This window comes from Salinicola endophyticus (assembly GCF_040536835.1).
GTDB lineage: Bacteria > Pseudomonadota > Gammaproteobacteria > Pseudomonadales > Halomonadaceae > Salinicola > Salinicola endophyticus_A.
Genome location: NZ_CP159578.1, coordinates 1,135,127 through 1,192,340, shown reverse-complemented (window position 1 = coordinate 1,192,340; position 57,214 = coordinate 1,135,127). Strand labels below are relative to the sequence as shown.

55 protein-coding genes (1 of these 55 only partly in view) are annotated in these 57,214 nt (G+C 62.8%); 16 read left to right on the top strand and 39 right to left on the bottom strand.

Features of this window, described 5'->3' with window-relative positions; translation table 11 throughout:
• Window positions 1–148 precede the first annotated feature (148 nt).
• Window positions 149–1,621 (top strand): diguanylate cyclase domain-containing protein, encoded by a 1,473-nt coding sequence (locus ABV408_RS05480; RefSeq protein ID WP_353981452.1) that lies wholly within the window; start codon window positions 149–151, stop codon window positions 1,619–1,621.
• Window positions 1,622–1,647: 26 nt separating this feature from the next.
• Here ABV408_RS05480 and ABV408_RS05475 read toward each other — a convergent pair whose 3' ends face one another.
• From ABV408_RS05475 to ABV408_RS05455, 5 genes are all read right to left on the bottom strand, one after another.
• Window positions 1,648–2,868 (bottom strand): glycosyl transferase, encoded by a 1,221-nt coding sequence (locus ABV408_RS05475; protein WP_353981451.1) that lies wholly within the window; start codon window positions 2,866–2,868, stop codon window positions 1,648–1,650.
• Between the two features lie 136 nt (window positions 2,869–3,004).
• Entirely contained in the window at window positions 3,005–3,859 is an 855-nt protein-coding gene (locus ABV408_RS05470) for an HAD-IIB family hydrolase (RefSeq protein WP_353981450.1), read from the bottom strand.
• A gap of 175 nt (window positions 3,860–4,034) precedes the next feature.
• Window positions 4,035–4,949: a 2-dehydro-3-deoxygalactonokinase gene (locus ABV408_RS05465; protein WP_353981449.1), complete on the bottom strand. Its 915-nt coding sequence runs from the start codon at window positions 4,947–4,949 to the stop codon at window positions 4,035–4,037.
• Window positions 4,946–5,632 carry a 2-dehydro-3-deoxy-6-phosphogalactonate aldolase gene (locus ABV408_RS05460; RefSeq protein WP_353981448.1) on the bottom strand — a complete coding sequence of 229 codons (687 nt, stop codon included), beginning with the start codon at window positions 5,630–5,632 and terminating at the stop codon, window positions 4,946–4,948. Before ABV408_RS05460 ends, ABV408_RS05465 begins: the two co-directional genes overlap by 4 nt.
• 232 nt (window positions 5,633–5,864) lie before the next feature.
• On the bottom strand, window positions 5,865–6,785 hold the full coding sequence (locus ABV408_RS05455) for an AraC family transcriptional regulator (protein WP_353981447.1): 921 nt from the start codon (window positions 6,783–6,785) through the stop codon (window positions 5,865–5,867).
• Window positions 6,786–7,178: 393 nt separating this feature from the next.
• Here ABV408_RS05455 and ABV408_RS05450 point away from each other — a divergent pair, with 393 nt between their 5' ends.
• The 6 genes from ABV408_RS05450 to ABV408_RS05425 all read left to right on the top strand — a co-directional run bounded on the left by ABV408_RS05450 (window position 7,179) and on the right by ABV408_RS05425 (window position 13,440).
• Complete coding sequence (locus ABV408_RS05450; RefSeq protein ID WP_353981446.1) at window positions 7,179–8,225, top strand: NAD(P)-dependent alcohol dehydrogenase; 1,047 nt, start codon at window positions 7,179–7,181, stop codon at window positions 8,223–8,225.
• Between the two features lie 43 nt (window positions 8,226–8,268).
• On the top strand, window positions 8,269–9,702 hold the full coding sequence (locus ABV408_RS05445; RefSeq protein WP_353981445.1) for a sugar ABC transporter substrate-binding protein: 1,434 nt from the start codon (window positions 8,269–8,271) through the stop codon (window positions 9,700–9,702).
• Window positions 9,703–9,759: 57 nt separating this feature from the next.
• Window positions 9,760–10,602 carry a sugar ABC transporter permease gene (locus ABV408_RS05440; protein ID WP_353981444.1) on the top strand — a complete coding sequence of 281 codons (843 nt, stop codon included), beginning with the start codon at window positions 9,760–9,762 and terminating at the stop codon, window positions 10,600–10,602.
• A complete protein-coding gene (locus tag ABV408_RS05435; RefSeq protein ID WP_353981443.1) occupies window positions 10,599–11,429 on the top strand; it encodes a carbohydrate ABC transporter permease in 831 nt (276 codons plus the stop codon). The genes ABV408_RS05440 and ABV408_RS05435 overlap by 4 nt, the downstream gene beginning before the upstream one ends.
• Window positions 11,430–11,501: 72 nt before the next feature.
• Window positions 11,502–12,266 carry an SDR family oxidoreductase gene (locus tag ABV408_RS05430; protein ID WP_353981442.1) on the top strand — a complete coding sequence of 255 codons (765 nt, stop codon included), beginning with the start codon at window positions 11,502–11,504 and terminating at the stop codon, window positions 12,264–12,266.
• A 40-nt stretch (window positions 12,267–12,306) separates the two neighbouring features.
• Window positions 12,307–13,440: a sn-glycerol-3-phosphate ABC transporter ATP-binding protein UgpC gene (locus ABV408_RS05425; protein ID WP_353981441.1), complete on the top strand. Its 1,134-nt coding sequence runs from the start codon at window positions 12,307–12,309 to the stop codon at window positions 13,438–13,440.
• Window positions 13,441–13,522: 82 nt separating this feature from the next.
• On the opposite strand, the gene dgoD is transcribed toward ABV408_RS05425, so the two are convergent.
• Window positions 13,523–14,671 carry a galactonate dehydratase gene (dgoD, locus tag ABV408_RS05420; protein WP_353981440.1) on the bottom strand — a complete coding sequence of 383 codons (1,149 nt, stop codon included), beginning with the start codon at window positions 14,669–14,671 and terminating at the stop codon, window positions 13,523–13,525.
• Window positions 14,672–14,761: 90 nt separating this feature from the next.
• Window positions 14,762–15,547, bottom strand: a complete 786-nt coding sequence (locus tag ABV408_RS05415; protein ID WP_353981439.1) for a GntR family transcriptional regulator — start codon at window positions 15,545–15,547, stop codon at window positions 14,762–14,764.
• 369 nt (window positions 15,548–15,916) lie between these two features.
• On the opposite strand from ABV408_RS05415, the gene ABV408_RS05410 reads away from it, so the two are divergent.
• Window positions 15,917–17,140 carry an O-antigen ligase family protein gene (locus tag ABV408_RS05410; RefSeq protein ID WP_353981438.1) on the top strand — a complete coding sequence of 408 codons (1,224 nt, stop codon included), beginning with the start codon at window positions 15,917–15,919 and terminating at the stop codon, window positions 17,138–17,140.
• An 83-nt stretch (window positions 17,141–17,223) separates the two neighbouring features.
• Here the strand turns inward: ABV408_RS05410 and rfbD are convergent, their stop codons facing one another.
• From rfbD to ABV408_RS05330, 16 genes are all read right to left on the bottom strand, one after another.
• Window positions 17,224–18,129, bottom strand: coding sequence for a dTDP-4-dehydrorhamnose reductase (gene rfbD, locus ABV408_RS05405; RefSeq protein WP_353981437.1), 906 nt, complete (start codon window positions 18,127–18,129; stop codon window positions 17,224–17,226).
• Window positions 18,126–18,671, bottom strand: coding sequence for a dTDP-4-dehydrorhamnose 3,5-epimerase (gene rfbC, locus ABV408_RS05400; RefSeq protein ID WP_353981436.1), 546 nt, complete (start codon window positions 18,669–18,671; stop codon window positions 18,126–18,128). The genes rfbD and rfbC overlap by 4 nt, the downstream gene beginning before the upstream one ends.
• Complete coding sequence (gene rfbA, locus ABV408_RS05395) at window positions 18,668–19,555, bottom strand: glucose-1-phosphate thymidylyltransferase RfbA (protein ID WP_353981435.1); 888 nt, start codon at window positions 19,553–19,555, stop codon at window positions 18,668–18,670. Before rfbA ends, rfbC begins: the two co-directional genes overlap by 4 nt.
• 20 nt (window positions 19,556–19,575) lie before the next feature.
• A complete protein-coding gene (gene rfbB, locus ABV408_RS05390) occupies window positions 19,576–20,646 on the bottom strand; it encodes a dTDP-glucose 4,6-dehydratase (protein WP_353981434.1) in 1,071 nt (356 codons plus the stop codon).
• A 272-nt stretch (window positions 20,647–20,918) separates the two neighbouring features.
• Complete coding sequence (locus ABV408_RS05385) at window positions 20,919–21,410, bottom strand: GDP-mannose 4,6-dehydratase (protein WP_353981433.1); 492 nt, start codon at window positions 21,408–21,410, stop codon at window positions 20,919–20,921.
• 5 nt (window positions 21,411–21,415) lie between these two features.
• Window positions 21,416–21,931 (bottom strand): NAD-dependent epimerase/dehydratase family protein, encoded by a 516-nt coding sequence (locus ABV408_RS05380; protein ID WP_353981432.1) that lies wholly within the window; start codon window positions 21,929–21,931, stop codon window positions 21,416–21,418.
• Between the two features lie 11 nt (window positions 21,932–21,942).
• A complete protein-coding gene (locus tag ABV408_RS05375; protein WP_353981431.1) occupies window positions 21,943–23,331 on the bottom strand; it encodes an undecaprenyl-phosphate glucose phosphotransferase in 1,389 nt (462 codons plus the stop codon).
• A 47-nt stretch (window positions 23,332–23,378) separates the two neighbouring features.
• Window positions 23,379–24,305 carry a glycosyltransferase family 2 protein gene (locus tag ABV408_RS05370; RefSeq protein WP_353981430.1) on the bottom strand — a complete coding sequence of 309 codons (927 nt, stop codon included), beginning with the start codon at window positions 24,303–24,305 and terminating at the stop codon, window positions 23,379–23,381.
• A complete protein-coding gene (locus ABV408_RS05365) occupies window positions 24,302–25,168 on the bottom strand; it encodes a rhamnosyltransferase (RefSeq protein ID WP_353981429.1) in 867 nt (288 codons plus the stop codon). The genes ABV408_RS05370 and ABV408_RS05365 overlap by 4 nt, the downstream gene beginning before the upstream one ends.
• A 152-nt stretch (window positions 25,169–25,320) precedes the next feature.
• Window positions 25,321–26,460 (bottom strand): hypothetical protein, encoded by a 1,140-nt coding sequence (locus ABV408_RS05360; RefSeq protein ID WP_353981428.1) that lies wholly within the window; start codon window positions 26,458–26,460, stop codon window positions 25,321–25,323.
• Window positions 26,461–26,510: 50 nt separating this feature from the next.
• Entirely contained in the window at window positions 26,511–27,872 is a 1,362-nt protein-coding gene (locus tag ABV408_RS05355) for an oligosaccharide flippase family protein (RefSeq protein ID WP_353981427.1), read from the bottom strand.
• A 291-nt stretch (window positions 27,873–28,163) separates the two neighbouring features.
• Window positions 28,164–29,111 carry a lipopolysaccharide biosynthesis protein gene (locus ABV408_RS05350; RefSeq protein ID WP_353981425.1) on the bottom strand — a complete coding sequence of 316 codons (948 nt, stop codon included), beginning with the start codon at window positions 29,109–29,111 and terminating at the stop codon, window positions 28,164–28,166.
• A 382-nt stretch (window positions 29,112–29,493) separates the two neighbouring features.
• A complete protein-coding gene (gene glyA, locus ABV408_RS05345; protein WP_353981424.1) occupies window positions 29,494–30,756 on the bottom strand; it encodes a serine hydroxymethyltransferase in 1,263 nt (420 codons plus the stop codon).
• Between the two features lie 386 nt (window positions 30,757–31,142).
• A complete protein-coding gene (locus ABV408_RS05340) occupies window positions 31,143–32,648 on the bottom strand; it encodes an aldehyde dehydrogenase (RefSeq protein WP_353981423.1) in 1,506 nt (501 codons plus the stop codon).
• A 111-nt stretch (window positions 32,649–32,759) separates the two neighbouring features.
• On the bottom strand, window positions 32,760–35,297 hold the full coding sequence (locus ABV408_RS05335; RefSeq protein ID WP_353981421.1) for an FtsX-like permease family protein: 2,538 nt from the start codon (window positions 35,295–35,297) through the stop codon (window positions 32,760–32,762).
• Window positions 35,294–36,025, bottom strand: a complete 732-nt coding sequence (locus ABV408_RS05330; protein ID WP_353981420.1) for an ABC transporter ATP-binding protein — start codon at window positions 36,023–36,025, stop codon at window positions 35,294–35,296. The genes ABV408_RS05335 and ABV408_RS05330 overlap by 4 nt, the downstream gene beginning before the upstream one ends.
• 587 nt (window positions 36,026–36,612) lie before the next feature.
• Here ABV408_RS05330 and ABV408_RS05325 point away from each other — a divergent pair.
• On the top strand, window positions 36,613–37,200 hold the full coding sequence (locus ABV408_RS05325) for an arylesterase (protein ID WP_353982200.1): 588 nt from the start codon (window positions 36,613–36,615) through the stop codon (window positions 37,198–37,200).
• 160 nt (window positions 37,201–37,360) lie between these two features.
• The gene (locus ABV408_RS05320) at window positions 37,361–38,338 is read left to right on the top strand and encodes a zinc transporter ZntB (protein ID WP_353981419.1); all 978 of its coding nucleotides are present in this window, start codon (window positions 37,361–37,363) and stop codon (window positions 38,336–38,338) included.
• A 25-nt stretch (window positions 38,339–38,363) separates the two neighbouring features.
• Here ABV408_RS05320 and ABV408_RS05315 read toward each other — a convergent pair whose 3' ends face one another.
• Window positions 38,364–38,639 carry a SelT/SelW/SelH family protein gene (locus ABV408_RS05315; protein ID WP_207035249.1) on the bottom strand — a complete coding sequence of 92 codons (276 nt, stop codon included), beginning with the start codon at window positions 38,637–38,639 and terminating at the stop codon, window positions 38,364–38,366.
• Between the two features lie 140 nt (window positions 38,640–38,779).
• Between ABV408_RS05315 and ABV408_RS05310 the strand changes: the two genes are divergently transcribed.
• From ABV408_RS05310 to ettA, 4 genes are all read left to right on the top strand, one after another.
• A complete protein-coding gene (locus ABV408_RS05310) occupies window positions 38,780–40,120 on the top strand; it encodes an MFS transporter (RefSeq protein WP_353981418.1) in 1,341 nt (446 codons plus the stop codon).
• A gap of 118 nt (window positions 40,121–40,238) precedes the next feature.
• Entirely contained in the window at window positions 40,239–40,685 is a 447-nt protein-coding gene (locus ABV408_RS05305; protein WP_051896227.1) for a PAS sensor domain-containing protein, read from the top strand.
• A gap of 180 nt (window positions 40,686–40,865) precedes the next feature.
• A complete protein-coding gene (locus ABV408_RS05300; protein ID WP_035475238.1) occupies window positions 40,866–41,066 on the top strand; it encodes a PA3496 family putative envelope integrity protein in 201 nt (66 codons plus the stop codon).
• Window positions 41,067–41,309: 243 nt separating this feature from the next.
• A complete protein-coding gene (ettA, locus tag ABV408_RS05295; protein WP_353981417.1) occupies window positions 41,310–42,971 on the top strand; it encodes an energy-dependent translational throttle protein EttA in 1,662 nt (553 codons plus the stop codon).
• A gap of 165 nt (window positions 42,972–43,136) precedes the next feature.
• On the opposite strand, the gene ABV408_RS05290 is transcribed toward ettA, so the two are convergent.
• The 14 genes from ABV408_RS05290 to ABV408_RS05225 form a co-directional block, all read right to left on the bottom strand.
• On the bottom strand, window positions 43,137–43,295 hold the full coding sequence (locus ABV408_RS05290) for a DUF1328 domain-containing protein (RefSeq protein WP_035475241.1): 159 nt from the start codon (window positions 43,293–43,295) through the stop codon (window positions 43,137–43,139).
• 213 nt (window positions 43,296–43,508) lie between these two features.
• Window positions 43,509–44,423, bottom strand: a complete 915-nt coding sequence (gene lpxL, locus ABV408_RS05285) for an LpxL/LpxP family Kdo(2)-lipid IV(A) lauroyl/palmitoleoyl acyltransferase (RefSeq protein WP_353981416.1) — start codon at window positions 44,421–44,423, stop codon at window positions 43,509–43,511.
• 63 nt (window positions 44,424–44,486) lie between these two features.
• Window positions 44,487–45,593, bottom strand: a complete 1,107-nt coding sequence (alr, locus tag ABV408_RS05280; protein WP_353981414.1) for an alanine racemase — start codon at window positions 45,591–45,593, stop codon at window positions 44,487–44,489.
• A 154-nt stretch (window positions 45,594–45,747) separates the two neighbouring features.
• Window positions 45,748–47,217, bottom strand: coding sequence for a TolC family outer membrane protein (locus ABV408_RS05275; protein ID WP_353981413.1), 1,470 nt, complete (start codon window positions 47,215–47,217; stop codon window positions 45,748–45,750).
• A 291-nt stretch (window positions 47,218–47,508) separates the two neighbouring features.
• A complete protein-coding gene (gene rpoS, locus ABV408_RS05270; protein ID WP_035475246.1) occupies window positions 47,509–48,480 on the bottom strand; it encodes an RNA polymerase sigma factor RpoS in 972 nt (323 codons plus the stop codon).
• 304 nt (window positions 48,481–48,784) lie between these two features.
• Entirely contained in the window at window positions 48,785–49,915 is a 1,131-nt protein-coding gene (locus tag ABV408_RS05265; protein WP_353981412.1) for a peptidoglycan DD-metalloendopeptidase family protein, read from the bottom strand.
• Complete coding sequence (locus tag ABV408_RS05260; RefSeq protein ID WP_353981411.1) at window positions 49,912–50,826, bottom strand: DUF368 domain-containing protein; 915 nt, start codon at window positions 50,824–50,826, stop codon at window positions 49,912–49,914. Before ABV408_RS05260 ends, ABV408_RS05265 begins: the two co-directional genes overlap by 4 nt.
• A gap of 35 nt (window positions 50,827–50,861) precedes the next feature.
• The gene (locus ABV408_RS05255; protein WP_353981410.1) at window positions 50,862–51,497 is read right to left on the bottom strand and encodes a protein-L-isoaspartate(D-aspartate) O-methyltransferase; all 636 of its coding nucleotides are present in this window, start codon (window positions 51,495–51,497) and stop codon (window positions 50,862–50,864) included.
• A gap of 19 nt (window positions 51,498–51,516) precedes the next feature.
• Window positions 51,517–52,269, bottom strand: a complete 753-nt coding sequence (gene surE, locus ABV408_RS05250; protein ID WP_353981409.1) for a 5'/3'-nucleotidase SurE — start codon at window positions 52,267–52,269, stop codon at window positions 51,517–51,519.
• 61 nt (window positions 52,270–52,330) lie between these two features.
• Window positions 52,331–53,386 carry a tRNA pseudouridine(13) synthase TruD gene (truD, locus tag ABV408_RS05245; RefSeq protein WP_353981408.1) on the bottom strand — a complete coding sequence of 352 codons (1,056 nt, stop codon included), beginning with the start codon at window positions 53,384–53,386 and terminating at the stop codon, window positions 52,331–52,333.
• Window positions 53,383–53,868 carry a 2-C-methyl-D-erythritol 2,4-cyclodiphosphate synthase gene (gene ispF / locus ABV408_RS05240; protein ID WP_353981407.1) on the bottom strand — a complete coding sequence of 162 codons (486 nt, stop codon included), beginning with the start codon at window positions 53,866–53,868 and terminating at the stop codon, window positions 53,383–53,385. The genes truD and ispF overlap by 4 nt, the downstream gene beginning before the upstream one ends.
• Window positions 53,865–54,584: a 2-C-methyl-D-erythritol 4-phosphate cytidylyltransferase gene (gene ispD / locus ABV408_RS05235; protein WP_353981406.1), complete on the bottom strand. Its 720-nt coding sequence runs from the start codon at window positions 54,582–54,584 to the stop codon at window positions 53,865–53,867. The genes ispF and ispD overlap by 4 nt, the downstream gene beginning before the upstream one ends.
• A complete protein-coding gene (ftsB, locus tag ABV408_RS05230) occupies window positions 54,581–54,901 on the bottom strand; it encodes a cell division protein FtsB (RefSeq protein ID WP_353981405.1) in 321 nt (106 codons plus the stop codon). The genes ispD and ftsB overlap by 4 nt, the downstream gene beginning before the upstream one ends.
• Before the next feature lie 162 nt (window positions 54,902–55,063).
• Window positions 55,064–55,621, bottom strand: coding sequence for an NUDIX hydrolase (locus ABV408_RS05225; protein WP_353981404.1), 558 nt, complete (start codon window positions 55,619–55,621; stop codon window positions 55,064–55,066).
• Window positions 55,622–55,719: 98 nt separating this feature from the next.
• Here ABV408_RS05225 and ABV408_RS05220 point away from each other — a divergent pair, with 98 nt between their 5' ends.
• Together ABV408_RS05220 and ABV408_RS05215 are read left to right on the top strand one after the other, a co-directional pair.
• Entirely contained in the window at window positions 55,720–56,346 is a 627-nt protein-coding gene (locus ABV408_RS05220; RefSeq protein ID WP_353981403.1) for a CoA pyrophosphatase, read from the top strand.
• Window positions 56,347–56,433: 87 nt separating this feature from the next.
• Window positions 56,434–57,099 carry a 2OG-Fe(II) oxygenase gene (locus ABV408_RS05215; RefSeq protein ID WP_353981402.1) on the top strand — a complete coding sequence of 222 codons (666 nt, stop codon included), beginning with the start codon at window positions 56,434–56,436 and terminating at the stop codon, window positions 57,097–57,099.
• A gap of 35 nt (window positions 57,100–57,134) precedes the next feature.
• Here ABV408_RS05215 and ABV408_RS05210 read toward each other — a convergent pair whose 3' ends face one another.
• Window positions 57,135–57,214: the 3' end of an MFS transporter gene (locus ABV408_RS05210; protein ID WP_353981401.1), read on the bottom strand. 1,285 nt of this gene lie beyond the right edge of the window; 80 of the gene's 1,365 nt are visible here — the last part of the coding sequence; the start codon falls outside the window, past its right edge; its stop codon occupies window positions 57,135–57,137.

Genomic DNA, 57,214 nt, shown 5'->3' with positions numbered 1-57,214 from the left:
CCAGCGCGCCGGTGAGATCGTGACAGAACCACCCAGCGCCCTGACTACCGGTCTTATAAATTTACCTTATTTAACTTATGTTAACCTAAAGCACATAATGTCACGCACGACTGCTCCGGAACGGCGCAAGCCCGAGGTCAGGTGCCGCATGCGGCTATTTTCGAACGCCATGCCAGGACGCCGGCGACTAGGCTCCGGCATCGCCCGCCACGGGCTTCGCCATCTCCTGCTGGTGCTGGCCTGGATTGCCCTATGGTGTCTCTCCGCACTGATGGAGTACGCCCCGCACGCCAGCCTCTGGTTTCCCCCTGCCGGCCTGAGCTTCGCCGCCCTGCTGGTACTCGGCTGGCGTGCGTTACCCAGCCTGATCGTCAGTTGCCTGCTGGCCACCTTCTGGGTCGACCAGCTCTACGCCATGCATCAAAGCCCGCACGAGCTGCTGAAAGCCGGACTGGCCTTCGGCCTCGCGCACTGCAGCGCCTATGGCGTCGGCGCCTGGGCGCTCAGAAGCGCGCTGCGGCGGCGGGCCGAGATCACCACCCTGACACTGGTGCCGCTGTTTCTCATGACCGCCTGTCTCTCGGCGCTGAGCGCCACCCTCATCGGCATCCTCTCGCTGGAGATGACAGGCCTGCTGGCCTGGACAGAGCTGAGCGCCATCTGGCTACCCTGGTGGATCGGCGACATGGCCGGCGTCATCGTGCTTGCACCGCTGTTCCTGGCCGTACTGAGCTGGCGCTACACCGCCCTCTCGGCGTGGCTCGGCGGGCTCGACTTCCAGTTGCCCCACCGCCCGAGTGCCACTTTCATCGGCAAGCTGGCGCTGTGCCTGATTCTACTCAGCGGTGTGACACTCGCCGATGCCTACACGCGCGGTCCGGATGTCGCCTTCGCCGTGTTCTTCCTGATCATCCCGCTGATGTGGATCGTGTATACGGAGAGCGCCTTTCGCAGCGCGCTGAGTCTGGCGCTGTTCGCCCTGACGACCGCGCTGTGGGTGGCCGGACTGAGTCTGGTCGAGCAGTCGATGACCTATCAGTTCGCGCTCTGCGTGATCGCCACCAGCGGCTATTTCGGCTTTGCCGTCCCGGCGCTGGCGGCACGCAACCGTCAGCTCAGCGAGCTGGCGGCGCGCGACCCACTCACCGGTGTCTTGACCCGGCGCGCCTTCTTCGACAGCGCGGAACAAGTGCATGCAGAGGCGCGGCGGCGCGCCAGCCCCTTGGCACTGCTGGTGCTGGACATGGACGACTTCAAGCGGATCAACGACAGCTACGGCCATGACGTCGGCGACCAGACCTTGATTCTGCTGTGTCACGCCGTGCTGGGCAGGATGACACCGCAGCATCTGTTCGGGCGCTTCGGCGGCGACGAGTTTCTGCTGTTGATGGATAGCGATCTCGACGCCGCGCACATGGCAGGTGCCAGGCTGCAGCATCAAATAGGCAGTCTGCGCGTACCGGGGACTCAGCAACCGCTCTCGGCCACCATCGGTATCGCCGAGCTAGGCCCGGAAGACACCCTCACCCAGGCCTTTCGCCGCGCCGACCTGGCACTGCTGCAGGCCAAGCGAAGTCGACGCCGCCAGGTCGACAATCCGCCGGCCGCCGCCAACGGTTGATCGGGCGGCGTCACATCTCGCTGTCCTTAGACGTCGCCGGCATTGTCGCGCTCGACGGCTTCGAAGAGCCGATCCTGGAGGTCGGGAATCGCCGCCTGGACCCGGTTCCAGCTGGGGATGAACGGCTTGTCGCGGGGAGATTCGAAAAACGCCGCGCCGGCCTGCATGATGTTGTCGGCGAACAGTTCCACCGCCGCCTCCTCGCTGTGACGGTCGAGCTTGAGCCCATTCATCGCCGCGTCATGATCATAGGCCTCGATCAAATCCAGCGCGGTGCGGTAGTAGGTGGCCTTGACGGTGCGGAAGCTCTCGACGCTCATCTCCACGCCCAGGGTTGCCAGCTTGCGGTACATCGCCTTGGCGATGTCCATGCTCATGCGGTTGAGCCCGCCGCTCGGGTCTGCCTCGGAGATCGGCTGATGCTTGTGGTCGTAGGCGTCGGCGATATCCACCTGACACAGTCGTTTGGTCGAGAAGTTGCGATGCACCTCCGACAACACCCCGATCTCCAGCCCCCAGTCGCTGGGAATACGGATTCCGTCGAGCACGTCGGCACGCATCGAGAATTCACCTGAGAGCGGGTAGCGGTAGCTGTCGAGGTAGTCGAGATAGGGCAGCGGGCCGTAGATCATCTTGAAGGCACGGATCAGCGGCGTGACCATCAGCCGCGAGACCCGCCCGTTCAGCTTGCCGGCAGCAATGCGCGAGTAGTAGCCCTTGCAGAATTCGTAGTGAAAGCGCGGATTGGCCACCGGGTAGATCAGCCGCGCCAGCAGCCCGCGATCGTAAGTGACGATATCACAGTCGTGAAGCGCCACCGCCTCCGCCTTGCCGGAGGCGCGTACATAGCCCGAGCAGTACCAGACGTTACAGCCCTTGCCCGGCTCCAGCGGCGCCAGCCCTTCCGCCGCCAGCTCCTGATGCAGCGCCCGCAGCCGCGGGCCGTCGTTCCACAGGATGCGATGGTGCTGCGGCAGGCGCGCGAAGAACTCTCGCGCCTTGAGAAACTGTTCGCGGTCGGCGCGATCGAGCCCGATCACGATCTCGCTGAGATAGGGAACCTTGCACAGCTCGTCGACGATGTGCGACAACGCCGGACCCTCCAGCTCCGAGTAGAGCGACGGCAGGATCAATCCCATCGGGCGCTGGCGCGAAAAGCCCTTCAGGTCGTTCTCCAGCGCTTCCACCGAGCGCCGGGTGAGGTTGTGAAAGTTGGTGATGATACCGTTCTGGTAGAAGTCGCTCATGCCACGTCCTCATTGTTATGGAAGCGCCGAAAGAGACACGCTGCATCGGTCGTCGAATGCGATGAAAGGGCAAGGCTCGAGACAGGCCGGCCCTGTGCCGGCATACGCGCAGAGATTGCCGAGCGCTCACGGCGGTTCACGCTGATACTGACCTTGGCCACCAGTGGGCGAGCCCTTCGGCCCAGCCCTCGGGTCCAGCCGCTTGGGTACGATATAACCGCGTATGGGTCAGCGACATCGGCTGGTCGTGGGCCGCACTGATGATCACCGCCATGTCGGTGGCGGCGAGCAGGGTGAGATCGTTGGGGCCATCGCCGAGCCCCAGGGTCAGCGGGCGGTAACCGCGCAGCGCCTCGAAGCGTGCCAGCAGCCAGCGCACCGCGTGGCCCTTGTCGACCGCCCCCATCACATGCCAGAAGCGCCCACCTCGGGTCAGCTGCAGACCATCGCTGTCGAGCGTCTCACGCAGCCGTTGCAGCTGGGTGTCATCGTCTTCCCATACCAGCGGCTCACTGCCCTCGCGCACCATCGCCTGGCGTGCCCCCTCGGCGCTGAGCGCGGTCAGCTCGCGCACCTCCTCGACCGTCATCTCCCCCATGCGCCGAAAGCGCAGGCCCAGGCGCTCGCGCACCACGTCCAGACGACGGCGAATGAAATCGACATCCAGGCTCGGGGTCTTCACCACCAGCCCCTCCGGCGAGGTCGGATCGCGATCCAGACGCGCATGCTGCCAGGCCGGCGGCAGGCCGATGACGGCGCCGTTCTCGGCAATGAAGGGGGTGTGTTCGAGCGCCAGCTCCCGGCGCAGCGCCAGAAGCTCCGCCCGGGTCTTGCTGGTGGTGGGGATGACCGGCACCCCGGCCGCCGCCAGGCGTTCGAGCCAGGGCGCGGCGGGTTGCCAGTCGTAAGTGTGGTGATCGAGCAGCGATCCATCGAGATCGGTGAAAACCAGCAGGGGTGGCCGCTGTGGCCCGCCAGTCGCGTCACTCATCGCATCCCCCTATCCGCGTTCACGATCGGTCAGCCTCGGTGACCCTACCGCTTGAAGGTAGCACGGATCGTGCCAACGCCAGCGGGTCGGTGCCATTCGGGCTGGCGCGACGCAGAACGGGGCACTTTAGTGCCCCGCGCCCCAGGGCGATGCACCAAAATGATGCAGACCGGATTCAGCGCAGCGCGTGGCGCGCCGCAATGGCGAGCACGCCGGCGATGGTAGCGGCGTCGCTGTCGATCGCCACGACCGTCAGTCCCGCCTGCTCCAACGCCAGGGTATAGCTCTGGCGCAGGCTCTCGGCGCCGACCAGCAGGACCCGCTCGAGCGCCGGCCGCGCCGCGTGCATGGCGCACACCTCCTCGCCGATCAGCACCCCGGAGAGAAAGCTACCCACCTGGTCCGCGGCCAGGCCGGCATAGAGATGCCGGCTGCGGCCTTCGAACAGTGCGTGCAGCACGCCACCGGCGTGGCCGGCGCGGGAGAGCCCCAACCGAAACGCGGCGGCGTCGAACGCCGCCTCGTCGCGGGCAGGCTCCCCCGGCAGGGTATGGAAACGCACCGCATGGTAGAGCTCGCCGGTCATCAGCGTGGTGAAGTCGGTCAGACGCCCAGACTCGAGGTGCGCCCACTTGCTGTGGGTGCCCGGCAGGCAGCAATCGGCGCTGTCGACACCGGCCAGCGCCAGCGCCCCGAACGCCTGTACCTCCTCTCCGCGCATGACATCGACATGCGTCGAGGTGACCTGCTTGACCCCCGGCACGATCCAGGTGTGCTCGAGGCCAGGTGCCGCGACCACCCGGTCGGCGAGTTCGGCGGCAGTCACCGGCAGTTCCAGTTGCGGCGCCTCGAACCAGCCACGCTGCGAGCCGACCATGCCGGCAAGATAGATCGGTACCGGCTCGCGCCCCCCACTGGCCCGCCAGTCGCTCACCTGCGCGGCGCAGTAGTGCGGGAACTCCTCCCGCGCCAGGGCACGCAGGCCGGAACTCGAACGCCGCGTGTCGAGCGTGCGGCCGCTGGCGGCGTCGACCAGAAAGGCGCGGAAGTTGCTGGTCCCCCAGTCGACGACGATCAGGCGCTGGCTCATGCATCGGCCTCGCGCTCGAAGGCTTCCGCCTGCTGCGCCACCTCACGCAGCCGCTGCCACTCGGCGACCAGTGCCCGCGCGATCTCGCCCACCTCGGCAGCGGGACGGCCGGGCTTGTAGAGATTGCTGCCGAAGCCGAAACCCGCCACCCCATGGGCATGCCACTCGGCCATGTTGCTCTGTTCGATTCCGCCGACCGCGAGCACCGGCAGCCCCTTGGGCAGGATGGCGCGGATATCCTTGAAGTAGGTGGTGCCCAGGCGCGCCGCCGGAAACAGCTTGAGCGCCGTCGCGCCCGCCTTGGCCGCGGCCAGCGCCTCTGTCGGTGTCATGCAGCCGATCATCGGCGCCAGGCCGTGGGCGACCCCGGCACGGATCACCTCCGGGTCGCTGTTCGGGGTGATCAGCAGCGGCGCGTCCAGGGTGGCGAGGCGCTCGGCATCCGCCGGGTCGAGTACCGTCCCGGCACCGACCACCACGTCTGCCGGGCAGCGCTTGCTGATGGCCGCGATGCTGTCCCAGGCGCGGGGCGAATTGAGCGGAATCTCGATCAGCTTGAACCCCGCCGCGACCAGGGCATCGAAAACACCGTCGATCTCCTCCGGCGTGATCCCGCGTAGAATCGCCACCAGTGGGCGCTCGCGCAGCGCCGTCTCGAGCGCAAACTTGCGTGTCTCCTTCATGTCTCTCTCCTCGTTGCAGCTCGATTGTCACGCCGGCACTGTCCTACACAGTGCAGAGCGCGCCGTGTAGGACAATGCCGCCTAGTATGTCGTACATAGGATTCAGCAATCACCCAAGCAGCGCCTTCATACTTTGGTCGGCCATGCTCGATCTCAGGGCTCTCAAGCCTGGCATCGGCCGGCCGTCTCTGGTGCAGACGGCAACACCCGTCCACATGAGCGCCAAGCGCCATCACGCGATTCGCCTTACGCGCTTGGATACCGAGCCCACGGCTTCATGCTGGTACTGGCTAGGGGTCATCCCCTTCTGTTCACGAAAGTGTCGATTGAAGTTGGATAGATTGTTGTAGCCGACCTGAAAGCAGATGTCGGCAATGGAGTGCCTGCCTTCGAGCAGGAGTCGGCAGGCGTGGCCGATACGGATTCGCCGCAGGAAGGCAACGAACGTATCGCCCGTGGCCTGCTTGAAAAAGCGCGAAAAGCCGGAGGGAGACATGCCATGCTGGGCGGCCAGTGTCGACATACGCAGCGCTTCGTGGAAATGGTCATGGATATCGCGCAGTACGGCGTCGACCTGGGCCGAGGAGACACCGCTGGCCCCGGGCCCATAGCCACGGCCGGAGAGTGTCCGGTAATCGCTCTGCGACAGGCTACGCAGAATCGTCAGCACGCTGAGCAACTTGCCGGCATTGTCCTGCTCACCCATCTTGATCAGCAGTTCGCCGCAGCGGACCGCTTCCTCCCCGCCGAACTCCACCCCCCGCGCCGAGTCCTCGATCAGCGGCGACAGGCAATTGAGCTCCGGACAGAGCTGCATCATGTGCTCTAGCCACTCGCCCTTGAACTGCAGTACGACGTCGCGCCCTTCGATCAGCGGCCGGGACTCGTCGAGGTCGCTGAACCAGGCATGGGGAATGTTGGGCCCGACCAGCACCAGATTGCCCGGTGCGAAGCGGCCGATATAGTCGCCAACGAAACAGTGCCCCTGCGAGTCGCGGATGAGATGCAGCTCGTACTCAGGATGATAATTCCAGCGCGCGAGCGGCGCCGGGAAGTCGTGACAGTGCCAGTAGAAGCTGAATTTCGGGTCCTGGCTGATGCTTTCGAAGACAGGTGCACCCAGAGGGGTATCGTTGAGCGGCGCAGCGATCATCGGTATCAGTGCCTCGGTCGGCCAATACGGTGCATGACGTCCATCGATGAATGACCCACGCCGGGCAGCAATGATGCAGCCGCGACGAGAGGTCCCTGTCGACGCCCACCCATCCTGAAAGGAATAAGGGCGGCAGACTTTTAGACTTTGGTCACGCTCGCCCACCCATCAGCGCCCGACCGACCACCGAACAGTTCCGTCGAATACTTGAAAAACAAGAGATTAACAGACTCCACGGCAGGCTCTGCAAAAAAGTATCAGCCACTCGAAAATTACAGCCTAGCCGCTTTTCCCGCCCAGCGCGTAGCGTCACTGCCAAGCCGGTGGCGAGCCGGAGCGAGCAGATAGAAGACCGGTTCTCGCCCGTTTTTCCTACGACCCGAGAAGCGCGCCATGAAAGCCAGAGCCCTGGTGCTGGAGAAAAAACGCGACCTGTCACTGCGTGAGATCGAGCTGCCGGATCAGCTCGGCGCCGATGATGTGCGCGTGCGGATACATACCGTGGGCATCTGCGGCAGCGATGTCCACTACTACACCCACGGCCGTATCGGCCCCTTCGTCGTGGAAGCGCCCATGGTGCTCGGCCACGAGGCCTCCGGCGTGGTCACCGCGGTCGGCAGCAACGTTCGCCATCTGAAGGTCGGCGACCGAGTGTGCATGGAGCCCGGCATTCCCGACCCCAGCTCGCGCGCGTCCAAGCTGGGCGTCTACAACGTCGACCCCAGCGTGCGCTTCTGGGCCACCCCGCCGGTGCACGGCTGCCTGACGCCCGAGGTCATTCATCCGGCAGCGTTCACCTTCACCCTGCCCGACTCGGTCTCCTTCGCGGCAGGGGCGATGATCGAGCCATTCGCCATCGGCATGCAGGCAGTGGTCAAGGCACGCATGCAGCCGGGCGACATCTGCGTCGTCACCGGCGCGGGGCCGATCGGCCTGATGGTCGCTCTGGCGGCACTGGCGGGTGGGGCCAGCGAGGTGCTGGTCTCCGATCTGGTCGAGGAGAAGCTGGCGATCGCCGGACGCTACGCCGGTATTACCCCCGTCAACGTCTCACGCGAGTCGCTGCGTGATGCCGTCGCCGGGCGCTGCGGCCAGGATTGGGGCGCCGACGTAGTGTTCGAAGCCAGTGGCAACCCCCGGGTCTATGACGACGTGCTGGCCTGCGCCCGGCCCGCCGGCACGCTGGTACTGGTCGGCATGCCGGTCGAGCCGGTCACCTTCGATATCGTCTCGGCCCAGGCCAAGGAGCTGCGCATCGAGACGGTGTTCCGCTACGCCAATGTCTATGACCGGGCGATCGACCTGATCGCCTCGGGCAAGGTCGACCTCGAACCACTGATCAGCGAGACCTTCGCTTTCGAGAAGAGCATCGAAGCGTTCGAGCGCGCCGCCAGCGCGCGACCTCAGGACGTCAAGCTGCAGATCACCCTCGATAGCTGAAGACTGCCAATACCAGCACGCCACTCACTAGAGGCAAACAACAATGACCCAGTTCAAGCGTCGCGACATATTGAAGGGAATGGGCGGGCTCGCCGGCCTGTCGCTGATGGGCGCCGGTACGCTGCGCACGGCCCTCGCCCAGGGGATGGCCAGCGAGGAAGCCTGGAAACAGGCCAGCGGCACCACCATCCAGTTCATCTCCGAGAACACCCCGCCGACGACGGCGATCGCCGCCAACCTGGACGCCTTCAAGGCGCTCACCGGCATCACCGTCAATATCACCGAGATGCAGTTGGGGGCGCTGGTACAGAAGGTCGCGCTGGACTTCGGCGCCGGACGCAGCGCCTACGACGTGATCTATGCCGACCCCTATCAGGTGCTGGCGCCCTATCATCGCGGCCTGGTGGACCTGAATACGTTCATCAAGGATGGCCAGCAACCGGTCGTCCCCAAGGGCATCGAGGACTTCATTCCCTCGCAGCTGGCCGCCGCCGGCCGGTTCGAGAACGCGGATGCCCTGTATGCACTGCCCTACGACTGCCCGACGATGATCTGGATCTACCGCCGCGATCTGTTCGAGAAGTACCGCGACAAGATGCGCCAGGAGCTAGGCTTCGACCCGATGCCCACGGACGACACCACCTGGGAACAGTACTATCAGATCGCCGCGTGGTTCAGTAACGGCAACGCCAGCGAGGTCAAGTACGGCACTGGCCATCAGGCGCAGCAGTACGATTCGCTGATGTGCGACTTCTCCAACGTGCTGTTCGCCTACGGCGGTAGCTACTTTGCCAACGGCCAGCAGATCGGTCTCTACGGCACCGACTCCCCCGGCGCCTGCCAGTTGACCAGCGATGCTTCGCTGGAGGCAGCGCGCTTCTACCAGAAGCTGTTGAAGGTCGCCCACCCCGGCAGCACCAGCTGGGACTGGACCGGCGTCGCCAACGCCTTCCAGAACGGCGAGTTCGCGATGATGCCGGAGTGGCACGAGTTCGCCGGCTCGCTGGAGAGCTCGGACCTCAAGGGCAAGATCGGCTATGCACCGCTACCCAAGGGGCCAGCGCGCAGTGCCAATCTGTGGGGCGGCACCGGGATCGGCATCAACGCCAACGCCTCGCCCGAGAAGCAGAAGGCAGCGTGGCTGTTCCTGGTCTGGGCGACCTCGCCGCAGACCCAGCTGATGGGGCTGAAGAGCCAGGTCGGCGGCGGCACGCCGACACGCCAGTCGGTCTACGCCATGCCCGAGGTCAAGGCGGCCAGCAAACCGCCCACCGACATGCCCAACATGCTCACCGCGGACACCATGCTGATCGCCTGGCGCGACGACCATATCGGCCTGCGCCCCAAGATCCCCCAGTGGAACGAAGTCGACACGGTGATCTTCACCGAGCTCTCCAAGATGCTCGCAGGGCAGATGTCGCCCGAAGAGACCATGCAGAGCGCCAAGCAACGCATCGATCGTATCGTGGGGGCGTGACGCATGGCGCTGGTGACCGCAAGGCCCGCACCAAGGCGGCAGAGGTTCGAGCTGGCGATGATGTCGCCAGCGCTCTTTCTGCTGGCCCTGATCACGCTGGTGCCGTTCTTCTCGATCATCTGGATGAGCTTCAACAACGTCAGCCTGATGGGCGGGCTGACCCTGGAGTTCTCGGGCCTCGATAACTGGCGCCGGGTATTCACCGACCCTGACATCCGCGCCAGCTGGCTGATCAGCCTGGTCTACTTCCTGGCCACGGTGGGTCTGGAGATGCTCATCGGCACAGTGATGGCGCTGCTGGTCTACAGCCTGAGACGGGGCAGCAACATCATCATCTCGCTGCTGCTGATTCCGATGTTCATCGCCCCGGTGATCGTCGGTCTGCTCGGACGCTTCATGCTCGACCCCAGCCACGGCCTGTATGCCTGGATCCTCAATGAAACCGGCCTGTTCGACGGCAACATCCTCGGCAGCGTCGGCTCGGCGATGACCGCGGTGATCCTCATGGATGTGTGGGAGTGGACGCCACTGGTGGCACTGATCGTGCTGGCCGGGCTTACCTCGGTGCCCGAAGACACCCTGGAAGCCGCGGAGATGGACGGTGCCAATTATCGCCAGAAACTGCTCTACATCATCCTGCCGTCGATCTCCAACATCCTGCTGGTGGCCCTGCTGATCCGCGCCATGGATGCGATTCGCTTCTTCGCGATCATCTTCATCACCACCAACGGCGGGCCCGCGGATTCGACCAAGATCATCCCCATCCGGCTCTACGACATCGCCTTCCGCTTCTTCGATCTGGGCTATGCCGCCGCCGTCGGCATCACCATGCTGGTGTTCTCGATCCTGGTCGCCAATGCGTTCACCAAGCTGCTCAAACGCCGGGAGAGTGCCTCATGACCCCCGCCAAGCGCTGGCTCCCCTTCACCTTGAAGATCGCCCTGTTGACGCTACTGCTGCTGTGGACGCTGATCCCGATCCTGTGGATGGTGCTCTCGTCGTTCAAGCCCAACAGCATCATCACCGCCAGTACGCCACGGCTGCTGTTCACCCCGACCCTCGAGCACTACGCCACGCTGTTCAGCGGCGGCAACAGCCTCTGGCCCTATCTGACGAATAGCCTGCTGATCGCCGGCACCTCGACGCTGATCGCCGTGGTTCTGGGCTGCATGGCCGGCTTCGGGCTGTCGCGGATCCGGATCAAGGGCAAGCAGCACCTGGCGTTCTGGATCATCAGCACGCGCATGGCGCCGATCGCCGCCGTCATCGTGCCGCTGTATCTACTGTTTCGTTATCTCTACCTGCTGGACACCCACGTCGGTCTGATCGTCGCTTATCTGAGCTTCAATCTGCCCTTCGCCATCTGGCTGATGACCGCCTTCTTCGACGACCTGCCGCCCGATCTCGAAGAGGCTGCGATGATCGATGGCGCCACCAAGTGGCAGGCATTTCGCCTCGTGGTGCTGCCGCTGATGACCCCGGGGCTGGTGACCACCGCCATCCTCTGTTTCATCTTCGCCTGGAATGACTACGCCTTCGCCCAGACCTTCTCCGGCCCCGGCACCCAGACCATCCCCATCGCCGCGGCCCAACTGCTGACCCAGACCGGTATCGATTGGGGCAAGCTGCTGGCGATCGGCACCATCGTGGTCTGCCCGATGGCCATTGCCGGGCTGCTGGTCAAGCGCTGGCTGGTCAAGGGTCTGACCCTGGGCGCGGTCAAATGAGCACCATCGAATGAGCACCTCGCCCTCGCCGCAACGGCGTCGGCCACTCCGACACCCCACCGGGAGAGACGCATGAATGTGATGTCGCAGTTCGATCTGAGCGGCAAGGTCGCCGTGGTCACCGGCGGCAATGGGGGTCTCGGCGAGGCATTCGCCCACGCCTTGGCCGAAGCCGGCGCGAAGGTCGCCATCGCCGCCCGTGGACATGCGCGCAGCCTGCAAGTGGTCAAGGCGCTCGAGGATGCCGGCCACCACGCCATGGCCGTTGAGGTCGACATTACCCAACCCGAGGCGGCGGACGCCCTGCTCGACGAGGTCGAAGCCGGCCTCGGCCCGGTCGATATCTTCCTCAACAACGCCGGTGCCTGTCAGCATGCCCCGGCGCTGGAGGTCACCCCCGAGCGCTGGCGCGATATCTTCGATATCAATGTCCACGGCCTGTGGTACTGCGCACAGGCCGCCGGCCGGCGAATGCAGTCGCGCGGTGGCGTGATCATCAACATCGGCTCGATCTCGGCGATGATCGTCAATCGTCCGCAGATGCAGCCTGCCTACAACGCCTCCAAGGCCGCGGTGCACCAATTGACCAAGTCATTGGCCGCCGAGTGGGCCCCCTACGGCATCCGCGTCAACGCCCTGGCCCCCGGCTACGTCAAGACCGCGATGGCGCCAGTCGACGACCCACGCTTCAAGCCCCACTGGATCGACGACGCGCCCATGCAACGCGCCGCCACGCCCGCAGAACTCGGCCCCACCATCGTTTACATGGCCAGCAACGCCTCGAGCTTCATGACCGGCTCCATCGTCGTGGTGGATGGCGGCTACACCCTCTGGTAGCCGTCACTCGCGACGGCGCCCATCGCCATCAGGAGCCCTTATGGCAACGCTACAACTCAACAATATCGTCAAGGACTTCGCCGGCACGCAGGTCATCAAGGGGGTCGACCTGGAGGTCAAGGATCGCGAGTTCGTGGTCTTCGTCGGCCCCTCCGGCTGCGGCAAGTCGACCCTGTTGCGCATGATCGCCGGGCTGGAGAGCGTCTCCAGCGGCGACATCCTGATCGATGGCCAGCGCATGAACGAGGTCGGCCCGGCCGAACGCGGGCTGTCGATGGTGTTCCAGAGCTATGCGCTCTACCCGCACATGACGGTCGAGGACAACATGGGCTTCAGCCTGCGCCTGGCCAAGGTGCACAAGGCCGAACGCCGCGAAAAGGTGCTCGAGGCGGCGCGCATCCTGCAGCTCGAGAACCTGCTCGAACGCAAGCCCAAGGCGCTCTCCGGCGGCCAGCGTCAGCGCGTGGCGATCGGCCGTGCGATCGTGCGCAACCCCAGCATCTTCCTGTTCGACGAGCCGCTCTCCAACCTCGACGCCGCGCTGCGGGTGCAGATGCGCATCGAGCTGGCGCGTCTGCATGAAGAGCTCGATGCCACCATGATCTACGTCACCCACGATCAGATCGAGGCGATGACCATGGCCGACAAGATCGTGGTGCTGCAGGGCGGCATCGTCGAGCAGGTGGGCTCACCGATGGCACTCTACCACCACCCGCGCAACCGCTTCGTCGCCGGCTTCATCGGCTCACCGAAGATGAACTTCATCGACGTCGAGGTGCGTGACGCACGCAGCGAGGGCGTCTCGGTACGCCTGCCCGGCGGCGGCGAATACGCGGTACCGGTGGACGGCAGCGGCTGCCAGGCCGGCGACATCCTGAGCCTGGGCATCCGCCCCGAACACCTGGCCCTCGACGAGTCCGGGCCGCTGGAGGGCGAGATCACGGTGATCGAACGCCTCGGCGGGATCACCTCACTCTACGTGCAGTGCCACGGTGAGGAGTGGATTCTGGTCACCGACGGCGAAGTCGCCCACCGCGTGCGCGACAGCGTGCGCTTCGGCTTCGCCCCGGCGCGTGCGCATCTGTTCGCGGACGATGGCCTGGCCCTGAGCCACCTCGAGCGTCACCCGCTGGTCAACGTCGAGCGCAAGGAGAACCGCACCGCAGTCAGCTGATGCCAGCGGCAAAGCGCCCAGTTACCCAAGGGCGCCTGCCGCCAAGAAGCCAGGCCGAGAGCGCCGCCTTCGCGGCGCCCCGTCACCACTCGGCGATGGAGCCATCCTCGTGTGTCCATACCGGATTGCGCCAGCGATGCCCGATCTTGGCGCGCTCCTCGACGAACGCCTCGTCGATTTCAACTCCCAGGCCTGGGCCGTCGGGGATCGCGCAGAAGCCGTCATGAATCGATAGCGCGGACTTGTCCACCAGGTAGTCGAGGACATCGTTGCCCTGGTTGTAGTGAATGCCCATGCTCTGTTCCTGGATGAACGCATTGTGGCTGACGGCGTCCACATGCAGCGAAGCCGCCAGGGTCAGCGGCCCCAGCGGGCAGTGCGGGGCCAGGGCGACATCGAAACACGATGCTAGGGTGGCGATTTTCATGCCTTCGCTGATGCCGCCGCAGTGGGAGAGATCGGGCTGCACGATATCGACCATGCCCTCAGCGAGCAGGTCGCGGAATTGATAGCGGGTGTGCAGACGCTCACCCGTGGCGAGCGGATAGCCCAGGCCGCCAGCGATATGCTTGAGGCTGGGCAGATGCTCGGGCAGCACCGGCTCTTCGACGAACATCGGGTGATAGGGCTCGAGTTCACGCAGCAGCGCCTTTGCCATGGGCCGATGGACACGCCCGTGGAAATCGATGCCGATACCCACGTCGGGGCCGACGGCATCGCGCGCCTCAGCCACCCTCGCCACCGCCTCATCGACCTTGGCATGCGAATCGACGATCGCCATCTCGGCGGTGCCGTTCATCTTGAAGGCGGTGAAGCCCTTGTCGACCAGTGCCTTGGCACCGGCGCCGACATCGCTCGGCTTGTCACCGCCGGTCCAGGCGTACATGCGCATGCGATCGCGCACCTTGCCGCCGAGCAGCTGGTGTACGGGCACACCCAGATCGCGACCTTTCAGATCCCACAGCGCCTGATCGATACCAGCGATGGCGCTCATCAGGATCGGGCCGCCGCGATAGAACCCGGCACGGTAAAGGGTATTCCACAGATGCTCGATGCGGTGCGGGTCCTGACCGACCAGGTAGTCGGCGAGCTCATGCACCGCCGCCTCGACGGTCGCAGCACGTCCCTCGACCACCGGCTCGCCCCAGCCGTAGCAGCCTTCGTCAGTCTCGATCTTGAGAAACAGCCAGCGCGGCGGCACCTGCCAGGTCTTCAAACGGGTAATCTTCACGGCTCACCTATTTACTAAGTCAATGTCATGCCACTGGGTCAATGTCATGGGATGTGTGGCGTGGGACGTCTCCGGCTCTCTCCACGAACGTCAGGAAGACGCTTGCGGCAGACCGATCACGCGGGGATGTCGTACCAGCTCCTCCATGCCGAGATCACGCCCGGTGCGCTCGAGCACCGCTCGCGCGGCCTCGACGGCCTCCTCCGGCTGACGCAAGCGGATCGCCTCCAGCACGCGGGCATGGCGAGCCATGCTGTCGTCGAGTTCGCCGGCACTGTGATTAGAGCGGGCGACGATCATGGCAATGGCGGGCTTGAGCACGTGCGAGATCTGCGCCCAGATGAGATTGTGCGAGGCCGCGAACACCGCCTCGTGGAAGGCGACGTCGTAGTCGTCGTGGCTCATCCCATGCCAGCACAGGTCGGGGGCCTCCAGCGCCGCCAGCATGCCCGCATGCGCACTTTCGATCGCCAGCAGATCGGCGGCGGTGGCGTGGGTCGCCGCGAGCCCGGTGACGAACGGCTCCACCGCCACGCGGAAAGCGAAGACCTCACGCTGCAGCAGGGGGTTGGGCCGCGCATGGCGCGCCATCCAGTCACTCACCTGTGGGTCGAGCAGATGCCAGGCGGCCAACTCGCGCACCCGTGTGCCCTGCCCCGAGATACGCGTGACCAGCCCGGCATTGACCAGCTTCTGCAGCGCGCTGCGTACGGTGCTACGGCTGACCCCGAAGCGCGAGCAGAGATCGATCTCGCGCGGGATCATCTCGCCGCAGGCGTACTCACCGCCGAAGATCGACGCCGCCAGCGCGTCGGCGATGTCGGCACGGGACTCCCGAGCAGCGGCGGCTCCGGCGGTTTGCTCGTCTGTCGGCATGGATGTTCAACTCACTGGTCGCTATGTCCGACATAGCCTCGATCATGCCACAGGAGAAAGCTCTTAGACCATGGTCATGAACAAGACCAAAGTTGTAGAAAGGACGTCTCAGGGGGCATGTCTGGCGAACGATCACCAGCATCGACACCAGCCAAGCGGCTGAGGGATCGCTGCCTCGTGAACGGTGATCGGCAACTGTAACGGTCGATGAAATACGTTTAGTATCGCCGACCTCACCATTTTTCGAGGGTAATGAGATCCATGACGCAGCGACCTACGCTTTGGGAAGCTCCTCACTCTTGGCAGTGCCCCCGCGGCCTATGGGTCGTGGGCGTCGCCTGCCTCTGGGCTTACGCCTGTTTGGGCCTAGTGACCGAGCATCTAGGTAGCAAGGCGGGCACCCTGTCAGCATTGCTGGGCCTGATCGCGATTCTCGTCTACGGCAAGACCATGCGCCGCTCCGCTGCGCTATGGTTACTGCTGGCAGCGATCGCGGTGCAAGTCGTGTCCTGGACTTTCGGCTATTACCATCATCCCCAATGGATTGCAGACAATCCACAGATTGACCGTCTAGCCAAGCTGTTCATCTTCACCGCCGTCGCCTGGTGGCTTGGCGGCAGCACTCGCAACACGCTTTGGCTCTGGATGCTGGCCTTGCTCGGTTTTCTCATCGCCGTGCTGATTACCGGCCCAGGGGAGTGGCTGCGTGGACTGGAGGGTGAACGTGTCGGCTTCGGTATCCGCAATGACCAGCATGGTTCGATGCTGTTCGGGGTCGCCTTTCTCGGTCTGGTGATCTTCGCCCGCCGCCTGATAATGCCAGCTGGACGTTGGGTAATTTGGCGCAGCGCCGTTTGGGGCGTAGTAATGGCCGTATGTGCCACCGCCATCGCCATCGGCCAGACCCGCGCGGTGTGGCTGGCGCTACTCATCGCCCTACCGTTCGCCGGTCTCATCATGCTCGCATGGGCACACTGGCGCGGCACGGGAAAACGCATACTGCGGCCGCTCCTGGTCGGCTTGGCGCTGGGAAGCCTGCTGGCTCTATGCGCTGCCTGGCTTTTTGGCGGCGTCCTTATCGAGCGCGTCACCGCCGAGTCCTCCGTCATTCATCAGCTCGCCCACGGCAATCTGGACGCAGTGCCCTACTCGAGTATCGGTATCCGTATCCATAGCTGGGTGGCGGCCTTTGAATGGATCTCGGAGCGCCCGCTGTTGGGCTGGGGCGGCGAGGGTCGCAGTCTGGTGATCGCCCACACTCCCTGGCTACCGGAAATGGTCAAGCAGAACTTCGGACATCTACACAACTTCTTCATCGAGGTCTGGGTAGCCTACGGCCTGCTGGGCGTGGCAGTGATCGCAGCCCTGGCGTTCTGGATCGGGCGTGGAACCTGGCTGGCCTGGCGCGGGGGCGCCATGCCCAATGACGTTGCCCTGTTCGGCGCGGCCTTCTTCGTCTATTGGATCATCGTTAACCAGTTCGAGTCCTACGACTCGTTCTGGACCGGAGTCTACGTACACAACCTTGTCGTCGGCGGACTGGTGACCCACTACTGGCGCTGGCGCTACGCCAAGCCCGAAGAGAAGCTATAAACGCAGCGCGCCGCCGAGCGGTGGGTCTCGGCGGCGCGCGTGGGAAAAGATCGACGCCTTGGGCGCGACCGAAGCGCCTTCCTTCAGCCAGCGAGCGCCCTGATGCAGCGGCTCAGAGCCTCCCGCCAGGGGGGCAAGACGACATCGAAAGTCGCGCTCAGCGAGGCGGTATCCAGTCGCGAATTGTGCGGCCGCGGCGCCGGCTGCGAATAGTCACAGGAAGCGATGGCCTCGATCGTCGGCCGCCTGGCAGGATCGAGCAACCCATGGGCAATGGCTTCATCGAAGATCGCCTCAGCGAAGCCGTGCCAGCTGGTCGCACCGCTGGCCGTCAGGTGGTAGATGCCCGCCATCTGCTCGGACCATCCCTCGCGGCGCCAGCCGTGCAGCGCCAGCGCGGTGACATCGGCAATGGTGGCGGCCCAGGTCGGTGCCCCGATCTGGTCGGCGATGATGCGCAACTGGTCACGCTCGTTGGCCAGGCGCAGCATGGTCTTGACGAAATTATGACCATGCGCGGCGTAGACCCAACTGGTCCGCAGCACCAGCGCCTTGGCGCCCGACTCACTGATGGCCTGCTCACCCTCGCGCTTGGTCTGACCATAGACCGACGCCGGGGCTGTCGCATCGTCGGGACGATAAGCCTTATCACCCTCGCCGGCAAAAACATAATCCGTGGAGTAGTGCACCAGCGGAATATCGCGCTCGGCACACACAGCGGCCAGTTCCGCCACGGCTTCGGTATTGATACGTCTGGCCAGTGCCGGCTCGCTCTCCGCGCGGTCGACCGCGGTATAAGCCGTGGCGTTGATTACCACGCCCGGCGCATGGAGTGACACCGTCGCGGCCACGGCGCCAGGCTCAGCCAGATCGCACTCCTGACGTCCCAGGACGAGCCCACGACCGAAGAGCTGCATGGACCGCGCCAACTCGCGCCCGACCTGGCCGTTGGCCCCCAGAATCAGATAATCAAGCCCCGTGTCGTTCACGCGAAAACCTCCGCCTCGCAGAGTGCAGCGCCGGCGAGATCCTTGTCGGAGAGGGCCAAGTCCGCGACTTCAGGCCACTCGATATCGAGCTCGGCATCGTCGTAACGGATACAGCGCTCCGACGCGGGGTGATAGTAGTCGGTGGTCTTGTAGAGAAAATCCGCGCTCTCGGAAAGCACCACGAAGCCATGCCCGAAGCCCTCGGGCACCCACAGTTGACGGTGATTCTCGGAAGAGAGCTCCACACCCACCCACTGGCCGAAACGGGGCGAAGAGCGGCGTAGATCGACGGCGACGTCAAAGACGCGACCACGGGTCACGCGCACCAACTTGCCTTGGGGCTGCTCGAGCTGATAGTGCAAGCCCCGCAGCACGCCTCGACGTGAACGTGAATGGTTGTCTTGCACGAAATCACGCCGGCAGCCGGTAGCCTCTTCGAAAGCCTTACGGTTGAAGCTCTCCATGAAGAAGCCTCGCGCGTCGCCGAAGACCTTCGGCTCCAGAACCATGACTTCAGGCAGAACGGTCGCCACAGCCTTCATCGATAAACCCCATTCTCTTTCACCACTCGGCGCAGATATTGACCATAACTGCTCTTGGCTAGCGGTTCGGCCAGCGCCAGCAATTGATCATCGTCGATCCACCCATGGCGCCAGGCTATCTCTTCTGGGCAGCAAAGCTTCAACCCTTGACGATGCTCCAGGGTGGCGACGAAATGCGATGCCTCCATCAGCGATTCATGAGTGCCGGTATCGAGCCAGGCAAAACCTCGTCCCATGATCTCGACGCTGAGGTCACCACGCTCGAGATAAAGCCGATTGATATCGGTAATTTCCAGCTCACCGCGCGCGGAAGGTTCCAGCGACTTCGCCATCGCAACGACATCGCTATCGTAGAAGTAGAGTCCAGTTACCGCAAAGGATGATTTGGGCTCGGAAGGCTTCTCCTCCAGAGATGTCGCCCGCCCCTCGGCATCGAAATCGACGACACCATAACGCTCGGGATCATGGACGTGATATGCAAAGACACTGGCCCCTTGGGGCCGGGCCGCAGCATTGTTCAGCAACGGCTGAAAATCATGCCCGTAAAAAATATTGTCGCCTAATACCAGACAGCTAGGCGCACCGTCGAGAAACGTTTCTGCGATAATGAAGGCTTGCGCCAGGCCGTCCGGAGACGCCTGTACGGCATACTCGAGCGAGATACCCCACTGATGGCCATCACCTAAGAGCTGCTCGAAACGCGGCGTGTCCTGAGGTGTAGAGATGATCAAAATCTCGTCGATTCCCGCCAGCATCAAGGTCGACAAGGGGTAATAGATCATCGGCTTGTCATAGACTGGCAGCAATTGCTTCGAGATCGATATCGTGACCGGGTGGAGGCGAGTTCCGGAGCCTCCGGCGAGAATGATACCTTTGCGCTTCATGGCCATTTTCCTAGTTCTACTCAGTTCGAGCCGTAATGGTGCGTCGTCCACTCGCGATACGCACCGCTAGTGACACCGTCTATCCAGCTCTCATTCTCCAGATACCACTGCACGGTCTTGCGCAGGCCGGAGTCGAATGTCTCACGCGGCTGCCAACCAAGCTCTCGTGCAATCTTGCCAGCATCGATGGCATAGCGCAGGTCATGGCCCGGGCGATCCTTGACGTAGGTGATCAGGTCAGCGTATGACACCACGCCCACTGGGCGCTCAGGGGCGAGTTCCTCGAGCAGCGCACAGATCCGTTCGACCACCTCGAGATTACAGTGTTCGTTATGCCCGCCAATATTGTAAGTCTCTCCGATTTTGCCCGACTCGAGTACCGTGACTAGCGCCCGTGCATGATCCTCGACATAAAGCCAGTCTCGCACTTGGCTGCCATCGCCGTAGACGGGCAACGGCTTGCCCGCACGAGCATTGAGGATCATCAGAGGGATCAGCTTCTCGGGGAAGTGATAGGGACCGTAATTGTTTGAGCAGTTGGTCACCAGCACCGGCAGTCCAAAGGTGCGGTGCCAGGCCCGCACCAGATGGTCTGAACCCGCCTTGCTCGCCGAATAAGGCGAACTGGGAGCATAAGGCGTCGCTTCGGTGAACAACGCACCGGAGTCTTTGAGATCGCCATATACCTCATCGGTAGAGACATGGTGGAAGCGAAACGCCGTGCGCCCCGCTTCCGTCAGCGTCTCGACGTAGGCTCTTACCACCTCCAGCAAAACACCGGTACCCACCAGATTGGTCTGGATGAAGTCGGCCGGGCCGTGAATCGAGCGATCCACGTGAGATTCCGCCGCCAGATGCATGACGGCATCGGGCCGGTGACGCTCGAACACCTCGTGCAGAGCATTCGCATCGCAGATATCGACCTGCTCGAAAGAATAGCGGGCATCATCGCTAAACTCACCCAGGGAAGCTAGATTGCCCGCATAGGTGAGCTTATCGACATTGACGACGCTGTGTCGTGTGTCACCAATCACATGGCGAATTACCGCCGAGCCGATAAACCCGGCACCGCCTGTTACCAGAATTTTCATGGTCATACCTGTCGATAGAAACTCTAATAGTGTACGAAGAACAAGTGTCGACGAAAAGCTATGGGCAAGCCTCATGTCACCAAACGTTCTCGACAGAAGCAACTTAACACTCAGATCACTTCGAGACAGACTCTTTTCAAAGCATCTATAGAAAACAAAACTTCATAAGAACCAAAGCTCACGCTCTTTTTCCAAGTCACGCCCACGAACACTTTTCAATTTCATCATTCAAGAAAAAGCGCCAAAATAGATCATTCCTATAGCCAGTGAATTCATGACCGATAGCCATATGGATTTTGACACTGCCACCGCCAAGCATCCACTAGCATGGTGGGTAAGTCGCGTCGAGCACGCCATCCCAGATCGCGTTCAGCCTTGCCAGTGTTCGCCCAAAAGGCAGGCAAATCACCAAGGCGCCGTGGCACAAATTGATAAGGCACCGACACACCATTTGTTTGAATAAAAGTTTCGACCACCTCAAGCACGCTATACCCTCGCCCCGCCCCTAAGTTATAAGCAGAGCAACCGGGGGCGACGAGGCATGCGAGTGCACGACGGTGGCCTTCGGCCAAGTCCATTACGTGCAGATAATCTCGTATGCAGGTGCCGTCCGATGTAGGATAATCAGACCCAAAAATGGATAATCTCTCGCGTCTTTGCGCAGCGACTTGAACCACGTACGACATGAGGTTATTGGGAGTCCCCAGTGGATCTTCGCCTATCTGACCGGACTGATGGGCTCCTATTGGATTGAAATAACGCAACAATATTACCGACCATCGGGGTCGGCGCGACAGAGATCCTCAAAAAGCTGCTCAGCAATTGCCTTGGTACTACCATAGGGTTGTGCAGCCAGCCCACGAGGCAGTGCCTCGTGATAAGGTACGGGAGCACTCTCTCCGTAGACAGTGGCCGATGAGCTGAACACCAGGCGATAAATACCCGCACGAGCCATTGCTTCGCAAAGAGTCAATGTGCCAGAGACGTTATTTCGATAGTAGGTAAGCGGCTGTGATACGCTTTCGCCAACGGCCTTAAGACCAGCAAAATGTATGACCGCGTCTATCGAATGCTCAGCAAATATAGCATCGAGCTTAGCGGCGTCGTTGATATCACCCTCGACTAGCGTCGATGAGCGCCCGGTGATTTCTTGCACTCGCCTTAGCGACTCAGGATAGCTATTCACAAAATTATCAATAACTACGGGACGATAGTTGTGCTCAAGCAAGTCAATCAGCGTGTGCGAGCCAATATAGCCAGCCCCGCCAGTTACTAGTATTTTCATAACAAAATCAGTCAATAGGCATTTGGATTAAAAAAACCTTTAAATATCGTGAGAAAAATAATCTTGACATCCAACCAAATCGACCAATTTTCGACATACCACAAGTCACACTCTATGCGCTTGGCCAGATCAGTATCGCCTCTCCAGCCATTGATCTGTGCCCACCCCGTGATACCCGCCTTGACCATATGCTTCTGCATATATCCTGGGATCTCATGCTTGAACTGTTCAACAAAAATCGTGCGCTCGGGTCGGGGTCCGACTATCGACATATCCCCTTTCAATACATTCAGTAGCTGAGGAAGTTCATCGAGGCTAAAACGACGAATAAAAGACCCAAAAGGAGTGACCTTTTTTGCTCGGGCCCCTCCCCACTTCACCCCTTGGTTCTCGGCATCGACAGGCATCGAACGAAACTTCAGCATCATAAAAGACACACCATTTAACCCCACTCGTTCTTGCCGATAAAAAACAGGCCCGGGAGAAGACAAGCGTACTCCCAGCGCCACCCCCAACATGACTGGGCTCAACATCAACAAAATTATTGTTGAAAACACAATATCTTCCGCACGTTTAAGCAGGCGCGCCCCCCCAGATATAGGAGAGCAGGTCAAATCCAGCAGAAACAGTCCAGCCAAGTTAGAAACATCATGATTAATAAGCCGAAAGTCGTTCAAATTGGGCATATATCTTACATTTCCCGTCGACAGGCTAAGTGAAGACAAAATGGACTTGACAACGTCCCCCTTAGATAGGGGCAAACAGATCCAAACCTCAGCTTCTTCGTGTGCAATGGAGTCACCAACACGATAATGCTCGTAGGATAACGATTCAAGCTCATCAAATATGTCATCTCCAACAAGCAGCAATCGAGTTGCATCAAAGCCGGACTCTGGATGCCGTTTCAGATGAGCGACAGCAGTAGCACATGAATGGGCATCTCCGACCAGCATTACGTTACGCCGGTTTCTACCGTTTCTACGCAGTCGGTTGACAATTGGATAAGCCGCGACACGTACACCAATCGAAGCAAAGCACGCTCCCGCTATCCAGAGAACAACCCACAATCTAGAAAAGTGGGCACCTAATTGCGATAGAAACATGACCAACGCGAGCACAGCACCAACTAGGAAATAACCAAATAACAGGCGCAAGATCAGCAAACCGCGCACACGACCACGCCAAGTCTGATAAACATTAAGCGCTGGCAGCACCAGCAGCAGAATCAAAGCACCAAGAGGTAGCGCCCAAAAATAATGCTCGGGCATAGCAAAAGCCCCAAAACGTATGGCATACGCTACCCATCCACCCAGCAGCATGATGGCAAGATCTAGCAACCTAGCTAACGAAGTTGTGTAAGCGTCGAACCCTTGCAAGGAACGCCTATCATGATAACTCATTGGAACAACATCTCCCTTAACGCATTCTACATGACCTTATTGGTCACTCAGCGCCTCCAAAAACCCTTGTGCATACTGCAGTATCTTTGGACTGTTGCGGGCAAGTGATTATATCTTTTACCAAGGTGGTAACCCGCAAATTTCATCATCGTTGAGAACATTGCAACTGGTAGCCAACCTGGATGCTTTTCCAACAAGTAATGCAACTCCGATATCACAAAACGCCGTCCCTCACCGCTTGCACCTCCCAGTTCTCTCTGAATCCATGGCTGACAACTATGAAAGACTCCCGTATCGAAGTAACGACGAAACTCCTCGGCCAGGCTATAATTATGCGAGTGGTAGCAGCAAGCATCTCCAGCATAAGCCACCTTCCAGCCGGACTGGAGCATCCGTGCAGCCACAAACATATCTTCAGCAACGATGACATCGTTCGGAAAGCTACCAACGTCAGCCAATGCCTCGGCGCGGTACCCGGCAAAAGAGTTAGACATAAAGGCAACTTTGATCCCTAATCGAGCAGCATCCTCATGAGATTTTATCTCGCTATCGACAGGATAGTTAAATCGTCGCGCATGCTCTGCTAGCGGGTTGGCATCGAGATGAGGTAATTGCCGACCACATACGGCCCCTACTTCCTGGTCATCAAAGTATGATAACAGTTTACTAACAGCAGAGGAGTCGACCAAATAGGCATCCTGAGTCAAATAAATATAAAACTCATAGCCGGGACGATCTACGACAGCTTTCTGTCTTGTGCCACCATGATTGAACTCGTGTTGTGGAATGATCTCGTGATCGACTTCTCTATCAACCAGCAGCTTTTGAGTACCGTCGCTCGAAGAAGAGTCAATGACAAAAAGAGGAAATTCTGCCGGCAGGCTATCTAGCAAACGTTCCAGACTGTAAGCACCATTAAAAGTAGGAACGACAAGAAGCGCTCTAGGGTCGTGCGAAGATGACTGCATAGTCATTTCATCTTCCCCCGCTCACCACATACCCCATCGACGAGCGCTTTCAAAAAGTAACGCAAGTACTTTCCACGCCCAGAAACGAACAGCATTATAATTGCCTGATGAACAAAAGAATACAAAACTTCGCGCAGCGCCAACAACTTTGGAACGTGGGGCATGCGTAAAAGCAAGAATGAATTGCGAACACGATAGTACCGCCGAAGAGCCCCATGAACAGGAACACGCACAGCGATCAAATTGATCGAAGCATCACCAATCGAATGTAACATTTTGGCTTCAGGCAAAACTTCAATAGGAACGTCAAGGGACCTTGCGCGCAAGCACCATTCAGTATCAACATAGTCGATAAACAACGTTTCATCCATAAGCCCGACGGTTTCTATTGCTGCTCGACTTATTGCACTTCCAGAGGAAATTACGATATCGACAGACACTGGCACACTTGATGCAGAGGGGTGCACTTTTTTACGCATGCCCCATCGATTGACAAGAATGGCTGGATACTCAAACCCACCTTTCTCATCAAAAAAGACAGGCGCTACAACCCTCTTTTCTCCTCTACTTAGTTTACCCAGGAGTGTTTTCAGCAACCCAGCACTAATTGAACTATCTTGATCAAAAAATACGACAGCCTCACAATCACCATCTAGAGCACGGCGAATGCCAATGTTTTGGGCCGCAGCAATACCAACATTTTTATTTAAAGAAATCACCTCGGCATCATTCTCCAAATGGAGACCAACTGACGGCTCTGAATTATCCACAACAATAACGTTGATACCATGTTTTTCCAGAACATCGACCATCAATCTGAGCCGAGCAATATCGGGTTGATAAGCCACTATTACGGAATAGGTTTTCAAACGAAACCTCTCTCTAAAAACTGACAGAGCACAAGCATGGCTCAACGTCGCAGTTTGAAATGCGTCCAATAGTACCAATGAGTGAAAGCCCTCGCAACACCTTGCTTCTATAAAAGGCATCATAAAAATCGAATCGCCACATAATCCAAAACCTAATCACCACCATAAAAGTATTGGTGATATATCAAAAGATAAACCACCAGCATATTGGAGCTAAAAAGGTAAGGGTTGAAAAACGAAGCAGATACGAACAACGCCAGATATAAAGCAAGACAGTATTGCCGAGCAACAATCACCTTGACCACCATATAAGTGACATACGAGGAAAATATCAAAAAACCCAGAATACCGAATTTCGGCAAAAAAGATAGCAACTGCTGTTCATAAGAAAAAGGAGCGGTGGCTGAGCGAATCATCTCAGTGGTAAAAGCCCCTAGACCGTGACCTAATAAAGGGGCATCTCCAAAGTAGTTCATAAGCACTAAAGCTTGAGAGAACCGAATTTCATCAGAAACATCATTCTGGGTGGAGAAAAAACGTACTTCAACAAATTCCCGAAATAGATCAAAGAACAAGATAGCAGAAGTCAGCACCATACAGCCAAGCAGAAATTTAAACCATAGACCTTTCTTATCCACCATGCAAAACAAAACCATGCAAAGACCAAGGCATGCGATATTATAGCGAGAGAAGCCGACCAGCACGACAAACATCGCCATCATCACCGTCAAACGATCACTGGCGGTAATATGACTTCTCGCACGCAGCACAGCAATGGCTAGAGGGAGTAGTGCTGCAATCAAATCAGTCTGCATATAAATCCGAACCAATCCGAGCGGAAGCGGCATCGTTAGAAAACTTGCACCGGCAACCTTTCCGTAGCTTGCAACAAAACCCTCGACAAATGCATCATACCCCGGAGAAAGAAGATAAAATGACATGATAAACAGTTTATTCCCCGCCAGGAGCAGCACCGATGCCTTATAAATCGTGAGCACCTTATCCTGCCCAAATCCTCTAGCATAAATAACGTGTGTAACAAGAAGCCCTAAGCCGACGGCGCCTAGTGCCAAAATCAATTCATTTATGGCGTACTGAGAAAACTCGGCATATCCATAGATCGCATACAGAATTAGAAAACCAGCGATACCGATGAGATGGGCACTCAATGATACTGACAAGCGCTTTGCGCTTAGCACGGAGCAAAAAAATATAACCAACAGCAATAAATATTTAAGAGGAAAGCCCGCCAGGGAGCCTGACGGAAGAGCAGTAATGAGCACGACACTCACTATGAAGACACGATCTCTCAACGTGCCCCGTTCAGTCACCCTGCCACCGATCATCTTTCAGTTACTCTTTTTGATATCGGATAAAATGACCACGCAGGATAAAGCCAAAAACCCAGTCGCTGCCTGACAAAGAAAAGTGCCACTATATTTTGCAACACAAGCACTAGGCTTAACGATAGCGCTGCCCCCAGGGCACCCATAGCAGGAATACTAATGACAAATGCCAAAACACCAATCCCGGTACTAATTAAAGCTATATTTCTCATTAAGATTTCGTGACCCGTCATATTCAGTAAGAACCCGACTGCAGCAGTACTAACATTAACAGCCTGAGCCAGAGCCAGTATGCGGAGGTAAGGAGCAGCATCGCTAAACCCGGAGCCAAAAAGGGATAGCACAGCGCCAGGGAAAAACAGACAAATTAACAACATTGGCAACGATAGCGCAGCTCCCAATAGCGAACTTTGGCGCGCTAACCTTATCAGGCGACCATGCTCATTATGATGGTAGAGGGTAGAGAAACGAGGCGGAAAAACAGCCGCAATCAGCATTAAAACAAAACCTATCAACAGGGCGGAACGTTCGGCCGCCTTAAACAAGCCCAAGTCGTGACTATTCAGAAAGAAGGCAGCAACAAATACCACAAGCACATTTTGCATAAACTCGGCCAAGCTCATCACAAAAAAAGCACGCGAAGTGCTAAAGAACCCCCGCGGGTCATCTGGCTTATTATTAAGCACATCCCGATTTAACCCAGCGTACCTTTTTTGTTGAAAAAAAAGCACGAGACAGCCTTGAAAAAAAACCAACCACGTTGCTAGAGACAGGGCGGCGCCTGCTTGATGTATTTCAGCAACTCCGAAGAAAAAACCATAAGCAATCAACAGAAAAGCAGCCACTAGAGAAATATAACCACTTTCTAGGAAACATGCCGATGCGGGACATCTGACACCTTTAAAATAACCTGCAAGAAGATAATTGGCTGTAAAGGGCGGCACGGCAAATGTGACATAGAGCAGCAGGGAGTCGAGAGAAGGGCTTGAGAAAAACCCTGCTATTGTGGTCCTCAAGAGCAACAACAAACATGCAACTATCAAGGCACCCGCAACTGCATATCTTGCCGCCCAAATAAAATAATAAAAACCCTGCACGCTGTCGTGATCCCTGCCAGCATAGCGCATTAGCGCATTATCCATACCAAAACGCGTCAAGATGCCAGCACCAAACAAAATACTCTGGGCCAAAGCGAAGACTCCCACGCCATCAGCACCGTAGAACCGCCCTAATGTTACGCCTAATAGTAACGAGCCGACCGCTGCTATCCCACGCGCAAATAAAGTTTTTAAAAAGGCTCTACCTAGATCGGTATTCAATGCCGACCAAAAACGACCGTTTACTTCAAAAACCTTCATCCAAACCTCCAGAGTGGATAGAGAGGGCAATCGACAGGGTGCAGCCCAAAAAACCAATTTGACACACTAAGCCAAAAGACTATATTACATTAAAATACAGCCACTCCGTATCGCACCAACATCATTAAGAATAAAAGCTTCACACTCCACTTTGAATGCATGTGCTCTACAAAGATGTAGGATGCTGGACAGGACACCCAAACGACCTTATCCATTCTTAATTGACAGCGTCGTATAGAAACGCACTTCATTATCAGGTAACAAGATGCCGATCAATTTAGCAATCAGATTCTATTGATTATCCAAGCGGCGTTTGACAACCGCACTGAATTCCGTCAAAAAGCCTATCAGCATGGCTAAAATAGCTACAAAAGGAACACCTAGAGCAATCATCAAAAACCGGCTGGTATCGACCTTTTCCAAACTTCTAAAGGCTATTTGATTAACCCCCCCTTCTTCCAACCCCTCTATCTTACTACGTAATTCAGATGCCCGTGTGAAATAGTCGGCTACCAGTTCATTGGCATTCTGGCTTTCTGATTTTTGCGCTGCTGCCAAAGCCTTTTCGACATCTTCGAGCTGCTGGCTTAGTGTTTTACGATACTTTCCCACCAGCCTTTTTTGATCTTCTCCCAGACGATTCAAGATAAGATCATGCAAACCGGAAACTAAACCTTTCTGATCAGCAGTCGCTTTAGATTCAACATTCAGCAAAAGTGTATCTTTTGGATTGTATACAGTTAGCGTGAATGGCAACTTTTTTAAACCTTGATTCTCAAGGAATCTCCTGACACCTTCCATAAGATAAATGTTCTTGGCTTTTGCTAAGACGCTATTTGGCGATTCCAAGCTTAGCAATTCGCCAGACTGGTTCACATAACCGGCCATTTCATATGAAGAAGTGTATTGATAGACAGGCTTCTTGAAAAACAAGAAAAGCAGCAATACTATTAACATTCCAACAAATACAGCCATCACGACCCGTCTACGACGCACTAAAATAACCATCAAATCCACGGGGGATATATCGTCGCCGCGCTCTAAACTGGAATGGGAAGGCGCTGGAACTTTCATAGTATAAACCCCAAATGCTATAGTTAAACTCATCAAACACGCTACCGCCATTGAGTAGCGAAAGACACCACCCAACACACGAATCTCTGCCCCCGAATTAACACACACCTGGGAAATCCGGACAATGCAGATTTTATAATCTAAAAGCCAATTATAAACATTCAATTAAGCCCGCTTTTCAGAGATACGCCACGGGCCGCAGTCTACTCGCTCCCCCCTCTTGCCGGCATTAGGCTATATGGAAATGAATATTAACGGAAATGGCTTATGTCGTCGATCAGGCAGCACATGTAAAGCCAGAATGCCTATTGACGCCTGCCGGTGGAAACTATCTCCGTTCTTCAATCACCAGAGCACATTATCGAATGTGAACAGGCAAACTCGCGAGTCTTTTCTGAGCATTCGCCGAGCATCTAAATTCTCGCGGACGCAACGCTATCCGCCCCACCGCCGATAGAGACATTTAGACCCAAAAAATGGGGCGCCGCATGGCGGCGCCCCATTTTTCTCGGATCATCGACCCGATCTTCTGCCGAGTCAAGTCGCCTCAACGATAGACAGGCAACCGGCCGCAGACCGTTTCGACCTTGCCCTTGACCGCGTTCTCGGCTTCGCTCGAGTCGCCCTGCTGTATGGCGTCGAGGATATCGCAGATCCAGCCGGCGAGATCGCTGCACTCGGACTCGCCGAAGCCTCGGGTGGTCACCGCCGGGGTGCCGATACGCAGGCCGGAGGTGACGAACGGGCTCTGCGGGTCGTTGGGCACGGCGTTCTTGTTGACGGTGATGTGCGCGCGACCCAGCGCCGCATCGGCGTCCTTGCCCGTCAGGCCCTGCTTGACCAGCGAGAGCAGGAACAGATGGTCTTCGGTGCCACCGGAGACGACTTCATAGCCGCGCTCGATGAACACGCCGGCCATCGCCTGGGCGTTCTTGACCACCTGCTGCTGGTAGCTCTTGAACTCGGGGTCCATGGCTTCCTTGAAGCAGACCGCCTTGGCCGCGATGACGTGCATCAGCGGGCCACCCTGGCCACCGGGGAATACCGCAGCCTGCAGCTTCTTCTCGATCTCGGCATCGTTCTCGGCGGAGAGGATCAGGCCGCCGCGCGGGCCACGCAGGGTCTTGTGCGTGGTGGTGGTGACCACATGGGCATGCGCCAGCGGGCTGGGGTAGACGCCAGCGGCGACCAGACCGGCAACGTGCGCCATGTCGACCAGCAGGTAGGCACCCACGCTGTCGGCGATCTCGCGGAACTTGGCCCAGTCGATGATCTGGGAGTAGGCCGAGAAGCCGGCGATGATCATCTTCGGCTGATGTTCCTTGGCCAGCTTGGCGACTTCGTCGTAATCGATCCGGCCGCTCTCGTCGATGCCGTACTGCACCGCATTGTAGTGTTTGCCGGAGAAGCTCGGCTTGGCGCCATGAGTCAGGTGGCCGCCAGCGTCGAGGCTCATGCCGAGAATGGTGTCGCCCGGCTTGACCAGCGCCTGGAACACGGCACCGTTGGCCTGGGAGCCGGAGTGCGGCTGGACGTTGGCGTAGCTCGCGCCGAACAGCTCCTTGGCGTAGTCGATCGCCATCTGCTCGATCACGTCGACGTGCTCGCAGCCGCCGTAGTAACGCTTGCCGGGATAGCCTTCCGCGTACTTGTTGGTCAGCTGCGCGCCCTGCGCCTGCATCACGCGCGGGCTGGCGTAGTTCTCGGAAGCGATCAGTTCGATGTGCGCTTCCTGGCGCGCGACTTCCTGCTGCATCGCTTTCCACAGGGCATCGTCGAATCCGGCAATCTGCATGTCTCGCGTGAACATCGGCGGGTATCCTCGGCTCGGGGAGGGGACGATCGGACCCGCGCCCGGCGGACTCCGATCATGAAAACGTGCCGCGATGATACCCCAGCGCCGGCGGCCTTTCCTATGAAAGTCCGTCATGCGCGCGCGCATAATTTCTCACCTTGGCTTTAGCCTGGGTAAAACGTCACCGGATACGACATCCGCTGTCGGCGCACCGTCTTTCAGGCGCACCGCGCGGGTAACTGGCATGCTGGAGTTTGGCTACACCATCAGCGCCCCGCCGCGGTCAGGAGCCTGGCCCATCGAGTGCGGCGACCGGCAACACGATAGACCGCGGCGGAAGGCCCGGCCCGAGGCGCATCGAGCCGAGCCCGCTCCCCTTCAACGGATCGAGGAGATCCAGATCAAGGGGTCAAGGAGATCCAGACGGTCTTGAGGTCGGAGTACTCCTCCAGCGAGTGGTGGGACTTGTCACGACCGTTGCCCGACTGCTTGACGCCACCGAAGGGTACGGTCTGGTCCATACCGGCCCAGTTGTTGACGTAGACCTGCCCCGACTGCAGCCGCCGCGAGACGCGCATGACGCGGTCGATATCCTGGCTCCAGACCCCCGCCGCCAGGCCGTAGTCGCTGTCGTTGGCCAGTGCGATCGCCTCCTCTTCGGTGTCGAAGCCGAATACCGACAGCACCGGGCCGAAGATCTCCTCGCGGCCGATTGCCATGCTCGGCGAGACGCCGTCGAAGATCGTCGGCGGGATGAACAGCCCAGGCCCCTCCGCGGCACTGCCGCCACTGCGCAGGGTGGCGCCCTCTTCGACACCGCGGCGGATATAGTCGAGCACGCGCTGATACTGGGTGCGGTCGACCATCGCGCCCATGAAGCTCGACGGATCGAGCGGGTCGCCCGGCTGCATGTGCTCGGCGGCCGCCAGCAGCTTGTCGACGAAGGTCTCGCGGATGCGGTTCTCCACCAGCAGCCGGGAGGCCGCGATGCACACCTCGCCCTGGTTGTGAAAGATCGCTTCGGCGGCGTGGCGGGCCACGGCGTCGAGATCCTTGCAGTCAGCGAAGACCAGATTGGGGCTCTTGCCGCCGCACTCCAGATAGACGCGCTTGAGGTTGGATTGCCCGGCGTACTGCATCAGCTGCTTGCCCACCGCGGTGGAGCCGGTGAAGGCGAGGCAGTCGACGCCCATCGACAGCGCCAGCGCCTTGCCCACGGTGTGGCCGAAGCCGGGCAGTACCTGGAAGACGCCGGCAGGCAGCCCGGCCTCGCGCGCCAGCGCCGCCAGACGCAGCGCCGACAGCGGTGACTTCTCCGAAGGCTTCAAGATCACGCTGTTGCCGGCGGCCAGCGCCGGGGCGATCTTCCACGCGGTCATCATCAGCGGGAAGTTCCACGGCACGATCGAGGCGACGACACCGAGCGGCTCGCGCAGCACCAGGCCCAGAGCATCGTCGCCAGTGGGCGCGACCTCGCCATAGAGCTTGTCGATCGATTCGGCATGATGGCGCAGACAGCCGATGGCACCGCCCATATCCCCCAGGGAGCTGCCGATCGGCTTACCCATGTCGAGGGTGTCGAGCAGCGCCAGCTCCGCCTTGTGAGTCTCCATCAGCTCGGCGAGGCGCAGCAGCACCGCCTTGCGCGCGCCGGGCGGGCGCCGCGACCACGCCCCTTCGTCGAAGGCGCGCCGCGCTCGGGCCACAGCCTTGTCGGCGTCGGCGGCATCGCAGCTGGCGATCTCGGCGAGCGTGTCACCAGTGGCCGGATTGACGCTGGTGAAGGTCTCGCCGCTCTCCGCGTCGACGAAGGCATCGTCGATGAAGGCACGGGTCTCGATCGTCAGCTCGCTGGCCAGACGCTGCCAGTCGGCCAGGGTCATGGCATCGGTCTTTGCATTGGTCATTGCATGGCTCATCGCGGGTTTCTCTCTGAGACGCTGTCAACAAAGCATACGCCGGCCGAGGCCTGCGCGGCACCTCGCCGTGGTGCACCGCGTACGCCGCCACTTCGCTAATCACCCTTCGCCCAAGAGCCCCAGGCTCTGCACCGGCGCCTGCCGGCGCAGGCCACGCGACAGCAGATGCCCGATCACGCCGATGAGCAGCGCGCCGCCGAACGGCAGCAACAGCCATAGCCATAGATGCAGGCGCGGGGCGAGATCGAGCCAGCCGGCGTAGATGCCCAGCGCAGCGACCTCGGCCAGCAGCGCCGCCATCAGCCCGCTGGTGAAGCCGAGCAGCGCGAACTCCACGCCCTGGACCCGTGAGAGCAGGCGCTGCCCGGCACCGAAGACCCGCAGCAGCCCGCTTTCGTGGGCACGCAGAGTCTGGCTGGCGGTGAGCGCGGCGTAGAGCACGCTGACCCCGGCGAGCAGCACGAAGCCCAGCACCAGCTCCACCGCCCGGGTGACCTGGGCCAGCAACTCGCGCACCCGCGCCAGGATGGCGTCGACGTTGAGCAGCGAGACGCCGGGATAGGCCGCGACCAGCCGCCCCAGCACATCGCCGTGGGCGGCGGCATCGAGATGGAAGGCGGTGATGTAGCTATGCCCGTAGCGCTCGAGCACGTCGGGCGGGAAGATCACGAAGAAGTTGGGCCGGAAGCTGTCCCAGTCGAGGTCGCGCAGGCTGGTGATCTCGCCGGTGACGCTGTCGCTGCCGATGGTAAACGTCAGGCTGTCGCCCAGCCCCACCCCGAGGCGTTCGGCGAGGCCGCGCTCGACCGAGATCGGCACGCTGCCCGCGGCCACCCGGGTGTCGGCGTCGAACCAGCGCCCGGCGACCAGCCGATTGCTCTCGGGCAGCGCCGCGCGCCAGGTGAGGTTGAGCTCGCGCTTGAGCGCGTTGTCGTCACGGCGCGCCTCGGGCACCGCTTCGCGCGCCGGGCGGCCATCGATGGCCGTCAGGCGCCCGCGCACCATCGGGTAGAGGGCGCTGCGGGTATCGGCGACCTGGTCGAGAATGGCGCTGAAGCCCTCGCGTTCGCCGGGCTGGATATTGATCGCGAAGTAGTTGGGGGTATCCGCCGGTAGCTGAGTCTGCCAGGCACTCAGCAGATCGCCGCGGACCAGGGTGATGATCGCCATCGCCGCGAAGGTGACGGCGAAGGCCAGCAACTGGCCGAGACTCGCCTGGCGCCGCCGCGCCAGCTGGCTCGCACCCAGGCGCAGGGCGCGGCTAGCCTCGCCGCCACGTGCACCGAAGCGTGTGGCCAGGCGCAACACCAGTGCCAGCAGTAGCCAGCCCAGCCCCCATAGCACCACGAGCGCGACCAGCCCGCCCACCAGCAGCGCCGCGGCGAGCCCAAGATCGCCGGAGTAGAGCCACAGCAGCGCGCCGAACACCAGACTGGCCACCGCCACCACCAGCCACGCCGAGGCGGGCAGCGGATCGAGTTCGCGACGCAGCACCTTGAGCGCACTGACCCGCTGCAGGCGCAGCAGCGTCGGCCCGGCGAACCCCACCAGCACCGCCAGCGCGGTCAATACCCCCAGCAGCAGCGGCAGCATGCCCGGCGCCGGCAGCGTCAGCGGCAGAAAGCGCGCCAGCAGGGCCAGCAGCGCGGCCTGCCCCACCAGTCCCAGCAGTGCACCCACCACCGAGGCCGCCAGCGCCAGCCAGGTCAACTGCCAGGCGAACAGCTGCGCCAACTGGCGCTGGCTGGCACCGAAGCAGCGCAGCAGTGCGGCGGTATCCAGATGGCGGTCGACATAGCGGCGGGTGGCCATGGCCACAGCCACCCCGGCGAGCAGCACCGCCGCCAGCCCGGAGAGGCTCAGGTACTTCTGCGCTCGGGTCAGGGCGCTGCCGAGCTGGGGGCGGTCGTCGCGCACATCCTCGACCTCCACGCCCTGCTGGCGCAGCCGCGTGAGCAGGTCGCCCACCGCCGCCACCGCCGCCGGGGGCCCCTTGGCCAGCAGTTCGTACTCGATCCGCGAGCCCGGCCGGACCAGCCCGGTAGCCTCGAGATCGGCCAGACGCATCATCAGCCGCGGGCTGAGACTGGCGAAGCCCGCCGACTGATCCGGCTCGCGGTCGATCAGCCCGGACACCGTCAGCTCACGCTGGCCCACCTGCACCGGCTCACCGATCGCCACGTCGAGCAGCTGGGCGAGTCGCGGCGCGATCCAGACGCTGCCCGGCGCCGGCCCCGCGGCGCTCTCGACGATGCCCTCGCCGAGGTCGACACGCAGCTTGCCGTAGAGCGGGTAGGCGCCGTCGACCACCTTGAGACTGGCCAGCTGGAAGGCGTCGCCGCGGCTGACCATGGAGACGGTGTCGACCTGATCGGAGAGGGTCAGCCCGGCATGGCGCAGCGTGTCACGCAGGTCGTCGTCGAAGGGGGCGCTCTGTTCGAGCTTGATGTCGCCGCCCATCAGCTGGCCGGCCTGGCGGGTCAGGCCACGATCCAGACGGTCGAGGAAGAAGCCGATCATGGTGGTCGCCGCCACTGCCAGCACCAGGGCGACGAACAGCGCGCGCACGTCACCGGCACGCAGATCGCGCCGGAGTCCCTTGAGCGACAGCGCCAGCAGCGAACTGCCCGCACTCATGTCTGCACCTCGTCACGTTCGAGGGCCACCAGGCGGCCGCCGTCGAGACGCAGGCAGCGCTGGCAGCGCCGCGCCAGATGGGGGTCGTGGGTGACCAGCACCAGGGTGGTGCCGGCCTCGCGGTTGAGCGCGAACAGCGACTCGATGATCGCGCTCCCGGTGTCGCGATCGAGGTTGCCGGTGGGCTCGTCGGCGAACACCAGCTCGGGCCCGGTGACGAAGGCGCGCGCCACGGCGACGCGCTGCTGCTCGCCGCCGGAGAGCTGCTTGGGTAGATGATGAAGGCGCTCGCCGAGCCCGACCCGGCCCAGCCAGTCACGCGCCCGCTGTTGATGATCGCGACCGGGAGTCAGCTCCAGCGGCAGCATCACGTTCTCCAGCGCGGTCAGGGTAGGTAGGAGCTGGAAGTTCTGGAACACGAATCCCACCCGTCCGGCGCGCAGCGCGGCGCGGCCATCCTCATCGAGCGCCGGCAGCGCGGTACCGAATAGCGCAAGCTCACCATCGCTGGGCGTATCCAAGCCCGCCAGCAGTGCCAGCAGGGTCGACTTGCCCGCCCCGGAACTGCCGAGGATCGCCACGCTCTCGCCGGGCATGACGCACAGATCGAGGCTGTCGAGGATGGTCAACTGGCGGTCGCCGCTGATGACCTGCTTGACGAGGCCGCGGGCCTCGAGCGTCGGGGTCGCGGCGGCCGAGGCGGCGCGCGCGTCGCGGGAGTCGGGCATGAATCGGGGCTTCCTGTGCGGTGATGCGTCCCGCTGAACGACGACGGTCTCTCGCCGCGCAGCCAGCAATGAACGCCGATGTCCCCCACTCTGGCACGGATCCCCCCGACCGGCCAGGTACGCCCGGGATGCGGGATGGCGCCTACGTGAGACGCCCGACACCGGCTGCCATCGCGACCAGCGCATCCTAAGATGCACGTCGAGGCATCCTCCCCGGTGGGGTGAGCGGTCGCGCGCGCAGGGGAGCGCGTCATATAAGCGTAGTGGAAGCAGCGGAAGCCCTCTGAGATATGACGGAAATAGCCGGCGTCGCGCTTGCCGACATAGTGGTTGCGACGGCAACATGGCGATTTCGATCGCCCATTGCCTCTCCGGTTCACGCTCGGCCCCCGCCTCTCGCCAGGGAAGTCGTGGCCTGAAGACGCTTATCGTCGCTTTGCCGAGCCCATGATCGGATAAGATCCGCGTTCGCCGATTCTCCCGAGGAGTGAGACATGTTGCCTGGTTCGAGGATGCCCGGTTCGACGAAGAGGTCGACGAAGACATGGCTGCGCGCCTGCCTGTCGCGCGCACTGCTGGCGCTGGCCATGGCGCTGACGCTGCCCGGCGCGGCACAGGCGCACACCCTGCTGGTGATGGGCGACAGCCTCAGCGCGGCCTATGGCATCGATCCGCAGGCGGGCTGGGTCAGCCTGCTCGAACGCAAGCTGGGCAAGGGCTATCCGGTCATCAATGCCAGTATCTCCGGCGAGACCACCTCGGGTGGCGCGGCGCGGCTACCCGATCTGCTCAAGCAGCACCGCCCGGATATCGTGCTACTCGAACTCGGTGGCAACGACGGTCTACGCGGTCTCTCGCCCCAGCAGATGAAGGTCAATATGGCCAAGATGATCGAACGCAGCCGCGCGGAGGGCGCCCGCGTGCTGCTGCTGGGCATCGAGGTACCCCCCAACTACGGTCCCGCCTATACCAACGCCTTTCGTAACGTCTTCACTCAGCTTGCCGACGAGTACGATCTGCCGCTGGTTCCGTTTCTGCTCGAAGACGTCGATCTCGACAGCATGCTGCAGGCGGACGGCATCCACCCGACCGCCGAGGCCCAGCCGATCATCCTGGCCAACGTCTGGGCCAAGCTCGAACCGATGCTCGCCGACGACGCCGACGACCAGCGCTGAGCCGAATGGCGCCGCCTGGCGCGCGGTCAGCGGCGTGCTAGGCTCTGAACGCAAACTGCGTGCAGTCGCCTGCTGACACCGCGTGAGCAGGCCACACCGGCCAAGTCATACGCGATTCAAGCCCGAGGAGGCACCGGGCGCCCCACCGAGAGGCCAACAGATGCAGATGGAAGGCGATACGGCGCTGGTTGCCGCCTATGAATTGAACGGCAGCGGCGGCGGTTCACTGCTCAGCGTGAGACAGCTGCGCGAGGCGTGGCAGTCGCCGGAGCGGCCGCTGTGGATGCATCTCGATTTCCGCCATGCCGACGTCGGCACCTATCTCGAGGATATCGCCGGACTGGACGAGGCAGCGATCGAGGCACTGCTGGAGGAAGACACCCGCCCACGCGTGGCCAAGTTCCGCAACGGCGCGGTAAGCACGCTGCGCGGCGTCAATCTCAACCCGGGCGCCGCCCCGGAGGACCTGATCTCGCTGCGCATCTGGATCTCCGCCAACCGCCTGATCACGCTGCGCCGGCGTCCGCTGAAATCGGTCAGCGAAGTACGCGAGCGCATCGATCGCGGCGAAGGCGCGCTGTCGGTGCCCGACCTGCTCGCCTGGCTGGCGGAGACCCTGGTCGACAACGTCGGTGACGTGGCCCACCAGCTCGACGACCGCCTGGGCGAGCTGGAAGAGGACCAGCTCAGCGATCGTGAGGTCGACCCCGACGATCTGTCGCACCTGCGTCGCTCGTTGATCACCCTGCGTCGCTTCATGGGTCCCCAGCGCGACTGCCTCGAGCAGATCGCCCACGGGCCCGACAGCTTCGACGAGGATACCCGCGTCTCGGTACGCGAGAGTGCCAACCAGCTATCGCGCTACGTCGAGGATTTCCACGCCATGCAGGAGCGCGCGCTGATCCTGCAGGAGCAATTGCTCAACGAGCACAACGAACGCCTCAACCAACGCATGTACATGCTGGCGATCGTCACCACGGTGTTCCTGCCGCTGAGCTTCCTGACCGGCCTGCTGGGCATCAACGTCGGGGGTATCCCCGGCGCCAACAGCCACTACGGTTTTGCCGTCTTCGTCGCCATCACCGCCGTGGTCGGCGGCGCGGTGATGTGGCTGCTCAAGCGCAAGCACTGGTGGTAGATGATCCACGTCGCCCCGCGGCGTCTCAGTCGCCGCGGTCGACGTGGCCCAGATCGCGCTGCGGGTCGAGCCGGTCGCGCACCCGGCGCTTGAGCTCCTTGATCTCGGGGAAGCCACCGTCGCGCTTGCGCTCCCATAGGGTCTGCTCGTCGTAGAGCACCTCGAAGTGGCCGCCGTGGCTGGGCGCCAGGGCCACCTGTTCGAGATCCTCGCCGAAGGTCTGCAACAGCTCCTGGGCATACCAGCCGGCACGTAGCAGCCACTGGCATTGCGTACAATAATGAATGCGGATGCGGGCCATGCGACTCTCCTCGGCGATAATTGCACTGGCCCGCATGATGCGCGGATCGCCGCGCCGGACTCAAGCGTTGCGGCCGGCGAGCCGCCGCCTGGACAGATACGAAGACCGCTTACCCCCAACCGGAAACAAGGACGTTTTCCATGACGGCAAGAAGTTCAAGCACTCGCGGTGGCGACGACGACAGCCTCACCCGCCTCTTCGAAAGCGTCACCGGCGACGACGACAGCCGCATGTGCCGGGATATCTCCGACGCCGCCTGCCGTGAGCAGCCGGGCAACTTCTTTCGCCACCTGGTGGCGGCGCTGGGCAACAAGCTCGCCGATGAGCTCTCCAACGCGCGCCTGATCCTGCCCTGGCTGATGGGGGCAATCGGCGCGCCGGTGTGGATGGTCGGCCTGCTGGTGCCGATCCGTGAGGCCGGGGCCCTGCTGCCGCAGCTGTTGATCGCGGGCTATATCCGCCTGCGCGAAATTCGCAAATGGGTGTGGGTGGCCGGCGGCGTGGCCCAGGCCGTGGGCGCGGTGCTGCTCGGACTGCTGGCGCTGTTCGGCCACGGCAGCTGGGGCGGCGCGCTGGTGCTGGTGGCGCTGACCGGGCTCTCGCTGGGACGCGGGCTCTCTTCGGTGGCGACCAAGGATGTGATGGGCAAGACCATCGCCAAGCAGCGGCGTGGCACGCTGATGGGCTGGAGCGCCAGCGCCGCCGGGGCGCTGACGCTGCTCGTGGGTGTCGGGCTGATGCTGATGGGCGACCGCCCCGGCACCTGGGCGCTGGCGGTGCTGCTGTTCGCCGCCGCCCTGGGCTGGGCACTCAACGCCCTGTGCGCAGCGGCGATCCGCGAAGCGCCGGGCGCCACCGAGGGCGGCGCCAACGCCTGGGACAGCGTCAAGCAGGGGGTATCGCTGATGCGCCGCGACCGCCGTTTCCTGCACTTCAACCTCTCCCGCGCCCTGCTGCTGTCGAGCGCTCTGGCGCTGCCTTACCTGGCCCTGCTGGGGCAACAGAACAGCGGCACCGACCTGGCCAGCCTGGGCATTCTGGTACTCACCTCAGGGGTGGCCGGCATGATCGGCGGTCCGATCTGGGGCCGGCTGGCCGACCGCTCCAGTCGGCGCGTCATGCGCAACGCCGCCATCGGCGCCGCCCTGTGCTGTGTCGCCGGCGCCGCCTGCGTGCTGCTGCCGGAGACCGCGCGCACCAGCGTGTGGCCCTACGCCGTGGTCTATGGCCTGCTGATGATCGCCCATGCGGGTATTCGTCTCGGGCGCAAGACCTACGTGGTGGATCTCTCCGACAGCGACACCCGGGCGCTCTACGTCGCCTTCTCCAATACCTTCACCGGGGTGCTGATGCTGATCGTCGGCCTGCTGCTCGGCGTGCTCGCCCAGTGGCTCGGCAGCGCCCTTTTGCTGCTGCTGCTCGCGCTGCTGGCACTGGCCGCCGCAGCAAGCTCGCATGCCCTGGCCGAAGTCGAGGTGTGAAGCGTCATGCCCCGCCCGCGCCGGCCGCTGTCAAAGCGTTGTAATCCAACGGCGCCATGGCATCATGACCGCTTGTATCGTCCCTACAAACCGTCGCATGTCCAGCCTGGAGACAAGGATGGCCAGTAACCCCAAGCGTCCCCCCATGATCAGCCCGGCCCTGCTCGAGCGCATCGTCAACGCCTCTGACGATGGGATCGTCGTCGCCGAGCAGGAGGGTGACGAGAATATCCTGATCTACGTCAACGAGGGCTTCGAGCGCCTTACCGGCTACAGCATCGACGAGATTCTCTATCGCGACTGCCGTTTCCTGCAGAATGGCGACCGCGATCAGCCCGCGATCGACCGCGTGCGTACCGCGCTGCGCGAGGGTCGCTCCTGCCGTGAGGTGCTGCGCAACTATCGCAAGGACGGCTCCCAGTTCTGGAACGAGCTGTCGATCACGCCGGTCTACGACGAGGAGGATCAACTGACCTACTTCGTGGGGGTACAGAAGGACGTGACCGGGCTGGTCGAAGCGCTGCAGGAGCTGGAGGCGCTCAAGGCCGAGCGCGACCCGGCCTGACCCGAAGCCGACCTGCCATGCGGCCCTGGTCGGCTATCCTGAGCGGCTGTCATGACCAACTATTCTGGCGCAGGGAGTCGATAGGTTTTTTCAAACGGCCAAAGGCTTGTCTTGCGGCGCATTCGGCGATATATAGCCCTCGAGCATCATCAGGATGCCGTCACATCGGAGGGCCAAACGATGAGCCGTGAAGATTACGCCGAGGACCAAGAGCTTTACGACGCCGTCAACGACGAGCAATTCGAGCGTCCCCGCAGCAGCAAGGCCGACACCCTGAAGGCGCGCCGCCAGGTCGAGGCGCTGCTGGAAGAGCGCCGCCTGAAACGTGCGATCGAGGACGACTGGTACGCGGATTTCGACGACGAAGACGAGGAGGAGTGAGCGGATCACTCCCCCTTCATAGCCGTAACGACGGGCGCTCAGGCGTCCGTTCGCGTTAGCGGCCAGCGGTCGCAATCGCGTCGCTAGTCATATACCCTGCTTTATCCGTGTCGCCACCCCGCAGGCCGGTGCCGCCGGTCACGCTTTTCCAGGCGCGTGACCCCGCGATGCCCTCCGACCCGGGGCTGCCAGCGACCCTGACCCGATCTCATTGACCGCGATACTCAACCGAACCGGATTCCCATGGCGCAATACGTTTTCACCATGAACCGGGTGGGCAAGGTCGTCCCCCCGAAACGCGAGATTCTCAAGGACATCTCGCTCTCCTTCTTCCCCGGCGCCAAGATCGGCGTGCTCGGTCTCAACGGGGCCGGCAAGTCGACGCTGCTGCGGATCATGGCCGGCGTCGACACCGAGTACAACGGCGAAGCGCGGCCGATGCCGGGCATCAATATCGGCTACCTGCCGCAGGAGCCCGAGCTCGACGACACCAAGAGCGTGCGCGAGACGGTCGAAGAGGCCCTGGGCGAGGTCAAGGCGGCGCAGGAGAAACTGGAAGGCGTCTATGCCGCCTACGCCGAACCGGATGCCGACTTCGATGCCCTGGCCGCCGAACAGGCGCGCCTGGAGAACATCATCGAGGCCGCCGACGCCCACAACATCGAGCGTAAGCTCGAAGTCGCCGCCGAAGCGCTGCGCCTGCCGCCCTGGGATGCCCGCGTGGGTCATCTCTCTGGCGGTGAGCGCCGCCGTGTGGCGCTGTGCCGGCTGCTACTGTCGAGCCCCGACATGCTGCTGCTCGACGAGCCGACCAACCACCTCGACGCCGAGTCGGTGGCCTGGCTGGAGCGCTTCCTCCACGACTACCCCGGCACCGTAGTGGCGATCACCCACGACCGCTACTTCCTCGACAATGTCGCCGGCTGGATTCTCGAGCTCGACCGTGGCCACGGTATCCCGTTCGAGGGCAACTACTCCCAGTGGCTCGAGTCCAAGGAGAAGCGGCTCGAGCAGGAGGCCAAGGCCGAGGCGGGTCGCCAGCGCGCGATCAAGCAGGAGCTGGAGTGGGTGCGCCAGAATCCCAAGGGGCGTCAGGCCAAGAGCAAGGCGCGCCTCAACCGCTTCGACGAACTGCAGTCCGGCGATTACCAGAAGCGTAACGAGACCAACGAGATCTACATTCCGCCCGGGCCGCGCCTGGGCGACAAGGTCATCGAGTTCCATGACGTCGCCAAGCGCTTCGACGACAAGCTGCTGTTCGACAACCTGTCGTTCCAGATTCCGGCAGGCGCAATCGTGGGGATCGTCGGCGGCAACGGCGCCGGCAAGTCGACCCTGTTCAAGCTGATCTCCGGCAAGGAGCAGCCGGACAGCGGCGAGGTGGTCGTGGGCGAGACCGTCGACATCGCCTACGTCGAGCAGCTGCGCGACCACTTCGACAACACCCAGACCGTGTGGCAGGCCGTCTCCGACGGGCATGACATGCTCAGCATCAACGGCTACGAAGTCTCGTCGCGAGCCTACGTGGGTCGCTTCAACTTCAAGGGCACCGACCAGCAGAAGCGGCTCAGCGAGCTCTCCGGCGGTGAGCGCGGGCGCCTGCAGCTGGCGCAGACGCTCAAGCAGGGTGCCAACGTGCTGCTGCTCGACGAACCCTCCAACGATCTCGATATCGAGACCCTGCGCGCCCTCGAGGAAGCTCTGCTCGCCTTCCCCGGCTGTGCGCTGGTGATCTCCCACGACCGCTGGTTCCTCGACCGTATCGCCACCCATATCCTGGCCTATGAGGGCGACTCCAGCGTGGTGTTCTTCGAGGGCAACTACACCGACTACGAAGCCGACCATCAGAAGCGGGTCGGCAGCGACACGCCCAAGCGCATGAAGTACAAGCGCATCGACGCCTGAGGCACGTATCGCCCGCCCGAATGGGGCGGGCGAATTCGCATTACCGCATCAACGCAAACGCCCGCCTGAAAAGGCGGGCGTTTGCGTCTGATCACGTTGAATGTCGATATTGGCGTCTAGGTGCTATCTGAAAAGTCGACGAGCGCAGTACTTTTCAGACAGTGCCTAGCGACCACGGCCGCGTATCAGCGATACGACGAACAGGATCAGGAAGATGACGAATAGCACCTTGGCGATCGTCGCCGCGATTCCGGCGACTCCGCCGAACCCGAGAACGCCGGCAATGATGGCGACGATGAGAAAAATCACGGCATAACTGAGCATGGCTTTACTTCCTGTGCTGGCCTGATAAGTGCCGCGTGACGACATGCCCCGCGACGCCCTGCCCTCGCAATCCTTGAGGGTACCTTAAGCCTTGTTGGTGAAGCGCTTTTCGTCAAGGTGGGCGGGGTATCGGTTTGCAACCGCTTTAGAGCGCCTTTCACAACCGCTAGACGACGTGGGCTTATCGGCGGCAGAGGGTTTGGAAATGGGCTTTTAGTAGACCGACGGCTCCCCCGGCGGGCGCGTCTTGAAGCGTCGATGCAGCCATAGATACTGCTCCGGATGCCGCCGGATCGCCTGTTCGATGAAGGCGTTGACCAGGGTCGCGTCGGCGACCTCGTCGTCGCTGGGGAAGTTCTCGAATGCCGGCAGATACTCCAGGGTGTAGGTGCGATCATCGGGATTGCGGTGGAACATGAACGGCATGACCGGCGCACCGGTCATGCGCGCAATCTTGGCGGTGAGCTTGAGCGTTGCCGCCTCGACCCCGAAGAAGGGCGCAAAGACGCTGGCGTCACGACCGAAGTCCTGGTCCGGCGAGTACCACACCACGTGGCCCGACTTGATCCGCCGCACCACGCCGCGCAGATCGTGGCGATCGATCGCGGCGCCGAAGATATCGCGCCGGGCACGGGTCATGAAGTTCTCGAACACCGGATTGTCGTGGGGTCGATAGACCACGTCCGCAGGGAAGAACAGCGAGTGCAGCGCCCCGCCCAGATCGAGGGTCGAGAAGTGAATACCGATCACCAGCACCCCCTTGCCCTGGGCGCGCGCGCGCTCCATGTGCTCGATGCCGCGGAAGGCGATGCGCTGGCGCAGGTGCTCGGGGTCGCGGCACCAGCCGGTGGCGGTCTCGAGGATGCCGATACCGTTGGCCACGAAGGTGCGCTTGACCATCTCCGCGCGCTTGTCGCTGTCCCACTCGGGGAAGCACAGCGCCAGATTGGTATCGGTGATATGCCGGCGCCGCTTCGCCAGGCGCCAGCTCAGCAGACCGATGCCACGGCCCACGGCCAGCTTGAGGCGCCACGGCAGGAAGGCGCTCGCCTTCATCAGCGCGATGGCGAACCAGGTCCCCCAGTAGCGGGGATGGGCATGATTGGCGGGATAGACTTTCTTGGCCATAACGCTTCCAGATTCACAGTGATGACGAACGGCACGCTGGCCGCCCTGGGCAGAGCCCCTCGCTCAACTCACCGCCGCCGCGGCTGTCGCCGGCAGATAGACCCGCGGCGCCCGCGGCAGCACACCGGTGAGCAGGGTATAGGCGATGGTGTCGCAGTGCCCCGCCACCTCGTCGACGCCGAGCCCGCGCCCCCACAGCACCACCTCGCTGCCGACGTCGGCATCGGCCACCTCGGTGATGTCGACGGTGAGCATGTCCATCGACACCCGTCCGGCGATGGCGCAGCGCTGGCCGTTGACCAGCACCGGGGTGCCATCGCGGGCGTGGCGGTCGTAGCCGTCGCCGTAGCCGGCGGCGACCACGCCGATACGGCTGTGCCGACGGGTACGAAAGCGCCCGCCATAGCCCACCGCCTCGCCCGCTTCCAGCGTACGCACGGCGATCAGGCGCGAGCGCAGCGTCATCACCGGCTCGAGCGCCACCCCTGCCGGCAGCGCACCTTCCAGCGGGTTGCTGCCGTAGAGCATGACCCCCGGTCGGTTCCAGGCACCGTGCGCCGGCGGGTGCTGCAGCGTCGCGGGTGAGTTGGCCAGACACAGCGGTGCCCCCAGCGCCTCGCCCAGGGCACGGACCTGAGCGTGCTGGGCCTGGAAAGCGCTGTCATCGGCGAGGTCGGCCGTGGAGAAGTGGCTGATCAGATGCAAATCGGTGACTCGCTCCGGCGCCTGGCGCAGGCGCGCCCAGTGGCGGCGAAGTTCGTCCGCCGAGAACCCCAGGCGGTGCATGCCGGCGTCGAACTTGAGCCATACCGGCAGCGGCCGACGCGGCCGATAGGCAAGCACCGCCTCCAGCTGCCACTCGCTATGCACCACCTGCCACAGCGAGAGCGCCTCGACCGTGGCCAGCTCCGCGGCCTCGAAGATGCCTTCGAGCAGCATAATCGGCGTCTCGATGCCGCCGTCGCGCAGCGCCACCGCTTCCTCGATCGTCGCCACCGCGAAGGCCGGCGCCAGCCCGGTCAATGCACGGGCGCAGGCGAGCGCACCGTGACCGTAGGCATCCGCCTTGAGCACCGCCATCGACCGGCTCTGCGGCGCCAGGGCGCTCGCCGTGCGATAGTTGCGACACAGCGCCGCGAGATCGATCTCGGCGCGCAGGGGTCTTGCCATGGTGGCTACGTCCTTCTCCCAAGTGGTGATACGACACCAGCGGCCCAGCGCCGGCGAATGCCATGGTAACGCGTTTGGCGGCACCGCGGGACGCCGGCGGCGTAAACACAGACGCCGCTAACGAGTAGCGGCGTCGGCGGCAGGATCGCAGCGCTCAGGGCGTCGGCGGGGTCGGCCGGGCGCCGATATCGTCGGTCGGCGAGCCGCCGCGTTGGGTATCGGCCAGATCGAGCGAGACCCGCTTGCTGTCGCGCAGCCACTGGTTGGTGCCACGGATCACATCGAGACTCAGCACCCCGGCCTGCTGGCGCAGCTGGAGCAGATCGGTGACATAGGTGTAGCGCGCATCGGCATAGTTGGAGATCGACTCGTAGAGCGACTGCTCGGCGTTGAGCACGTCGACGATATTACGCGTGCCCACCTCGTAGCCGGCCCGGGTCGCTTCCAGCGCACTGCGACTGGAGACGATCGCCTCGCGCTGGGCATCGACCGACTCGACGTCGTTGACCACCTGCGTGAACAGCGAGCGCACCTGCTGGGTGGTGTAGCGGCGCTGATCCTCGAAGTCGTACTGGGTCGACTCCAGCGAGTAGGTGTTCTGCCGCACCGAGGCGCTGGTCGAGCCGCCGGAGTAGATCGGCAGATTCGCCTGCACGCCGACCTCGACGTTCTCGTTGTGCCCGCGAAGGGCCTCGATGTCGTTGTCCGAATAGGCGTAATCGGCATAGGCGTTCAGAGTCGGCAGATGGCCGGCACGGGCGATGTCCACGCTCGACTTGGCGACGTCGACCCCGGCTTCGGCGTAGCGGATCGACGGGCTGCTGGTCATCGCCAGGTTGACCCAGTCGTCGCGGGTAGCGGGCTTGGGCGAAGCGATGGGCAGATCTTCGGCGAGACCGTCGATGCTGTCGTACTGCTTGCCGGTCAGACGCTCCAGCGCCTCGAAGCTAACCTGCAGGTCACTGCGGGCGGAGATCAGCTGGGCGCGTGCCGAATCGTAGGCGGCCTTGGCCTCATTGACGTCGGTGATCGCCACCAGACCGACATTGAACTGCTCCTTGGCCTGTTCCAGCTGGCGCCCGATCGCCTTGGACTGCGCTTCGCGGGCGTCGAGCACCTCCTTGGCGCGCAGAATCTCGAAGTAGGCGCTGGAGACATCATAGAGCAGCTGCTGCTGATCGATCTCGAGCTGCAGCGCCTGCTGCCCCACCTGCTTCTTGCTCTGCTGGTACTGATACCAGTCGGAGGCATCGAACAGCACCTGGGTCACGTTGACCCCGAGGCTGCTGCCGTTGTAGTCCTGCCCCGAGGTGGAGCCGCCCGCGCCGGCGCCGGCACCGGCCGACGCACCCGCCGCATGCTGAGTCTCGAGCGAGTCACTGCGATAGAGGCTGCCGGTGGCGCTGATCTGCGGCAGCAGCGCGCCACGCGACACGTCCTGCCCCGCTTCCGTGCTGCGGAAGGTGGAGCGCGAGGCGTTGAGGCTCGACGAGTTGGCCAGGGCATCCTGGGTGATGGTGAGCAGATCGGCCGCCTGTACCGACGGTGCGAACGAAGCGGCCAGCAGCAGCGGCAGCGCATGGCGCAGGGATAAACGGGATGACGACGGAGCAGAGGGCGACATCGAGACGGTTCCTATCGTTGAGCGCTGGCGGGTATCGAGGCACGAAGGCGGGCACATGGGCCCGGCAGCACGCCCCGAGACGGCCCAGACACCCGGTATTGACTGGTGCGAGCCGGTTGCCACTGCACGGCGCGGGCACGCCGGCGTCAGCAATCGTTCTGACGAACGACGAGGCGCCGGCTATCCTGCCGGCGCCTCGTCGCGAGGTTTACATACAATGCCGCATGTATGCATGGGGATCAAGCATTCGGCCAGAGATGACGCGCTTTTGCGCGTTTCCCGGCCAGCGCGTCACTCGAAGATCGAGTCCATCGACAACCCCTGCTTCTCGAGCATCCGGCGCAGTTTCTTGAGCGCCTCGACCTGAATCTGACGCACCCGCTCACGGGTCAGGCCGATCTCCTCACCGACTTCTTCGAGGGTCGCCGCTTCGTGACCGCGCAGCCCGAAACGCCGCACCACGACCTCTCGCTGCTTGTCGCTGAGCTCGGCAAGCCACTCGTCGACGTGCGCCTTGACGTCGTCATCGACCAGATTGGATTCCGGTCCCACTTCGTTTTCGTCGGCCAGGGTGTCGATCAGCGGCTTGTCGCTCTCGCCACCCATCGGGTAGTCGACGGAAGAGACGCGCTCATTGAGCCCCAGCATCTTCTTGACCGTGGCCACCGGCTTGTCGAGGAACTCCGCAATCTCCTCGGCGGTGGCCTCGTGGTCGAGCTTCTGGGTCAGCTCGCGCGCGGCGCGCAGATAGATGTTGAGTTCCTTGACCACGTGGATGGGCAGACGAATGGTGCGCGTCTGGTTCATCAGCGCCCGCTCGATGGTCTGGCGAATCCACCAGGTCGCGTAGGTCGAGAAGCGGAAGCCGCGCTCCGGGTCGAATTTCTCGACCGCACGGATCAGGCCCAGATTGCCCTCCTCGATCAGGTCGAGCAGCGACAGCCCGCGATTGAGGTAGCGTCTGGCGATCTTCACCACCAGGCGCAGGTTGGATTCGATCATGCGCTGACGGCCGGCCGGATCGCCCTTCTGCGCCAGGCGCCCGAAGTGCACTTCCTCTTCCGGTGTCAGCAGCGGCGAGAACCCGATCTCGTTGAGATAGATCTGGGTCGCGTCGAGACTGTGGTGGTAGTTGTTCTCCTCGCGACTGAGCGCCTTCTCGAACGCGCTCTCGTCGTCCTTGCCATCCGTGTCATCGGTATCGACCTGCTGGTCGGCACCGTCGAGCTCAACATCCTGAATATCCCGTTCAAGCATGCTCATGTCACTACCCCCAATCTGGGCTTCCTGAGTACCTTCGCCGTGGGGTCTAGCCGCCCCAGGCGACCGCGCAATCCTTGCTCTGTTTTACGTCCTTGATTACGACTTCTACTTACTATGTTTACGTACGATGTTGACTTACTCGGTTGCTGCTCGAGCGGGCCATGCTGCCACCGGCCGGCCCGGCGGTGCACTGCCGCCACCGACCGCGCCCCGAAAGGGCGCGGTCAGCCTAGCGGCGGTGACCGGTAAATCTTCCAGCTTGGTAACGTCGGCCGTTGCAGCGATCTGGCGCGCTGACGACCGGTCAGCGTTTGGGGAGGTATTTGAGCGGGTCTTGAGGCTGGCCGTTGACGCGAACCTCGAAATGTAGCTCGACCTGGTCAGCATCCGTCTGCCCCATGGTGGCTATCGTTTCTCCGGCCTTGACGACATCGTTCTCTTTCACGCGCAACGTGTCGTTATGTGCGTAGGCACTCAAGAAGCGGTCGTTGTGCTTGAGGATGATGAGATTGCCATATCCCCTCACACCATCGCCGGCATACACCACAATCCCTGGCCCGGCTGCCTTCACAGGTTGCCCCTTTTGGCCGGCAATATCAATGCCGGGGGTGATACTGGAGTCATCATCGAAACGGCCGATCAGACGCCCTTCGGTGGGCCACTGCCAGGCCACGTTCTCGACCGGCTTGTAGGTCCGGTTAGAGCGGTCCGGCGCGCCGCTGGGCTCCCCCGCCACTTCGGTACCGGCATCGTTACCGGCCGCCGTGCGGGTATCCTTACGCGTCATGGAAGCAGAAGAAGATGACGAAGCCGTGTCAGCCCCGGTCGCAGGCTGACGCGCCGGCGGCGTAGCGGCGCCAGAACCAGAGCTAGAACCGGGGCTAGAACCAGAGGCACTCTGCGACGCCTGGTTCTGACCGGTATTGGCAGCCACGCTCTGACCGGCGTTGGCGGCACGCTGGTCGATCACCGGGCCCGGCGCCGAAGCCGAACCGCCCGCCCCGGCCTGCTGACCACCGCTGCTGCCACCGCCCGCCGGCAACAGCCAGGAGGGATTGTCGTCGCCATTCGCGGCGCTCGCCTGCGTCTTGCCACCCAGCGGCGTGACGGTAGCCGCACCCTGGGACGAGGCCAGGCTCTGGCTGGCATCGACGCTGGCGTTGGGCGTCAGCCGCAGCTGCTGCCCGGGCTGCAGTCGATAGGGAGGCGAGATGCCATTCATCTGGGCCAGATCGCGGAAGTCGACCCGATTCTGCCAGGCGATGCCATAGATGGTATCGCCAGCCTTGACGGTATAGGTGGCGCTGGGCTGGCTATTGCGGCTGACGGACAGATCCTGGACCTGGGGGCGCCCGCTCGAGGTGGTGCAGCCCACGACCCCGACGGCGACCGCCGGCAGCAGTCCCAGAAGTAGCGCGATGCGACGCTTGTTCATGAAGAAAATCCCTTTTTTCCTGACGATGCGTGCGGGTCGGACGGCTTGCGCTCTCCCAGGCACATTACCACTACCACTCCTACCACGATCAATGCCGACGCCGCGAGCCACTGGGAGGGCTCACCGGTCACCGCGGTGAAATCGGCGGGCATCAGATAGCGATAGCTCAGCGCGACCTGCTGGCCATCGGCGGCGAGGCGATAGCTCATCATCTGACGCCACGGCCACAGCTGCGGCAGCGAGCCGAGAATGAAACCGACGATGGTCATCATGGTCATGCCATGATAGTGGCGCAGCAGCCAGGAGAGCAGGCGCGAGAAGGTCAAAAGCCCGACCAGGCAGCCGGCACCAAAGATACCGATCAGCCCCAGGTCGAAGCTCTTCACCCCGTTCATCACGGTGCCGTAAAGCCCCATCACCAGCAGCAGGAAGCTGCCGGAGACCCCGGGCAACAGCATCGCACTGATGGCGATGGCACCGGCGCAGAACAGTGTGACGTTGCCCGCCTGACTCATGTCCGGCAACAGCTGCGGCAGATAGGCGGCGACCACCAGCCCTGCCAGCAGTGGCAGCAGATAGCGCCAGCGCCAACTGCCCGCCTGGCGCATGACCACCCAGGCCGAGGCCAGCACCAGGCCAAAGAAGAAGGCATTGAGCAGCAGTGCGTGGTGCGCCATCAACCAGGTGACCAGATGCGCAATGGTCACCAGGCTGATCCCGATGCCCAGCACCAGCGGCAGCAGAAAGCGCAGATTGAGATAGCCGACGAGAGCCCCCAGGCCACCTTCGCGCCAGACGCCGAACGCCCCCGGGCCGAAGCGCCGGATGGTCTCGATCAGCTCTTCGTAGATGCCCACGATCAGCGCAATGGTGCCACCCGACACCCCGGGCACCGCGTCCGCGGCCCCCATCCCCATTCCTTTCAAGACCGTCGTCACGCTGCGTTTCAACGGATGACTCCTTCCAGCAGTGGCACGAAACGCACCTCCTCGAGACGTTGATGATCGAACGCCTGGCCGCGCCGGCGTACCCGTGTCAGCCATTGACGCCCTTCGCTATCCGCCAGCGGCGCGATCAGCACGCCGCCATCCTTCAGTTGTTCGAGCAGCGCCTGCGGCAGTTGACCAGCGCAGGCGGTGAGCAGAATGGCATCGAACGGCGCCGCCTGCGGCCAGCCCAGTCCGCCATCGGCATGGCGCAGCCGCACGTTATGCGCACCGAGCCGCGCCAGGCGCTGGCGCGCCCGGTTCTGCAGTGCGGCGATGCGTTCGACGCTCCACACCCGAGCCACCAGCCGCGCAAGAATCAGCGTCTGATAGCCCGAGCCGGTACCGATCTCGAGCACCCGCTCGGGCGCGGCCTGCACGATCAGTTCGCTCATCCGCGCCACCACCCAGGGCTGCGACAGGGTCTGCCCCAGCCCCAGCGGCAGCGAGGTATCCTCGTAAGCGCGGTGGGCCAGGGCCTCGTCGAGAAACAGATGACGCGGCGCCTCGGCCAGCACCTCCAGCACCCGCGGCTGGCGAATGCCGGCGGCCATCAGACGTTCGACCATGCGATTGCGCGTTCGTTGCGACGTCATGCCCACGCCGCTGAGTTCTTCAGGCGTGTGACAGTCCATCCAGCCAGCCCTGTACATCGTCCAGCGTCGCGTGACGCGTGAGATCGGTCTGCAGCGGCGTGATCGAGACGAAGCCGCCCTCGATCGCGGCGAAGTCGGTGTCGGGGCCGTCGTCGGCATTCTCCGAGACCGCCGCGATCCAGTAGCGATCGCGCCCGCGCGGGTCCTTCATGTGGATCGGATTGGAGGCCGGCCCGCGATAGCCCAGACGCGTGACGCGGAAACCACGAATCTCTTCCCACGGCAGGTCCGGCACGTTGACGTTGAGCAGACTGCGCGGCGGCAGCGAGAGCCTCTCCGCGCCGCCGACCAGACTCGCCGCGACGCGCCCGGCGGTGTCGAAGTGGCGCTGGCCACACAGCGAGATGGCGATCGCCGGCATCCCCAGGTTGCGCCCCTCCATGGCCGCAGCGACGGTGCCCGAGTAGAGCACGTCGTCGCCCAGATTGGCGCCGTGATTGATCCCCGAGATGACCAGGTCGGGCTTCTCTTCCCACACCCCGTTGACGCCCAGATAGACGCAGTCCGCCGGCGTCCCGTCGACGCTGTAGAAGCCGCCGTCCAGGGCCTCCAGCGCCAGCGGGCGCGTCAGCGTCAGCGAGTTGCTGGCGCCGCTGCGGTCGCGGTCTGGCGCCACCACGCGCAGCCGCGCATGCTTACCGAGCGCATCGAAGAGCGCTCGGAGCCCGGGCGCGTGCACGCCATCGTCGTTGGACAGCAGCAGTCTACGCATCTCGCTCACTCCTCTCGTGTCAGGCTTGTCGGGGTCGGATCGTCGGTCATCAAGCGGCGCCTCAGACCAGGGTCGGATGACGCATCAACTCGCGCAGCACGGCGGTGGCGAAGGCCCCCCGCGGCAGGCTGAACTCGAGCCACGCCGAGCTCTCCGTCTCAGCCGGGCACCATCGAGCTGCCCCCGGCAGCACACGCAGTGCGCGCCGCTCGTGACGCGCACCGGCGGCAATCAGACCATCGCGCAGCGCCGCACATGCCGCTGCCTCGCGTTGCTCCAGCACGGCCACGTCGCCACGGCTGTGCGGCTCGCCCTGCCCCCACAGCGGGCCGGTGGGGTGCAGATCGCCGGCCGCCGCGCGCGCCTCGAGCGCAGGGTCGACCGTTTCGCTCAAGAAGCGGCTGGCCGTGCCTTCCAGATTGAGCACGTCGCCGGCCAGCGGCCGGCACCAGCTGCCGTCGGCCACCCGCGCCGCCAGCACCTGATTGAAAAGATAGCTGCGCGCGGTGGAGAGCAGGAGCCCCTGCGGGTCCTCACGCTTGCGCCAGCCGCGGGCGAACAGCGCCAGGGCGCGCTGCAGATTGCGCCCCTCAGGGCCGAAGCGCTGGGGGCCGAAGTAGTTGGGCACGCCCTGGGCGAGCAGCCGTGTCCAGCGCTCGTGCACCGCGTCCGAACTCGCCGCAGGCCCGTCGAGGCGCAGGCGGAAACGGTTGGCACGGTGTACGCCGCGCTTGAGCTTGCGCGGATGGCGCACCGCCCGCAGCACACGAATGCCACGCTCGGCCAGCGGCGTCTCCCAGCCCGCGGCAAGGGTGCGCCCCGGCAGCGCCAGCGACAGCCACTGCCGGGTCACCGCGTCGCGATCCTTGAGCCCGCTGAAGCCGACGTCGCGCAGCGCGACCTCGGCCTGCCGCGCCAGACTGCGCGCGGCATCCGGGGTGGTCACCCCGCGCTTCTCGATCCACACCCAGAGATGCTCGCCCTCCCCTTCCGGCGTGAAGTCGAGCACCTCCTCGACCTGAAACGCCTCGGCGCTCTCGCGATAGCGGCCCTCGACGCCCGGCGGCGTCTCGACGTAGGCCCAGCACGGCGGCCAGGCCGGCGCGGTGGGGCTCACGGCGCCGTCGCCAGCAGCAGGACCACCGCCTCTGCCGCGATGCCCTCGCTGCGGCCTGTGAAGCCGAGGCGCTCGGTGGTGGTCGCCTTGACGTTGACGTTGTCCGCCGCGGTTTCCAGGTCGGCGGCGATCGCCGCGCGCATGGGCTCGATCCAGGGTGCCATCTTCGGCGCCTGGGCGAGGATAGTGGCGTCGAGATTGCCCACCCGATAGCCGCGCGCGTGGATCAGCGCCACCACCTGGCGCAGCAGCTCGCGGCTGTCGGCGCCCGCCCAGGTCGGGTCGGTGTCGGGGAAGTGATGGCCGATGTCCCCCAGCGCGCAGGCACCCAGCAGCGCATCGCTGATCGCGTGCAGCAGCACGTCGCCGTCGGAGTGGGCGACGAAGCCCTGCTCGAAGGGAATACGCACGCCGCCGATCATCAGATGACCGCCCTCGCCGAAGCGGTGCACATCGAACCCGTGGCCAATTCTGAGCGTCATGCCTCGACTCCCTGTGCTGCACTATCGGTCTCGCTCTGCAGCGAGAGAATGCGCGCCGCCAGGATCAGATCCTCCGGACGCGTGATCTTGAGATTGTCGCGGCTGCCCGGCACCAGCAGCGGCGCCAGCCCCATGGCCTCGATCGCCGAGGCTTCGTCGGTGACCGCTGCACCGGTGGCCAGCGCCGCATCCAGCGCCTGACGCAGCAGGTCGTAGCGAAACGCCTGCGGCGTCAGCGCGTGCCACAAGCCATCGCGTGGCTCGGTGTGGTTGACCCGGCCGCGCGCGTCGGCGCGCTTCATGGTGTCCGCCACCGGGGCAGCGAGCAGCGCACCAATGGCCTCCTCCTCCAGCGCGCGGGAGAGCGCGGTGAGATCGGCAAGCTGCACGCAGGGGCGCGCGGCGTCGTGGACCAGTACCCAGTCGTCGGCGGCCGCCTCGGCAGCAATGCTGGACAGCGCGCGGCGCACGCTATCGACGCGCTCGCGTCCACCGTCGACACGCTGCCACTCGCTGAAGGGCACGTCGTCCGGATCGAAATAGCCATCATCGGGGTCGAGACACAGGCGCAGCGCCGCCTCGGGAAAGGCCTGGTGCAGGCGTTCCAGAGTCCGCGCTAGCACGCTGCGCCCGTGCAGCCCCAGATACTGCTTGGGTCGGTCGGCCTGCATGCGACTGCCGCGGCCGGCGGCGGGAACGATCAACCACAGTGTCATGGCGTGATCACCCCCGTCTCGGCGGCCGGGCCGTGGCTGGCGTCGACGTCGGGCACCCAGAAGAACTGCTCGTCCTTACGCACCATGCCGATATCACTGCGGGCACGCTCCTCGATCGCATCGAGGCCGGTCTTGAGATCGACCACTTCGGCCGCAAGGCGGTCGTTACGCGCTTTCAGGGTCTGGGTGGTGCCTTCGAGCACGTCGGCCCGTGCCTGGATATCATTGAATTCGTGAATGCCGCCCTCGCCGAACCAGAGCCGGTACTGCAAAAGCCCGAGCATGACGACCAAGACCAGGATGACCCATTTCCACATTGCAAACGCTTCCCGCTCGACCAGGGTGACATGAGCGCGGGGCGAGCACCCGCCAGGGGCGTCGCCGGCGCGGCGGCCATTATGCCATCATCGCCCCAGGCGGCCCACCTCGCACGTCGCTGCCAGACACGCGGCGTGGCGGCGTGGGCCCGGAGAACAGGTTCAGGCCGAACCGAAGAAGCGCTCGCGCTCCTCGAGGCCGATCTGCCCCGAGTGCAGCGGGAAGTGGCCGTCCACGCGATCGCTGAAGAAGTGGCGCAGGGTGCGTTCTATGGTGGGAAAGGCGAGTTCCCCCCAGGGGATCTCGCTCTCCTCGAACAGCGCCACCTCGAGACTTTCGGGTCCCGAGGCGTAGCCGCCGTCGAGCTCACCGCGGAAGATCATGTAGACCTGGTCGATGTGCGGCAGACTGATCAGCGTGTAAAGTGAAGGCGCATCGACCATCGCGTTCGCCTCCTCGCGGGTCTCGCGCAGCGCGGCCTGCTCGACCGTCTCGCCGTTCTCCATGAAACCGGCCGGCAGGGTCCAGTAGCCCTTGCGCGGGGCGATCGCGCGACGGCACAGCAGCACCCGCGAGCCCGACACCGGCAGCGTCCCGGCCACGATGCGGGGATTCTGATAATGGATGGTGCCGCAGGCGTCGCACTGAAAGCGCGGGCGATCGTCACCCTCGGGGATGGCGAAACGCACCGGGTTGCCACACTGACTGCAGTAGTTCATCGACGCCTCGCAATGCATTCATCGAGCCCTGCCCCCGCCCGCCAAGCGCCACTCGGCACTGCGCGGACCGGAAGCAAGCCCTGTAGGATCAGCACCGCATGTTAGAGACACTTCGCGAGCGCCTGCAAGCGCACCGCCCCCGCCAGCTCGACGCCGCCTTCCCCCAGGCCGCCGTGCTGCTCCCTCTGGTGGCCCGCCGCGAGCCGACGCTCTTGTTCACCCAGCGCACCGACCACCTCTCCTCCCACGCCGGCCAGGTCGCCTTTCCCGGCGGCAAGCGCGAACCCGAGGACCGCGATCTGCTGGCCACGGCGCTGCGCGAGAGCCAGGAGGAGATCGCCTTGGCACCGGCCAACGTGGAGATCGTCGGGCGCCTCGGTGACCTGCTTTCGCTGCATGGCCTGCGGGTCACGCCCTACGTGGGCATCATCCCCCCGGATCTGACGCTGACGCCAGAGCCCGGCGAAATCGCGGCGATCTTCGAGGTACCGCTGGCCCACTTCCTCGACGACCGGCGCACCCATACCGACGTGATCCCGGTCGACGATCACGAATGGTTCGTACCCAGCTATCAGGTCGACGGTCGCGTCATCTGGGGGCTCTCGGCGATGATGCTGGTCGAGCTGCTGGCGGTGGGCTTCGCCAGCCGAGTCTCGCTGGAACACCCGCCGGCAGGCGGCGAGCTGCGCTATCATCCGCAGCGCGGGCGCCGCACCACCCGATGACTCAAGATCTGCGCCGGCTGCTGTGCCCAGCCACGCCTTGTCGACCACACTTTTCCAGCCACGCGTTTTCCCATCGGAGGCCCCGCGATGCTTCACACCCAGACTCACCACGCCTACTGGGACGAACAGCAGCTGACGCCGCTGATCGACGCCCTGGTCGCGCGTGGCTGGTACGCCGGGGAGACGTTTCTGGACGCTGGCCTGTGCCAAGACCTGCACGCCGAGCTGGCCCGACTCGAGGCGCGCCAGCAGCTGCAGGAAGCCGCTATCGGCCGCGGTGACGAGCGAACCCTGCGCCGCGACATCCGCGGCGACGCCATCCACTGGCTCGACCGCGAGAGTCTCGCCCAGCGCCGCTATCTGGCGCTGATGGCCGAACTCCAGCAGCAGATCAATATCGCCCTCTATCTGGGGCTATTCGAGTTCGAGGCGCACTTCGCCCAGTACCCGCCGGGCGCCTTCTACCGCAAGCACTACGACAGCTTCCGCGGACGCGCCAACCGTATCGTCTCCACGGTGCTCTATCTCAACCCTGACTGGCCCGAGGATGGCGGCGGCGAGATGGCGCTCTACGACGAGCACGACAACGAGCGCGAAGTCGCGCGGGTGGCGCCGCGCGCCGGCACCTTCGTCTGCTTTCTCTCCGAGCACATTCCCCACGAGGTACTGCCGACCCGCCTGCCGCGCACCAGCATCGCCGGCTGGTTCCGGCGCAATGCCTCCCTCGGCGGGCTGGTCGACCCCGCGCGCTGAACTCTCGTCCCCCTGAAGACGCGGATCCAGCGCGCTCAGTCGCGCGTCGCGGTCTCCACCTCGGCGTCTACCGGCCTGACCGCCGATCCGGCCGTTTCCGCCTCGGGGGCCGCGG

Coding starts and splice junctions, on each gene's coding strand:
- ABV408_RS05480 (WP_353981452.1), top strand. CDS start 149: ATGCGGCTATTTTCGAACGCCATGCCAGGACGCCGGCGACTAGGCTCC.
- ABV408_RS05475 (WP_353981451.1), bottom strand. CDS start 2,868: ATGAGCGACTTCTACCAGAACGGTATCATCACCAACTTTCACAACCTC.
- ABV408_RS05470 (WP_353981450.1), bottom strand. CDS start 3,859: ATGAGTGACGCGACTGGCGGGCCACAGCGGCCACCCCTGCTGGTTTTC.
- ABV408_RS05465 (WP_353981449.1), bottom strand. CDS start 4,949: ATGAGCCAGCGCCTGATCGTCGTCGACTGGGGGACCAGCAACTTCCGC.
- ABV408_RS05460 (WP_353981448.1), bottom strand. CDS start 5,632: ATGAAGGAGACACGCAAGTTTGCGCTCGAGACGGCGCTGCGCGAGCGC.
- ABV408_RS05455 (WP_353981447.1), bottom strand. CDS start 6,785: ATGATCGCTGCGCCGCTCAACGATACCCCTCTGGGTGCACCTGTCTTC.
- ABV408_RS05450 (WP_353981446.1), top strand. CDS start 7,179: ATGAAAGCCAGAGCCCTGGTGCTGGAGAAAAAACGCGACCTGTCACTG.
- ABV408_RS05445 (WP_353981445.1), top strand. CDS start 8,269: ATGACCCAGTTCAAGCGTCGCGACATATTGAAGGGAATGGGCGGGCTC.
- ABV408_RS05440 (WP_353981444.1), top strand. CDS start 9,760: ATGATGTCGCCAGCGCTCTTTCTGCTGGCCCTGATCACGCTGGTGCCG.
- ABV408_RS05435 (WP_353981443.1), top strand. CDS start 10,599: ATGACCCCCGCCAAGCGCTGGCTCCCCTTCACCTTGAAGATCGCCCTG.
- ABV408_RS05430 (WP_353981442.1), top strand. CDS start 11,502: ATGAATGTGATGTCGCAGTTCGATCTGAGCGGCAAGGTCGCCGTGGTC.
- ABV408_RS05425 (WP_353981441.1), top strand. CDS start 12,307: ATGGCAACGCTACAACTCAACAATATCGTCAAGGACTTCGCCGGCACG.
- ABV408_RS05415 (WP_353981439.1), bottom strand. CDS start 15,547: ATGCCGACAGACGAGCAAACCGCCGGAGCCGCCGCTGCTCGGGAGTCC.
- rfbC (WP_353981436.1), bottom strand. CDS start 18,671: ATGAAGGCTGTGGCGACCGTTCTGCCTGAAGTCATGGTTCTGGAGCCG.
- rfbA (WP_353981435.1), bottom strand. CDS start 19,555: ATGAAGCGCAAAGGTATCATTCTCGCCGGAGGCTCCGGAACTCGCCTC.
- rfbB (WP_353981434.1), bottom strand. CDS start 20,646: ATGAAAATTCTGGTAACAGGCGGTGCCGGGTTTATCGGCTCGGCGGTA.
- ABV408_RS05380 (WP_353981432.1), bottom strand. CDS start 21,931: ATGAAAATACTAGTAACTGGCGGGGCTGGCTATATTGGCTCGCACACG.
- ABV408_RS05375 (WP_353981431.1), bottom strand. CDS start 23,331: ATGAGTTATCATGATAGGCGTTCCTTGCAAGGGTTCGACGCTTACACA.
- ABV408_RS05370 (WP_353981430.1), bottom strand. CDS start 24,305: ATGACTATGCAGTCATCTTCGCACGACCCTAGAGCGCTTCTTGTCGTT.
- ABV408_RS05355 (WP_353981427.1), bottom strand. CDS start 27,872: ATGAAGGTTTTTGAAGTAAACGGTCGTTTTTGGTCGGCATTGAATACC.
- glyA (WP_353981424.1), bottom strand. CDS start 30,756: ATGTTCACGCGAGACATGCAGATTGCCGGATTCGACGATGCCCTGTGG.
- ABV408_RS05340 (WP_353981423.1), bottom strand. CDS start 32,648: ATGACCAATGCAAAGACCGATGCCATGACCCTGGCCGACTGGCAGCGT.
- ABV408_RS05335 (WP_353981421.1), bottom strand. CDS start 35,297: ATGAGTGCGGGCAGTTCGCTGCTGGCGCTGTCGCTCAAGGGACTCCGG.
- ABV408_RS05330 (WP_353981420.1), bottom strand. CDS start 36,025: ATGCCCGACTCCCGCGACGCGCGCGCCGCCTCGGCCGCCGCGACCCCG.
- ABV408_RS05325 (WP_353982200.1), top strand. CDS start 36,613: ATGGCGCTGACGCTGCCCGGCGCGGCACAGGCGCACACCCTGCTGGTG.
- ABV408_RS05320 (WP_353981419.1), top strand. CDS start 37,361: ATGCAGATGGAAGGCGATACGGCGCTGGTTGCCGCCTATGAATTGAAC.
- ABV408_RS05315 (WP_207035249.1), bottom strand. CDS start 38,639: ATGGCCCGCATCCGCATTCATTATTGTACGCAATGCCAGTGGCTGCTA.
- ABV408_RS05310 (WP_353981418.1), top strand. CDS start 38,780: ATGACGGCAAGAAGTTCAAGCACTCGCGGTGGCGACGACGACAGCCTC.
- ABV408_RS05305 (WP_051896227.1), top strand. CDS start 40,239: ATGGCCAGTAACCCCAAGCGTCCCCCCATGATCAGCCCGGCCCTGCTC.
- ABV408_RS05300 (WP_035475238.1), top strand. CDS start 40,866: ATGAGCCGTGAAGATTACGCCGAGGACCAAGAGCTTTACGACGCCGTC.
- ettA (WP_353981417.1), top strand. CDS start 41,310: ATGGCGCAATACGTTTTCACCATGAACCGGGTGGGCAAGGTCGTCCCC.
- ABV408_RS05290 (WP_035475241.1), bottom strand. CDS start 43,295: ATGCTCAGTTATGCCGTGATTTTTCTCATCGTCGCCATCATTGCCGGC.
- lpxL (WP_353981416.1), bottom strand. CDS start 44,423: ATGGCCAAGAAAGTCTATCCCGCCAATCATGCCCATCCCCGCTACTGG.
- alr (WP_353981414.1), bottom strand. CDS start 45,593: ATGGCAAGACCCCTGCGCGCCGAGATCGATCTCGCGGCGCTGTGTCGC.
- ABV408_RS05275 (WP_353981413.1), bottom strand. CDS start 47,217: ATGTCGCCCTCTGCTCCGTCGTCATCCCGTTTATCCCTGCGCCATGCG.
- rpoS (WP_035475246.1), bottom strand. CDS start 48,480: ATGAGCATGCTTGAACGGGATATTCAGGATGTTGAGCTCGACGGTGCC.
- ABV408_RS05265 (WP_353981412.1), bottom strand. CDS start 49,915: ATGAACAAGCGTCGCATCGCGCTACTTCTGGGACTGCTGCCGGCGGTC.
- ABV408_RS05260 (WP_353981411.1), bottom strand. CDS start 50,826: ATGGGGGCCGCGGACGCGGTGCCCGGGGTGTCGGGTGGCACCATTGCG.
- ABV408_RS05255 (WP_353981410.1), bottom strand. CDS start 51,497: ATGACGTCGCAACGAACGCGCAATCGCATGGTCGAACGTCTGATGGCC.
- surE (WP_353981409.1), bottom strand. CDS start 52,269: ATGCGTAGACTGCTGCTGTCCAACGACGATGGCGTGCACGCGCCCGGG.
- ispF (WP_353981407.1), bottom strand. CDS start 53,868: ATGACGCTCAGAATTGGCCACGGGTTCGATGTGCACCGCTTCGGCGAG.
- ispD (WP_353981406.1), bottom strand. CDS start 54,584: ATGACACTGTGGTTGATCGTTCCCGCCGCCGGCCGCGGCAGTCGCATG.
- ftsB (WP_353981405.1), bottom strand. CDS start 54,901: ATGTGGAAATGGGTCATCCTGGTCTTGGTCGTCATGCTCGGGCTTTTG.
- ABV408_RS05225 (WP_353981404.1), bottom strand. CDS start 55,621: ATGAACTACTGCAGTCAGTGTGGCAACCCGGTGCGTTTCGCCATCCCC.
- ABV408_RS05220 (WP_353981403.1), top strand. CDS start 55,720: ATGTTAGAGACACTTCGCGAGCGCCTGCAAGCGCACCGCCCCCGCCAG.
- ABV408_RS05215 (WP_353981402.1), top strand. CDS start 56,434: ATGCTTCACACCCAGACTCACCACGCCTACTGGGACGAACAGCAGCTG.